This window comes from Exiguobacterium aurantiacum (assembly GCF_001766415.1).
GTDB classification, from domain to species: domain Bacteria; phylum Bacillota; class Bacilli; order Exiguobacteriales; family Exiguobacteriaceae; genus Exiguobacterium; species Exiguobacterium aurantiacum_A.
Genome location: NZ_MKXO01000001.1, coordinates 975,176 through 1,032,623, shown reverse-complemented (window position 1 = coordinate 1,032,623; position 57,448 = coordinate 975,176). Strand labels below are relative to the sequence as shown.

The window sequence follows — 57,448 nt, the reverse complement described above, 5'->3', positions numbered from 1 at the left end:
CCGTCGGACAGGATGGCAAAGTGCTTCAGCCCGACGTCGACGCCGACAGAGGAGCCGGTCTGTGGGAGCGGCTCGATGTCCTGCTCGGTCTTCAGGGAGACGAAGTACTTGCCCGTCGCGTTCCGGCGGATCGTGGCGCTGAGGATGCGGCCCTCGACCTTCCGTGAGTTGGCGAACCGCATCCACTTCAGCTTCGGCAGCTTGAGCCGGTCCCCGATGATCGAGACCTCTGGGTTTTGCGACTTGCCCTGGATGTTCGTCGTGTACGACTGGACAGGGTTGCGCTTCGACTTGAAGCGCGGGTGCCCGTTCTGTTTCGTGAAGAGACGGTCGTAGCCGTCGGCCAGATGCTTCAACGACCACTGCAGGGCCGTGCTGTCCACCTCTTTCAGCCACGTGAGCTCCTCTTTCATGGACGGCAATACCTCGGAGCACGCGCCGTAGGTCAGTCCTGTACCGCTTGCCTGATAGGTCTCATCCGACTTCGCGAGGAAATGGTTGAAGACGAAGCGGGCGCAACCGAGCGTCTTGATGATCAGGACTTCCTGTTCCTTGGTCGGATAGATCCGAAATCTGTATCCTTTATGTGTCGACACGCCGTTCACCCCCTCTAGGTATTTATACCCAGAAAAGGTCGTGGCGATTCATCGCCCACTTTCGCTAGGGCTTCGCCCTCGTCGCTTTGAAGTGGGCGTATTCTCGCCTATTTTTGATAAATAGTTCCTCCTAAAATAAACATCCACTTTATTCATCGTCAAAATATGGACGACTTGAAGCAAAGTCGGTAATAAACAAGTCGATTTCGTGGAATCGGATAGCGCTTTCGCTATAATGAAAGACGAATCGATAAAAATAGAGGTGAGACGAATGAAACAAAATCAAGCATTGGTCGTCGGGACGCTCATCGCGGTCGCACTCATCGCGGTCGTGGTCGTTCTCTTGAACCGACCGGCCGAGCAGGCAGAGACGGCGGCGCCGGCTACGAGCGAGCACGTGCCGACAGACGGGCAACCGACGCTCGGGGAAGCGGACGCACCGGTCTCGGTCGTCGAGTTCGGGGACTACAAATGTCCGTCTTGTAAACAATGGGGCGAGACGATCTATCCGCAGCTAAAGGCGGACTATATCGATACGGGTGACGCGAGCTTCAGCTATATCAACGTCTTGTTCCACGGACAAGAGTCGATTTTGGCGTCACTCGCTTCAGAATCGGTCTATAAGCAAGACCCGGATGCGTTCTGGGACTTCCATAAGGCACTCTATGGCGCGCAACCGGCGAGCCAGCAGCACGACGAGGCGTGGGTCACGGTCGAACGGTTGAAGCAGATCGCAGGCGAGACGACGTCGGTCGACATGGCGAAGTTCGAAGACGACTTGAGTGAAAACTCGAGCGTGCTTGAACAGGTGAGTCTAGATGACGGATTCGTCAAAGAATACGGGGTCCAGTTCACGCCGTCGATCATGATCAACGGCGTCATGCTAGAAGACCCGTTCGACTATGAGGCGATTGAACGATTGATTGAACAAGGGGCACCATGAAGCAGTCGTTCTTGAGCCGCTACGGCTTGTATCTCGCTTGGCTCGTCGCGCTCACGGCGACGCTCGGCAGTTTATACTTCAGTGAGATTCGCGAGTTCGTCCCGTGCGAACTGTGCTGGATCCAACGTATCTTCATGTATCCACTCGTCTTCGTGCTCGGTATGGCTGTATTCACGAACGATCGTCAAGTGAAGAAATATGTATTGCCGCTAGCAATCGGCGGCGGTATGATTTCACTTTACCATTATCTCGTGCAAAAAGTACCCGGTTTTGCCGACATCAAACCGTGTGTCGAAGGCGTGCCGTGTAACGTGCAGTACATCAACTGGTTCGGCTTCGTGACGATCCCGTTCCTCGCGCTCACGGCGTTCACACTCATCACGCTATTATTGCTCAACATAAAAACGGACAAGTAAGGGGATGGAACGTTTGAAAAAATGGATGCTGATCGGGCTTATGAGTTTACTCACTGTGCTCGCCGCTTGCGGCAATGAGATCGAAGACCCGCTCAACTGGGAGATCGAATCGTTCGACTATATGAACCAGGACGAGGAGATGGTCAGTCTCGACGACTTGAAAGGGAAAGTGTGGATGGCCGACTTCGTGTTCACGAACTGTGAGACGGTTTGCCCACCCATGACGTACAACATGACGAAGCTGAATGAAGCGCTCATCGAAGAAGGCGTCGAGGACGTCCAGTTCGTGTCGTTCAGCGTCGACCCGACCGTCGACACACCGGATAAGATTAAACAGTTCATGTCCGGGTATGACTTGGCAGAAGCCGACTGGCAGTTCTTGACCGGCTATTCGCAAGACGAGATCGAGGCGTTCGCGCAACAGAACTTCAAGGCGCTCGTCCGCAAGCCCGACGAAGGCACGCAAGTCGATCACGCGACTTGGTTCTATCTCGTCGATCAAGACGGAAAAATCGTCAAGGCGTACCAAGGGTTCCAAGACGTACCGATCGAGGATATCGTCAACGATATTAAAATTTTACAGAAATCTTGAGGGCGACGCGATGTCGTCCTTTTTTGCGTATTCAAAAACAGGGGAATCCGGCATGTTGCCGTATAATAAGCAATAGAGGAGAGGATATTTTTGAAAAAAACACTACTCGTTTCATTGATGGGTTTGGCTGCTGTGACGGGTACGGCACTCACACAATATAAACCGCTCGGACGCAAGCCAAAAGCGCTCCAGTCGCCGAATCTTGTCAACGGCAAGTTCCGCAATCAGCTTGAGACACCGATGCGGTTTTCAAGCGATGACATGATCTCGATGTCGAAAGAATTTTTGCATCCGGACTCGCTCCGGAAGCCGAGCGTGCGGTTGCCGGTCGTCCCGATCGACTTCACCGAGACACTCGGCTCGAGCTTCACCCGCATCTATTGGCTTGGCCATTCAGCGATGCTCGTTCAAATGGACGGCAAGACGATGCTCGTCGACCCGATGTTCGGCCGGAGTCCGTCACCGCTCCCGTTCGCGAAGAATGAACGGTTCAGCGAGGACTTGCCGTTCGAGCTCGACGATTTGCCGTCAATCGACGTCGTCTTGCTGACGCATGACCATTACGACCATTTGGACTATGCGACGATTCAAGCGATCAAAGACAAAGTCGCCATGTTCATCGTCCCGCTCGGCGTCGGCAGCCATTTGAAACGTTGGGGCGTCGGGGCCGAACGCATTATCGAACGCGATTGGGGCGACACGTATCAGTTCGGGACGTGGACGTTCGTCTGTGCGCCGGCCCGTCACTTCTCGGGTCGTGCCCTCACCGACCGCAATGCGACGCTTTGGGCGTCATGGGTCGTCATCGGTGAGACGGACCGCTTGTTCTTTAGCGGTGACGGCGGTTACGGTCCTCACTTCAAAGACATTGGGGACGAGTACGGACCGTTCGATTTCGCGGCACTCGAATGCGGGCAATACGATGAGCGTTGGCCGGATGTGCACATGCAGCCACGAGAGACGGCTCAGGCGTTCCGCGACGTGCGGGCCGATAAGATGTTGCCGATCCATTGGGGCGCGTTCACGCTATCGTTCCACGCCTGGTACGACCCGGCCGAGCAGTTGACGCAGTTGTTGCCGCAAGAACACGTACTTACTCCGATGATCGGGGAACGGATCACGCTCGACGGACGCAACGATACAAACACGTGGTGGCGTGACATCGAGGACATGAACAAGCGCTGACCGAATTCGGTCAGCGCTTGTTTTGTTAGGACGAGATCCGTTCGGTCTCGTCCGTTTCGATATAAAGCTTGTGTTTCCGCGTATAGACGAGGAAGGAAGCGGTCATCGCGATTGAACTTACCCCGAACAAGACGACCATGAGCTGCAGACCGATCAAGTCGAGGAAGAAGCCGGTGACGAGCAGGACGACTTGAAAGACGATGCGGTCGAGCATGTTCCGGAACGAGAAGAAGCGTCCGTGATAGTCTTTCGGCATCCGCGTCTGGAAAATCGTCACCGCGGTCGGGAAGAAACAACCGACCGAGAAGCCGAACAAGACGAACGCTGCGATCGAGACGACTGGGATGTCGGCGAAGTACAGCATGAGCTGAGCGATCCCGATCAAAAACGAGAACGTGAACAAGATTGAGAATACGGAGAACTTCTCACCGATCCGTTTGATGACGAACGCGCCGACCATGAAGGCGATCCCTTCTGCCGTATAAATCCAGCCTTTGATCGCGGTCGAATCTTGCAGCTCGCTAATGTTGATGACGAGCAGGTTGAACCCGCCGATGAAGAGGAGCGGGATGAGCGTCATGACGAGCGTCATGAAGATGACCGGGATCGACTTGATGATCGGGAAGACGTCCTTGAATCCGCCTGACGACTTCGTATCGACTTTTCGGGCGGACGGTGTCGTCGTCTCGTCGATGTTCAAGAACCACGTCGCGACAGCGAGCAACAAGTAGGCGACGAGCGAGAGCGCATAGACGTCCCGCAGCGAGATGAGCGTGAGCAAGATACCGGCGATGGCCGTTCCGATGACCCGGGACAGCGTGGAGACGTTCATATGCACCCCGTTCAAGGCGAGCAGCTCGCGTTCCTTGACGATGAGCGGGATGGCTGCTTGGAGCGCCGGGAAGTAAAACGCGGCCGACCCTTGCAGGAAGACGAGGAAGACGACCATCCAAAGCACGCTTCCCGTCTCGATGGCGACGAACATGAAGAGAACGCTGAGCGCCCGGACGACGCTCGAGATGAGCATGATCTTTTTCTTTGAGCCTTGGTCGGTCAAACGGCCGGCGAGCGGTCCGATGGCGACGCCTGCGAGCAGGCCGCCTGCGAGGATGAGCGCTTTGACGAAGTCGGACGGGACTTTCTCCTGCATGAACTCCAAGTTGCCGATGATGCCGAGCCAAAGCCCGAGGCCGGCGACGAACTCCCCGGTCAAGATGATCCAAACGTTGCGATTTTTCCACATATGATTAAGTCCTCGATTCTTATCTGTTAATAATAATTATGCTTGAGAATGATTCATTAAGCCACAAAAAAGAAGCCGGGATTTTAGCTTCTTCTCCCATTCATTAATTCGTGTGAACTGATTATATAAACACTATGATTTCGTAATACAATGTGTGTAAAGGAGGGTGATTGTATGGGAACGATATCTGTTCGACTCAAGGAGGAGGATGAGCGTCTCATTAGAGAATACGCGAAAACCAAGAACCTGGACCTCTCCACGCTTTTTTGGGGCGCTGTCCTGGAACGAATAGAAAATGATCTAGACTTAGAACTTTATCATGAAGCGATGAACGAGCATCAAGAACATTCTGAGGCAATTTCATTCGAAGGTATGATGGAGGATTTGAACTTTGAGACTTAACCTAAAAAGCATTCGTCCGTATTCAGACGAATGCTTCTCTGTCGTTCTTTTGAAGTCAAATATCGCAGTTATCGTCCGTGCACGTCGCACCGCCCGAGAGCACTTGAAGTGTCGGTGCCGATTCGGCCCACGTCTTCTCAAGCACTTGCGTGAACGCCTCGGTCGGCTGGGCGCCTGAGACGCCATACTTGCCGTCAAAGACGAAGAACGGGACGCCGGTGATGCCGAGGTCGCTCGCGCGTCTTTCTTCAGCGCGGACGTCTTCCGTGTATACGTCTGAAGCGAGCACGTCTTTCACGGCGTCAGCATCGAGCCCGACGCTTGTCGCGATCTCGACGAGGACGTCGTGGTCGCCGATATGTTTCGCCTCGATGAAGTACGCTTTGAGGAGCGCTTCCGACAATTCCTTCTCTTTACCGACCGTCTTCGCATAGTGCGTCAACCGGTGCGAGTCGAGCGTGCCGGTGACGACCATGTTGTCAAAGTCATAGTCGAGTCCGACTGATTGAGCTTGAGCGGCGACTTGGGCCGTCGTTGTTTTCGCCTGCTCGAGCGGCATGCTGTATTTCTTCGCGAGCACTTCATAAATCGAACGTGAATCGGTCGTCGGGGCGTTCGGGTCGAGTTCGAAGCTCTTAAACTCCACTTCGACGTTGTCCGCGTGTGGGAACTGTTCGAGTGCTTCTTCTAGACGGCGCTTGCCGATATAACAGAACGGACAGACGTAATCTGACCAAACTTCAATTTTCATAGTGAATCCCTCCTACAGTCAGTGTAGGATGTCTTGAAATTGAAGTAAATGAATGTGCTCACAAAAAAAGCCCTCACGAGGAGGACTTAAAAGACGTACCAGAACACGCAGACGAAGTGGGCGAAGCTGCCGAACAAGATGAACAAGTGGAACACCTCGTGGAAGCCCCAACCGCGCCAGTTGACGAACTTCGGTTTGAAGCCGTAGATGAGACCGCCGACCGTGTACATGAAGCCTCCGAGCAAGAGCCAAAAGATGCCGCCGTTGCCGATCACGCTATGGAGCGGTCCGATGAAGAAGACCGACAGCCAGCCCATGCCGATGTAGAGAGCAGTCGACAAGAAGCGTGGGGCGTGGAACCAGACAAGTTTGAAGATGATGCCGAACAAGGCGAGGACGTGGACGATACCGAACAGCACCCAGCGCATCGGGCTTTCGAGCGCGAGGAGTGTGAGCGGGGCGTATGTCCCGGCGATCAAAGCGTAAATCATCGCATGATCGATTCGTCGGAAGAACGCGATGACTTTCGGCGAGGCGATGATGCTGTGGTAGAGACCAGACGATAAGTAAAGAAAGACGAGACTGATTCCGAACAAAATCGCCGCCATGATGGCGAGCGGTGAGCCGAGCAGTGACGCTTTCACCGTCATCGCGATCAAGGCGATGAAGGCGAGTACCGCTCCGGCGAGATGGGTCAGCGCGTTAATAGGTTCCCGAAAAATCGAATTCATGCAAAAACACTCCTTATGACGTCATGTAGTATCCATAACTACATGATAAGCGGTATGGGCAAGAAGAACAAGGTTTTTGTTTCGACAAACGACGATTGTCCGTATACTGAAAGTGAGGTGATTCGATGAAACCGAACGAGATTGTACGGACGGAAGGCACGCTCCCGAAAGCGGTATTGCCGACGATCGACTTATATATGGACCAAGTCATCCAACTGTTCGAGCAGCATTACGGCAAGATGAAACGTAATGAAGACGAGACGATTTTAACGAAGACGATGATCAACAACTACGCTAAAGGCAAGTTGTTCCATCCCGTCAAAAACAAGAAGTACACGAACGAGCATTTGATGCTCCTCGGGTTGATCTATGAGATGAAAGGGCTGTTGTCGATCAACGACATCAAAGAGACGCTCCGGCCGCTGAACGAATCGGACGAGGCGTTCTCGCTCGAAGACTTTTACGACGCCTATCAAGCTCAGAAAGAACAGAACTTGCAGGCGTTCGAGACGCAAGCCGAGACGCTGCTCGCGAACGTGAAAGCGACTGAAGCAAGTGAAATCCAACAGTCGCTCGCCATCGCCTCGGCCGTGCATATGAGCCACTTGTACCAACGGCTCGCCGAACGGTTGATCGACGAAAGTAAATAAAAATGTCCCCTAGACTCCGTTTGTAGTCTAGGGGACATTTTGTCATTTTAGATGTTCGCGTTCGAAGCGCTCACCTTTGTTGTACATTTTAATGACGAGAAGTGGTGCTAAATAACTGATGGTCACAAGAATGAAAAGCGTCCATAAGAGATTATAATCTAACATTAGACGCTCATACGTGAACGATAAAAACAAAATGACGGTGATATGAACTAACGGGTGGAGGTGCCTGAGCAAGGCGTTGAGCACACTACTGATGAACACAGTCAAAATCACGAGCATGAACAAGAAAAACGCAATCAACAACCACATGTAGTCCATACGTCACCACCAAGTTAATTATTGATGTACTTCTCGAACACGTCACCGAAATCTTTTCGGTTCCATTCGTGATAGTGGCCTTGGAGCCAGTCGAACGATTGTTTCGACAAGTCTTTGAACGTCGTCGCGACGTTCATGTCCCCTTGACGGAGGCCACTCAGAACTGACACGGAATGCGTGAGCGACGCGTTGGCGAACTCGAGCATCTTCCGGCCTTCACGCTGTTTATCAGCGATGGCGAGGAGTGATTTGTACAAGTCTTTGACGTGCTCGATTTGCTTTTTGTTTACGTCGATCGAGTATGGCTTATCGCCGATTGTGAACTTGATCTCGACGTCTAAGTCGACCGTGCCGGCCGTCTCGAACATGACGTGTTGGAGCGGGTGTTGCGCGTACGGATAACGATACAAGACGCGCTTCGAACTGATGGCGCTCGCGCCGTCGAGATGGATCATCGCGAGGTTCGTGAAGCAGTACTCATCCGATTTCGACTTGATCAAGAAGTAAATCTTCTCGTTGTCCTCATGTAAGACGTAATCGTCGGCATCGGCCTTGTCGAAGTCTTTCGGGTCGATGACTTCACCGATATCGCTAAAGCCTGTCAAATCAGAAGCTAGTTTTTTGAACATGTACAGTCTCTCCTCAGTAGTGGATTTTGTGCATCTCGACCGGGTCGGACCCGGTCCGCTCGTTCCGGTTGAGTCCGTCGATCGCTGCCATGTCTTCTTTCGTCAACGTGAAGTCGAATACCTGTATGTTTTCACGAATCCGACTCGGTGTGACCGATTTCGGGATGACGGCGACACCGTTTTGAAGATGCCAGCGTAAGATGACTTGGGCCGGGGACTTGCCGTACTTGCTCGCGATGTCGACGATCGTCGCATCCTCGAGCGCCTCACGACCTTTCATGAGCGGACTCCACGCTTGGATCTGGATGTCGTAGCGCTTGCAGTACGCGATCAATTCTTTTTGGGACAAGTATGGGTGGATCTCAACTTGATTCACCGCCGGTACGATCGCACACGATTGGATGATCTGTTCGAGGTGTTGAATCTCGAAGTTCGAGACGCCGATGGCCCGTACTTTGCCTTCCTCATACAACTGTTCGAGCGCTTTGTACGTCTCGACGAACTTACCGAAGCGCGGCATCGGCCAATGGATCAAGAACAAGTCGACATAGTCGAGGCCAAGTCGGTCGAGGCTGTCTTGAAACGCCTGGAGCGCCTCGTCGTAGCCGTGAAACTCGTTCCACAGCTTCGTCGTCACGAAGATGTCTTCGCGCGGGACGCTCGACTCACGGATCGCCTGCCCGACGCTCTCTTCGTTCTGATAGATGGCGGCCGTGTCGATCAACCGGTAGCCGGCGTCGAGTGCCGCCTTGACCGTGTCGACCGTGACCGCCCCGTCTTCAACTTTGTACACGCCGAGCCCGAGCATCGGCAGTTTCACATCATTATTGAGTGTTGTCCATTCCATAATTTGATTCCCTCCCTCTCACATCTAACGTTACCGAAAATCACGACAAAGTGAAAGCGAAACCTATAGCCGAATGCTTTCTCCGTGCGCCTTGATCACGATTTGATCGCGTTCGAGCTTAGCTGCGGCGACGAGGCGGTCATACGGCTCCTCGACCGGCTCGTACGATAAGACGAACGTGTCCCAGTGCATCGGGAAGAACCGTTTCGCTCCGCTCTGCTTGAACATCGTCCACGCTTGTTCCGGGGTGCAGTGCGCTTCCTGGAACGAGTCCGGTTGATACGCACCGATCGGGAAGAAGGCGAGGTCGATCGGTTCTTTGCTCGCGAGCCCGTTGAACGCTTCGGTGTACGCCGTGTCGCCGGCGAACAGCATACGGACGCCTTTATATTTCAAAACGTAGCCGTTATAGCCCATATGTTTGTCCCACGGGAAGCGGTTGCCCCAATGCGCGACTGGGATCGCTTGGACGTTAAGTCCGTTCGCGAGTGTCAACTTGTCGTGGGGATGCATCTCGAGCGTCTGTAGGCTCGGATAGTGACGCAACAGTTTGCTCGTCCCCGGTGCCGAGATGACGACCGTGTCACGTGTGATGAGCCGCTTCAAACTTTTATGGTCGAAGTGGTCCATATGGGCGTGGCTGAGCAAGATGACGTCGACGTGACCGATCTCTTCGATCGAGAGGGCAGGGGCGGTATGCCGTTTCATACCGAACGTGACGGGACCGACGTGGACACCGATCCGTTTTGAGAATACCGGGTCGGTCAAAATTTTGAGGCCGTACCAATGGATGAGCACGGTCGAGTGGCCGATCCACGTGGCGCTCACGCTCGTCTCGTCGAAAATGGACAAGTCCGGTTTGATCGGCGCCTCTTTAAAGTCAGGACGCGGTAACCGCTGTTTCAGTCGTGTATAAAAGAACGTGCCGACGCTTGCCAAGACAGCGCTCGGGACGAGTAAGTTGCGTAATTTCATGTGAGTCACCTCGATATATAGGATAGTTTCATCTTAACGCTGACGACTAAGACATGCATCCGCCCATAGGCGTAGAAACAATGGGAGATTGTGGGTTTGCTGGTTGCGAATCCGCTTACATTTTGGTAAGGTGGCAGTAGATTAGGAAAGGAAGGTACCGCGTGCTATGAAAAAGTCACACTCACTCAACTGATGAAACGAATCATCACTGTTCGTCTGAACAGTCACGGGTGAAGTGTGTCCAATCTCAAGCTGCGGGGTGACCCCTTTTTTCCGCTTGACCGGAGATCTTCACACCATCGCTTTCTAGCGAATGGTGTTTTTTGTTTCATCGCGTAGCGGACTAATAAGCGAGGTGAGACAACTATGTTATCTGTACATCAAGTCCGGTTCGACTACGACCAGCAGCCGCTATTTGACAGCGTCTCGTTCGATGTGGCAACAGGCGAACGGGCCGTCTTGTTCGGCCAAAACGGGTCAGGGAAGACGACGTTGTTCAAATTGCTCGTCGGTGAACTGAGCCCTCAGGCCGGTCGAATCGAAGTAGTAGGGAAAGTCGGTGTCGTCGAACAGACCGTTTTTGTTGGGGAGGGGACGACGCTCGCGTACGTCATGAAAGGTGACAGCGAACGGTTCCGCTTATACGAAGAAGTCACATCGGGCGACACGGAGCGCGTGCTCGCGGTGTATGACGAGGCGATGGCGTGTGACGCTTTTGGACTCGAGGCCGAGGCGAACCAGGCGTTGAAACGAATCGGCATGGATGGAATGGGATTAAGACGGCTTTCTGACTTGAGCGGCGGCGAACAGACGCGGGCACAATTGGCCCGGCTCATGATGCGTCACGTCGACGTCGTCTTGCTCGACGAGCCGACGAATCATCTCGACGTCGACTCGATCGACTGGCTGACGCGCTGGGTGCGTGAGTTTCCGGGCACGGTGCTCGCCATCTCCCACGACCGCCAGTTCATCGATGACGTCGCAACGGTCATCCTTGAACTGAGTGACGGCGAGGTCGTCCGCTATCCGGGCAACTATAGCGCCTATAAGCAGCAAAAAGCCGAGGAACGGGTGCGTGACGAGCGGGCCCATGCGCGCTATGTGGCGCGCAAGTCGGAACTGCTCGATATGATCGTCCAGTACAAAGGCTGGCACTTGAAGGCGAAAGCGACGGCGAGCGTCCGCAGTCCTGGTGCTCAGAAAGGGGCGGCGAACCTTGCCGTCAAGATGAAAGCAAGGCAACGAAAACTCGATCAGCTCGAACAAGGGCGTCCCAACAAACCGAAAGACGCGGGGCGCGTTTCGGTCCGCTTCGAAGCGGAACCGCTTGAGGCGAAGACGTGGATCACGGTCGAGAACGTCGTGTTCGGGTATGACGAGCCGTTGTTCGAGCATCTTTCGTTCACGTTCAATCGAGGAGACCGCTTGTCGATCGTCGGACCGAACGGGAGTGGGAAGACGACGCTGTTGAAGCTGCTTTTAGGGCAGCTTGAGCCAAACGAGGGTGTTGTGCATCGCCATCCGAAACTGAAAATCGGCTACTTCTCACAGACGCTCGAGCGGTTGCCCGAGGATGGGACGCTGCTTGACTCACTATTATCCGCGAGCGACATTCCGGAGACGGAAGCGCGGACGCTCCTGGCCCATTTCTTGTTCCGTCGTGACGACGTCTATAAACCGATGCGTGAGGCGAGCATGGGCGAGAAGTGTCGAATCGCATTCCTCATCCTTTACTTCTCGGATGCAGACATGCTCGCGCTTGATGAACCGACGAACTATTTAGACGTCGCGACACGCGAACAGATCGAGGCGGCCTTATCGATCTACCGGGGCGGTCTCATCCTCATCTCGCACGACCGGACGTTCCATCAGCTGACGGACCGGACGATCGAGCTCGGCGAGACGGTGCGGATTTTAGAAGCCGGACAAGACACGCCCCCCATCGACGTCGAAGCGACGATTCAGACGCTCGAGGCGCTGACGAATGACGAACAAAAATTTGTTGACGAGGCAGGAAACGTGAAGCCGTTTGACGAATCGGAACAGATGAGACGAAACGAGTAGGAGTGGAGAATAATGAAGGAAGAAGTTCGGTCATCACGGGCCGCGTCAAGGAAACGAAAACGGTTGTTACGGTTAGCGACGGCGGTCTTGTTGATCGCTTCATTGATCGGTGTCATCGCGTTCGCGGCGTACATCGATTCGCAAAAGCAGACGGCACTGCCTGAGTCGGACAACATCTCGACGGAAGAAGTCGATAGCGGGACAGAGGCGGAACCTGAAGAGGAAGCGACTGAAGAAGAGCCGAGTGAGGACGTCGTCTACATCGCGACGCCGTACACGAAAGTGTATGCTGATGATCGTGTGACCGTTCTATATGAGGCGGATCTTGGAGACCGGTTCGAACGGCTCGAAGCCGTCAGTGGATTCGTCAAACTTCAGTTGAACGAGCGGACGACCGGATGGGTGACGGAAGAGCGCGTGACCGAGGAAGCGACTAGCGTCTCGGACGATGAAGTGGAACAGGCGTGGCAAACGGTCGTGCCGACGGCTTCAGCGCCTGCCTTGGACTGGCTCGGACAAGACGTGGCGACGGTCCGATCGACACTCGGGGCACCGGCGTCCGTCCAGCGCGACCAAGTGAACGAGTACCACTTCTACAATGGCTTCTTTTTAATGGTGCGTGACCAACGAGTGAAAGCGATCGATTGGGACCGTCAGACGGCCATGACGCCTGAACTTGAGGCGGCGAGCGCCCAAAGCGCGGGCAGCTGGTATGACGGGGAGACGCTTCAATTGAAGCTGTTCCCGTATAACGGGGTCATGCGGGTCCGAATTGAACAAAAGTAAATGCTGGCGTCGAGAGGGTGCATCCTGTCGGCGCTTCTTTTTTTGAATTCATTCAAACGAACGTTTGAATGATGGGAAGAAGAGGGATATAATGAAGGGAGAGAGGAGCGATGACGCATGGGACAACATGATCATGGCCACGAAGGCCACCACCACACAACGAATCAACGAGCATTATTGCTAGCATTTCTGTTGATCGTCACGTTCATGGTCGTCGAAGTCATCGGCGGTCTGTGGACGAACAGCCTCGCGCTCTTATCGGACGCGGGGCACATGCTCGGCGACGCGGCAGCGCTCGGGCTCAGTTTCTTGGCGGTCCGGTTCGGCGCCCAGAAGGCGACACCGAACCAGACGTTCGGGTACCGCCGCTTTGAGATTTTGGCGGCGTTCGTCAACGGATTGACGCTCCTTGTCATCTCAGGTTATATCATCATCGAGGCGTACAAGCGCTTGTTCGCGCCACCAGAGATTTTAAGCGGTGGCATGCTCGCCATCGCCGTCATCGGATTGCTCGTCAACGTGCTCGCGGCGTGGATCTTGATGCGCGGCGAGCGGGACAACTTGAACGTCCGGAGCGCGCTCCTGCACGTGTTCGGAGACTTGCTCGGATCGGTCGGGGCCATCACGGCGGCGCTGCTCATTCTAATGTTCGGGTGGACGCTCGCTGATCCGATCGCGAGTATGTTCGTCGCACTCCTCATCTTGGTGAGCGGGTACCGCGTGACCCGGGACGCCGTCCATATTTTGATGGAAGGGGCGCCTGACAAAGTCGACGTCGTTGCGATGCAGCGTGACCTTGCGACCGTCGAAGGCGTCAAAGAAGTGCATGACCTCCACGTCTGGTCGATCACGTCTGAGGAGTACGCCGTCACGTGCCACGTGTTGATCGATGAAGCGGCAGACGATCAACGCGTGCTGCACGACGTGACGGAACGGATGAAGCAGTACGGGTCGTTCGGCCGTTCGACCGTTCAAATCGAACGAGAGACGGCACACTGCGAGGAACGAACGATCTGGTAAACGCACGAGCGGTCCCTGACAAGAGTCGGGGACCGCTTTTGTTATGGTTTCAGGACGACTTTGACGCAGTCGTCGAGGTGGTCGTTAAACATCTTGTAGGCGTCCGCGGCTTGTTCGAGCGGCAGGCGGTGGGTGATGATGTCGGTCGGGTCGAACTTCTTGTCGACGATCATCTGGAACAGCTCAGGCATGTAGTGGATGACCGGAGCTTGACCAGTCTTAAGCGTGACGTTGCGCGTGAAGAAGTCACCCATCGGAAACTGATTATAGTTCATCGGGTAGACACCGGTCAATTGGACCGTACCGAACTTGCGGACGGCTTCTTTGGCGACTTTGATGGCGCTGAGCGTTCCGCCTTGGATCATCAGCTTTTGCTCGACTTTCTCGATCGGGGTTTTCTTCCCGTCGATACCGACACAGTCGACGACGATATCGGCGCCACCACCCGTGATTTCCCGGATGTATTTGCCGGTCTCGACCGGGTCTTTCAACAAAACGGTTTCGACGTTGTTTGAGAGTTTGGCTCGGTTCAATCGATAGATTTCCGGGTCGACAGCGATGACGCGTTTTGCGCCGCGCACCCAGGCGAGTTTTTGTGTCATCAAGCCGACAGGGCCCGACCCGAGAACGACGACCGTGTCACCGGCCTTCATCCCAGCGTTGTCCAAGCTCCACCATGCGGTCGGGATGACGTCGGAGAGGAACAACAGTGCCTCATCCTCGAGCTCGCACGACTCTGGGATGACGAGCGGCATGAAGTTACCATACGGTACTTTCAAGTATTCGGCCTGACCACCCGGGTGGTTCCCGAACTGTTCAGTGTAACCGAACAGTCCGCCCGCATCTGTGTGCGGGGCGTGGTTCGAGTTGTCACACTGGCTCTCCATTTCATTCTCACAATAGAAGCAATGGCCGCAAGAGACGTTGAACGGTAAGACGACGCGATCGCCTTTTTTCACTTTCGTCACGTCTGGTCCGATGTCTTCGACGATGCCCATCGGTTCGTGTCCGATGATAAACCCGTGCCGTGCCGGCATGTTGCCTTGGTAAATGTGAAGGTCAGACCCACAGATGGCCGTCGACGTGATCTTGACAATGATCTCTTCTCGGTTCTCGATTTCCGGGTCCGACACATCTTTCACTTCGATGTTTTTCGTCCCTTGATAAGTAACAGCACGCATACGTTGGTTACCTCCTTTTTTTGAAAAACAGGTGAACGACGACATGGTTACTGTACCCGTATGGTGCGAGCATGAATCTACCCGCGAACGGGAATAGAAAAAAGGACTCATAAAGGAGTCCCAGTACCCGCGATGTCGATGACGACGATCTCGGGTGGATTGAAGATACGCGGTACGCTGACTGTGTAGTTGAAGCCGCGGCCGATGATATGGGTGAACGAATCGTGTTCATACAGGCCGCCCGCATATTTTGGGAAGAAGCCTTGGTCAGGCGCGTAAAGCCCGTTCAACAGATAAGGGATACGGACCTGGCCGCCATGGGCGTGGCCCGACAAGACGAGGTCGAACGGAAGCTCGGCGTACGTCTCGACTTGTTCCGCCCGGTGGGACAAGAGCAGGCTGAACGTGTCGTCCGTTTCGACGTCGTCAAGTGCGGTCAAGACGTCTTGCTCCCAGTTCCCGTATATGTTTTCGGCGTACGTGCGAAGCGGGTCCTCGACGCCGCCGATGATGAGTTCGACTCCGTTGACGGTCACGGTCTCAGCTTCGTTCTCGAGCACGATCACACCAAACGAACGAAACACGTCTTTGACGTCGTGCCGGACGAAATCACTTGATTCATCAATTTCATGGTTGCCGGTGACGAAATACATCGGGGCGATTCCTTGTAGCCCTTCGATCAGTTCGAAAGCGGCGTCTGGCGAGCGGTATCGATCGAGCAAATCACCGGGAAGCGCGATCAGATCAGGTTGCTGTTCACGAACTTTTTCAATCAGATTTTTTTGGTCTTCACCATACGAATAGCCGTGCAAATCCGAGAGGAGGATGACGCGTAACGATTGACCAGTTTCGAGCTTATCGGTCGTCAGCTCGTACTCTCTAATCGTCAGCCCGTTGTAAAGGGCGGCGAACAGAAAGACGACCACGATGCCGAACGTGATGAACTTTCGTTTTCCTTTTAGCATCGTGTCGCCTCCTCGGTCGGATGTTTGTCTCTTCATTCTACTCTGTTAATAGGTGTGGACGCAAAAAAAAGCCCACTCATATTTGAGCGGGCAGGGGATTAGGCGACGTTTGTCGTCAATTTGACGTCGACGTTGCCGCGTGTCGCTTTCGAATACGGGCACACTTGGTGCGCTGCTTCGACGAGACGCTCAGCAGTTGCTTGGTCGACACCTTTGATTTCGACTTCGAGCTCGACCGAGATGAAGAAACCTTCGTCGTTCTGGTTAAGTGTGACGTGGCCAGTGACGCTCGTGCCATCTGTCTTGACGCGCTCTTTACCGATGACGAGGTTCAACGCGCTGCCGAAGCAAGCTGCGTATCCGGCTGCGAACAATTGCTCAGGGTTCGTCGACTCTTCTGCTTGTTTCGATCCTGGCATTGCGACGCTCAAGTCGATGACGCCGTCCGTAGATGTGACGCGACCTTCGCGGCCACCGAGAGCTGTTGCTGAAGCTGTGAATAGTGGTTTCATAATTAAATTCCTCCGTTTCGTTTTTAACAATTAAGTTGTGCACAATTTAATTATAGGGCAGTCAAACAGATATTCAAGTGATATGCTTGACCTAAGACTTTAGCCGGAGGAATTTATATGAAAAGTTCGTTAACATTAGAGCATCAGATTTGCTTTCAGCTCTACACCGCCTCAAAAGAATTGACACGTTTGTATCGGCCGATCTTAGAGCCGCTCAAACTCACATACAGCCAGTATTTGGTCATGCTCGTTTTATGGGAAGAAGATCACATCGATTTGAAACAGCTCGGGGAACGGTTGACGCTTGATTCGGGCACGCTGTCACCGCTCATCAAACGGTTGACCCAACTCGGATACGTGGAGAAAATCCGGGCGACCGATGATGAGCGCCGGGTGTTGGTGTCGCTCACTGCATCGGGCAGCGCACTTCGTGAGCAGGCCGAGGACGTGCCGGTCAAAGTGAGTGGTATGCTAAATATAGACGAAGCGACTTATTTCGCTTATATGGAGATGCTCATCGATATCAAATCGCGTCTGCGTGAATTCGGTGAGCGACAGGGCTAGGTTCTCACGAAAGGAGACGATATGTTTCGTAAACTGTTTATTCTATTGATCGGGATTGGTCTATATACGGCTTGGAACTATGAGGTGCCGAACGTATCGGCGCCGACGAGCGTCCAGGTGAAGTCGACGGAAGTGGTGGAAGAGCGCATCGCGACCGACGCTCCAAAGTTCGCGAGCCAATATGCCGGTCACGACTGGTATTTGCTCGAGAAAAATGGCGACCGGACGCTTGAGCTCGTCGACGAGGATGGTGCCAAAAAAGGGCAATACCAATTCGAGTCGGGCAGCACGTTCGAAGGGCTCGTCCTTGATCAGACGACACGACAACAAGTCGAGAACATCGGCTTCGACGAAGTGAAGTCTTACGATAAAGGGTTGAAACGTTACTTGATCCCGGACGATCCTTCGTTCTCGGTCTATGCGATGAACGGCAATTACGTCACGATGTTCTTTGACCAACATGACGAAGACAAGCTGAAAGGCATTCTTTCCGTTGAACGGAGCGTCGAGGAGTCGAGCGACGGTTATTATGGAGACGTCTCGGCCGAGAGCATCGTGTCCAACGAGACGCTCATGCGCATGCTCATGAACTGGGACCGTCAAAAGTTTGGTTTATCCGCACTCGCTGACTATGAGCCGCTTCTTCCGGTCGTACGGGCGCATAGTGAGAACATGGCAGTGAACAACTTCTTCAGCCACACCGACCCCGAAGGACGCGACCCGTTCGAACGGATGAATGAGGCCGGACTTGCCTACTCGCTCGCCGGGGAGAACTTGGCGATGGGACAGATGAGCGTCTTTCACGCTCACTGGGGACTGATGAACTCGCTCGGTCACCGCGAGAACATCTTAAAGCGAGACTTCACGCACGCCTCGGTCGGTCTCGTTTATAATGAAGACAACAGTCCATTCTATACAATCAACTTCATCACACCACGATAAAAGGATGGTCTACCCTAGAGGGGCGGACCATCCTTTTTAGCGGTCAGAGCAGGCGTTTCACCGCTCGCTCGATCTCGTCCGGTGTCGTCTGCGGTGAGAACCGTTCGATGACGTTGCCTTTCCGGTCGACGAGGAACTTCGTGAAGTTCCACTTGATCGCTTTCGAGCCGAGCAGGCCAGGTGCTTCTTTCGATAAGTATTGGAAGAGCGGGTGGGCGTCTTTGCCGTTGACGTCGACTTTCGAGAACATCGGGAACGTCACGCCGTAGTTCAATTGACAGAACTCGCTGATCTCTTCGTTCGAGCCCGGGTCTTGGTTGCCGAACTGGTTGCACGGGAAGCCAAGAATATGGAAACCTTGACCTTGATAGCGTTCAAATAGCTTTTCAAGGCCGTCTAATTGAGGTGTGAAGCCGCACTTGCTCGCCGTGTTGACGATCAAGAGGACGTCCCCCTCGTATTTGGATAAAGGCTGCAGCTTGCCGCTCATGTCGGCTGCTTCGTACTGATAGATCATCATCTGATTCCCCCTTTTTATGTTCATTATAGCAAGCCGTTCGATTGCGAACGACTTTGAACCGGTTGTCCGCAATCAAATTGTCACGAAACGATGAGGTCGCTGTTACAATGAAATCGAACGGAACCCGTATAATGAATCGTTGTAGAAAGGAAAGGTGTTATGTACATACTGAAAAATGAATTCATTTGGATCGCGTTGATCCTGATCGGCTTGTTCGTCTCGAGTGCGACGCCGTACTCTGACCAAAGCATCGTCTCGCCGCTCGATCGCTTCGATTGGACGTGGGCCGAACCAGCCCTCTCGAACGTCGACTTCGACTATGCCGGCAGCCCGGTCTCGCTCGAAGACAAAGGAAGCGTCGGCTTGATCGAATTTTTAATTCGGAAAGCGGCACACTTCACGGTCTTCTTCGCCTTAGGTGCGTTGTTCGTCAAAGCCGTGTCACGGACGAGACTGAACGCGTGGCTCGTGTTGTTGTTCGCTTGGGCGCTCGCGAACACGGTCGCCATCTTTGATGAGTTTCATCAGAGTCTGACCCCGGAACGCACCCCGCTCATTCAAGACGTCGTATTAGACAGCTTCGGCGCTTGTTGCGGCGTCCTGCTCTTTGGTGGCTATTATTTGTTCGTCAGAAAGCGTAACAAACACCAACGGAGAGGTTATGTATCGGTCAGGTAGATAAAAAATAGTATAGGTCATTATTTGAAAAGCGCTTTCATAAGGCGTTTTTCTTTTTTACTAAATTCATATTTTGTGACAATTTGTGGATTGAGCCCGTTAAATACCCACGTTTTATCGAGGATAAAACCTAAATCAGGTCAATGTAACGCGAATGAAATATAAGTGTAAAATAACTTTAGGTTTAGATTGCTATAATGAGTCACAGGGCGAGACGGATTCTCGCAAAACTATACAGAACTCATTCATCTATTATCCTATAGAAATTCACACGACTCAGCGGAGGTAAGCACATTGATTAACTTGAAGAAACTTGCAGCAACCGTCACTTTAGGCGCTCTTCTAATCAGCGGCACGACACCTGGTTTTGCAGCGTCACTTACAGACAAGCAAAAAAAGGTCCAACAGCAGCAACAAAAGAATAGCACTGAGCAGAGCAAAGCGAACTCTTCGATCCAATCACGCGAACAAGCGATCAGCAAAGAGCAGCAAGAAATCAACAAGCTAGACGCTGAACTCCAAGACGTCATCAACGACGTCGCACAAAAGAAAGCTGAGATTCGTGCTACGCAAGAAAAAATTGCCGCGCTTGAAAAACAAATCAAGCAGTATGAAGCAAAAATGAAAGCACAAGAAGAACTTATGAAAGAGCGCATGGCAACGATGCAAAAGAACGGCGGCGGGTCGATCGACTGGGCCGAGTTCATCTTCGGATCAAAAGACTTCGGTGACTTGCTTACTCGTATGATCACAGCAGGTACGATTCAAGAGAACGACAAGCAAATTTTTGAAGAGTACCAAGCGACGAAAGAAAAGCTTGCGACAGCACAGGCTGAATTGAAAGCCGAGCGCGACGCTCTCGTTAAACAAAAGCAAGAACTTGAAGCACGTAAAACAGCGCTCGACAAGAAAATGAAAGAGCGGGCGGCTAAAGTCAAGAAGCTCAACGCTGAAAAAATCAAGTTCGAATCGAAATTGATGAGTTTGAAAGAAATGGAATCAACGCTCCAAGCACAAGAAGCTTCAATCAAGGCAGAAATCGAAGCACAACGTCGTGCGGCTGAAGAAGCGAAACGTAAAGCGGCTGCGGAAGCGGCGGCAGCTGCAGCAGCAGCGAAACAACAAAAGCAACAAGGTTCGTCAAGCAAGCCGAGCGCGTCAGCGGCAACACCTGTAGCGGCGGCACCGGCAAGCGGCGGCATGTTCCAACGTCCTGCTAGCGGTCGTCTCACACAACCTTTTGGACCTGCAAGTGGTGTGAACGGTTATACGTTCCACAACGGTCTTGATATCGCGGCACCGGTCGGCACACCGATCTATGCAGCGCAAACAGGTACGGTCACGACGGCAGGATGGGGCGGCGCCTACGGGAACCACATCATCATCACGCACGTCTTGAACGGACAAGTTTGGACGACGGTCTACGCTCACTTGAGCTCGGTGTCGGTATCGGCTGGCCAACGTGTCTCGCAAGGTCAGAACATCGGCGGCATGGGTAGCACAGGTAACTCGACTGGTTCGCACTTGCACTTCGAGATTCACCGTGGCGGTTACTCGTACTCGTCTTCGAGCGCGGGTAGCACGGTCAACCCAGCTTCATTCTTCTAAACGTATACAAAAAGTGATCGACGAACGCGTCGATCACTTTTTTATTGCCCGATAAGCGATAAACGTCAGCAAGGCGGCCCCGATGACGCTCAGCAAGAGCGTGTCGAGATTCGGGTCGGCAAAGACGCTCATGCCACCGACGATCAGCATGTAGGCAACGATCGAGCCGACGAAGACGGTCGACACGACCGAACGGACTCGTTTCGGGATTTGCTTCCACCAGTTCCTCATAAAAATCGCCTCCATCTATTAGTATAGGGGAGGCGGGATGATTCATCTAGCGAGCCGGATCCACGAAGATTCCATGATCGGCCGGTAGCCGACTTCTTGATAAATCTTGTTTGACGTCGGGTTGGTCAAATCGGTGTAGAGCGTGCAGAACGATTTCGTTTCGAGCAATCGACGACTGAGCACGGCGACGAGACTGCGAGCGTATCCGTTTCCGCGTTTCGTAGGAGCCGTGTAAACGAAAGACACCGTGATGCCATTCAACGTCGGGCGGGAGCGCTTTGCGCACGAAACGGGTGTGCCGTCGACTTCCCAGATGAAGGCGTCATCGTTATCAATCATTGAAGTGACGACAGAGACCATTCTTTCGTCATGTGATGGTTCGAGTCCCGAGTCTTGTTCAAAGGCACGGTACCACGTCTCTAAAAGAGGCTGGTCGGACTTGGTCGCCTGGCGCATCGACCCGCCGGCCAGAACGATGTCGTTGACGCGGTCTAATCGATAGAGCCCTTGCGACATGAACGTCGACGCTGCTTCATCCGTCCGTTTCCCCCACATGGCACCGAACGTCTCGGCATGTGTCTTTTCGGAGACGACTTCTGTGAACGGGATGTCTAGCTGCAGTAGAGCCGGGATGACAGCCGCGTGGATCGATGTTGCCTGAGACGTGTCGACGACGACGTAATTGAACGGGTGCGGCGGTGTGACTTGCATGATGGCGAGGAGCTGTCCATCGTCCTCGACCGTCAACTGATGGTAGGTGTCGTATAGGTCTCGCTTAATATTTTCAAGGATGCCGATCATCAAGCTGTTCTCGGCCTCTTTTTTCAACAATTCCGACATGACGCGTTCCGAAAACGCGAACGGGTCGTTCCAAACTTTCACTTCCAAAGTCGACACCCTTTCTGTATATGTATGAAAAACGGGCAAACCGTGAGGCCTGCCCGTTGTCTAGCTCGTAACTCGTTAAGCGATGTCTTCGCGCGCTTTCGCGTCGTCGAGCAAGTTCGTGTTGCGTTTGAAGTAATGGACGATTTTGGCGATGGCGCCGTCACCTGTGACGTTCGTCGCCGTACCGAAGCTGTCTTGCGCCAAGTATAGCGCGATGACGAGGCTTTGCATCGTCGCATCGAATCCGAGGATCGACCCGAACAATCCGAGTGATGCCATGACGGCCCCACCAGGAACACCTGGCGCCGCAATCATCGTCACGCCGAGGGCGAGGATGAACGGGAGGACGATCGCGTATGACATCGGCATGCCGTTCAAGTACATGAGGGCGACACCGACCGATGTGAGCGTGATCGTCGAGCCTGATAAGTGGATCGTCGCGCAGAGCGGGACGACGAAGTTGGCGACGCCTTCATCGACGTTGTTCAATTTTGCCTGACGAAGCGTGACCGGGATCGTCGCGGCTGACGACTGTGTGCCGATGGCTGTGAAATAAGCCGGCATCATCGTCTTGAGCAGTTTGAACGGATTCTCTTTATTGAGCCCGCCTGCGATTGAATATTGAATCATGAGCATCGTCGCGTGAAGGACGATGATCGTGACGAATACGAGCGAGAACACCGACAAAATTTCGGCGACTTGACCGGCGTACGTCATGTTCATGAAAATTCCGGCGATGTGGATCGGCAAAAATGGAATGATGACTTTACTAATGAGTAGTTCGATAATATCGCGGAAGTCCATGGCGAGGTCGAGTGAGCGTTTGCTCTCGATCGCGGCGATCCCGATCCCGATGACGAACGCGAGAATGAGCGCCGTCATGACACCGAATACCGGTGGAATCTCAAACTCCATGAAACCTTTCAAGAGTGCTTCTTCTGGGTTTTCAGCTGATGCCGTGCTGCGTGCTAAGATCTGCGGGAACAGGTTGCTCGTCGCGAAGTAGGCGAGTGTACCGGCGACGATCGTCGATACGTAAGCAATCGCGGCCGTCAAGCCGACTAGTTTCCCGGCGCCTTTTCCAAGTTCCCCGATACCTGGAATGATGAAGGCGAGAATGATGAGCGGGATGGCGAAGCCTAAGAATTGTCCGAAGACCGTGTTGAACGTGACGAACGTCCGTACAATCCAGTTCTGGCTTTCTGGTACGATGCTACCGACTAATATCCCGAAAGCGATAGCGATGATGATGCGGCCTAGAAGACCAATCCTTAATTTCAAATAAATCATCCTTTCTAAATGTTTGAATTGTTGCTATTTTCGCACATTTCCCTGCGTGTTGCCAGCCTATCTTCGAATTTTAGTGAAGATTGACGTTTGACAACTTCTGAACAGGGTATCACAAAATGTTAGTGGGAAAAAGGAAGGGGTCTTCTCCTTTTCCTAATATACAAACGATGTTATGATTAATTTGGAACAGACGTAAAGGAGGGGTGACACGTGCAGGTACAACGAACAACGATTCACATTGCGGGGCAAGACTATACGATTGTTAGCGAGGAGTCAGCCGATCATGTGAGGGAAGTGGGCTTTCTCGTCGATAGTAAGATCCGCGAGATTCGTGAACAGTCCCCTCAGCTAGACGCTCGTCAGGCAGCGGTCCTCGCCGCCATCCAAATTGCGAGCGATCACGTCAAAATTAAACGAAATACGGGAGAATAAATCAATCCATGGTTACTCTACTTATACTGTTTTTCTTGTTTATCGGGATCATTAACGGCTTCCGCCGTGGAGCGATCCTCCAGCTCGGCCATTGGGTCGCGCTCATCATCAGTTTCTTTGTCGCCAACGCCTATTACCGGGATCTCGCCGAAGCGTTCAAGCTTTGGATCCCATATCCGTCACAACTTGACGGGACGCTACCGGGCGGTGTGCTCGACTTGAACTCACTGTCAGGCATCGAGATGACATTCTATAACGTTTTTTGGTTCGTCATCTTGTTCCTGATCACGAAGCTCGTCTTGCATCTCATCTTGTCGATGCTCGACTTCTTGACGGACTTGCCGATCTTGCGCCAATTGAAAGGCATCATCGGTGCCGTGCTCGGATTCTTCGAGTCATACGTCATCACGTTCTTCATCCTTTGGGTGATTGCGTTCGTCCCGATGGCGGGCGTCCAAAATGCGGTCGACAACTCGTCGCTCGCGACGTTCATCATCCAGGATACGCCATACCTATCTGACTGGTTCTCGAATAAGATGCTGTGACACGACAGGCCGGAATGCAAGCAAGCGCTTGTGTCTCGGTCTTTTCTGTATGAAAAAGGGGGAAATACGATGAATAAAGTTGAGGCGATGATGCTGTTAGAGAAAATCGCGCAATATATGGAGATCAAGGGTGAGAACCCGTTCAAAATCAACGCGTTTCGTAAAGCGGCGACGGCGCTCGAGAACACCGAGCTCGAACTCGACGACATTGATGACTTGACGACGATCTCAGGTATCGGTAAAGGAACGGCGGCCGTACTTGACGAGTGGCGCCAGACGGGACGGAGCGAGGTGCTCGAGTCGCTCCAAGAAGAGATTCCGTACGGCTTGATGAAGCTGCTCAAAATCCAAGGACTCGGCGGCAAGAAACTGGCCCAGCTAAGAGAGGTCGGCGTCGTCGACCTCGAGTCGCTCATCCGTGTATTGGAAGACGGCACGGCATCAGAATTGCCGCGTTTCGGCACGAAGAGCGTCGAGAAGTTGCTCGCAGCAGCACGGAACTTGGAATCCCGTCCGGAACGCCTGTCGTACGCGATGATGCGCCCGGTCGTAGAAGAGATCAATACGGTGTTAGAAGGCGAGTCGCTCGTCCTCCGGCATTCGGTAGGGGGCAGTTTCCGCCGGGCCGAGGAGACGTGCAAAGACTTGGACTTCATCATCGCGACCGAGGAGCCTGTCGCTTTGCGCGACAAACTGCTCGCGCTCCCGTTCGTCAATGAAGTCATCGCAGCCGGTGAGACGAAAGTGTCGCTCGTCTTAGAGCGCGAGGAGATGGTGTCGGTCGACTTCCGGATGGTCGAGCCCGGTGCTTTCGCGGCGACGCTCCATCACTTCACCGGCTCAAAAGACCATAACGTCCGCATGCGCCAACTCGCGAAAGCTAAGGGTGAGTCGATCTCCGAGTACGGGGTCGAGACCGCGGACGGCCTGTGGCAGCCGGAGACGGAAGCGGAGCTGTTCGAACGCTACGGCCTCCCGTTCATCCCGCCGGAGCTACGGGCAGGGAATCTTGAGTTCGAGCACGACATCTCGAAGCTCGTCACGCTCGACGATATCAAGGCCGACGCGCATATGCACACGGTCTGGTCAGACGGAAAGCTGACGGTCGATGAGCTCGTCGCCGCGATGAAAGCGCGAGGTTACGAGTGGATCGCCATCACCGACCACGGCAAGTACATGTCGTTCGTCAATGGGTTGACCGAGGAACGATTAGAAGCGCAAGGGGAAGAGATCCTTGCCGCGGCGAAAAAACACGATATGCACGTCTTGCGCGGTGTCGAGATGGACATCCGCCCAGACGGGACGCTCGACTACGAGCCTGAGTTTTTAGCGACGCTTGACTACGTCGTCGCCTCGATCCATTCGAAGATGGATCAAGGTGTCGACGAGATCATGGCGCGGCTCGAGAACGCCTGCCGTTCGCCTTACGTCAACGTCATCGCCCATCCGACCGGACGCTTGATCGGACGTCGTGACGGCTACCCGATCGACGAGGAGCGCTTGATCGCCCTCGCGAAAGAGACAGGGACGGCGCTCGAACTGAACGCCAACCCGAACCGTCTCGATTTGACCGCCTCGACGCTGAAGAAAGCGAAGGCGGCGGGTGTCAAACTGATGGTCAACACCGACACCCACCACCCTGATATGATGGAAGATATGGCACTCGGCGTCTTGCACGCAAGAAAAGCCTATCTCGAACCGTCAGACATTATTAACTGCCTCACGTTCGAAGAAGCGACAGCGTTCTTCGACGCGAAGCGACAGAAAGGAACATGCTAGATGGATCACGCGTTACGCGTATTAGAATATGAAAAGTTACGTCAACAGCTCGCCGTGCATGCGGCCAGCTCGCTCGGGAAAAACCGGGCGCTCAACATGCAGCCTGACTACTCGTACGACCGGGTACTCGCCAACTTGAACGTCACGCGCGAGGCGACCGAGGTCGTCCGGCTCCGGGACCGTTTGCCGCTCGGCGGGCTCTCAGACGTCCGCGCCGAAGTGAAACGGGCCGCCATCGGCTCGGTGCTCTCGACGAGCGAACTGCTCGCCGTCGCCGCCGTCATGTACAGCGGCCGCCAAGTGAAGAACTTTTTTGAGAAGTTGCACGAGGACAACGAAGACATCCAAATCCCGCGCCTCGACGAATATGCCGAGCGCTTGACGAAGCTGATCGAGGTCGAGCAATCGATCCGTCACGCCATCGACGACCAAGGTACGGTCCAAGATTCGGCGAGCTCGCAACTGCGCGGTCTGCGGACGCAACTCCGCAGTTACGAAGGCAGTGTCCGCTCGCGGATCGACAACATCCTCCGCAACAACGCCAAGATGCTCTCAGACGCGATCGTCACGATCCGGAACGACCGCTTCGTCGTCCCGGTCAAGCAAGAGTATCGCCAAGCGTTCGGCGGGATCGTCCACGACCAGTCGGCGTCAGGGCAGACGCTCTTCATCGAGCCGCAAGCGATCGTCTCGATCAACAATGAGATCCAAGAAGTCCGCTTGAAAGAACGCTCGGAGATCGACCGCATCTTGACCGAACTGTCAAATCTCGTCGGCGGCGTAGCCGATTCCGTCGTGACGAACCTCGACGTCTTGGCCGAACTCGACTTCGTGTTCGCGAAAGTCGCGTACGGTCATCAACTGAAAGCGACGGAACCGAAGTTGAACGACGCCCGCGAGATCAAACTGAAGCAGGCGCGTCATCCGTTCATCCCGCAAGACGAGGTCGTCCCGATCACGGTCGAGCTCGGGGAAGACTTCACGTCGCTCGTCATCACCGGACCGAACACGGGTGGTAAGACGGTCACGCTCAAGACGATCGGGTTACTGCAACTGATGGTCCAGTCAGGGCTCTATGTCCCGGCCGAGTTCGGTACAGAGCTCTCGGTGTTCGACGCCGTCTACGCCGACATCGGTGACGAGCAGTCGATCGAGCAGAGCTTGTCGACGTTCAGCTCGCACATGACGAACATCGTCAGCATGCTCGACAAGGTCGACTTCATGTCGCTCGTCCTATTCGATGAGCTCGGTGCCGGGACCGACCCGCAAGAAGGGGCCGCGCTCGCCATCGCGATTCTTGATGAAGTGAAGCGGCGCGGGGCCCGCGTCGCGGCGACGACCCACTATTCCGAGTTGAAGGCGTATGCCTATAACCGAGAAGGTGTCGTCAACGCCTCGATGGAGTTCGATATCGAGTCGCTCAGCCCGACGTATCGTTTGTTGATCGGTGTGCCGGGACGCTCGAACGCGTTCGAGATCAGCCGACGCCTCGGTCTGTCCGAACAAGTGATCGATAAGGCACGGAGCCACGTCGGCACCGACGCCGAGTCGGTCGAATCGATGATCAACGAGCTCGAGTCGGCGAAACAACGCGCCGAGCAGCTCGAGCAAGAACTGATCGTGAAACGTCACGACTTCGAACAAGAGCAAGCGGCGTTCGAGGCGAAGATGAGTGAATTCGAGACCGAACGCGACACGATGTACGGCGAGGCCGAGGCTCGTGCCGAGAAGGCCGTCGAGAAGGCGAAGCGGGAAGCGAACGAAGTCATCGACCGGTTGAAGAAGCTGCGTGAGCAAGGCATCGTCAAAGAGCACGAAATCATCGCCGCGAAGAAACAGCTCGAATCGGCGAAACCGACGCTCCAAGATAAAAAGATCCAAAAAGTGAAACAAAAAGCGCAACAAAAACGTACGTTCAGTAAAGGCGAAGAAGTGAAAGTGACGACGTTCAACCAAAAAGGGTATATCGTGAACCAGATCAACGACAACGAGTACAACGTCCAAGTCGGGATCATGAAAGTGAACGTCAAAGCGGACGACCTTCAAAAAGTCGGACCCTCGAAAGAACAAGCGCTCCAGTCGAAAGGCAGCTCGCTGAAGCGCCAGAGCTCGACGAAGTCGGAGCTCGATCTTCGCGGCGTCCGGGTCGAAGAAGGACTCTCGCGCCTAGACAAATATATCGACGAGGCGCTCGTGTCCGGATACGACAACGTCCGCATCATCCACGGGCTCGGTACGGGCGCGATGCGACAAGCGACGCAAGAGTATTTGAAAGGACATCGTCACGTGAAGAGTCAGCGCCCGGGTGGTATGGGTGAAGGTGGACTCGGGGTCACGGTCGTCGAATTGAAGTGAGGGACGCATGATGATGGGGAACGTAACGTTTGGCGTGATGCTCGAGTCGCTCGGATTGTACTCGATTGCCGGTCTGATGATCGTCGTCGGGCTCGCCATCTTCGAGATGACGACGCCGTACAGTAACTGGCGCGAGGTTCAAAAAGGGAATATCGCCGTCGCGCTCGCGACCGGGGGCAAGGTCGTCGGCCTGGCCAACATCTTCCGTGTCGTCGAGAGCCATCACGAGCGGATGGTCGACGTGTTGGTCGGAGGGAGCTTCGGCTTCTTCTTACTGCTCGTCACGTATTGGTTGTTTGAATTTTTGACGCCGTCGCTCAAAGTGAACGAGGAGATCGGGAAAGGCAACATCGCGGTCGGATTGCTCGCGTTCATGCTCTCGATCGGGGTCTCGCTCGTCGTCGGCGCGGCGTTGGTGAGGTGAAGACATGGTATACGAACGATTGGCAAAGATCCTCTTTATCGGGGCCGGGCTGTTTTTAGTGGCAGCGGTGCTGTGGTTTGTCTTTTATTGAGTGAAGGAGTGGAGTGTCCTACAGGGCACTCTATTTTTTTGATTTCGGATACCTTTAATATAAAACGTCTAGGTGAAAGGAAATTCTTTTACAATTTATACATAAAACGCTTTATACTAAAACTAGAATTTGGAATGACATATATATGAAGGTCATATATTAATCGTGAATGAAAAGATGAGGTGTAGACGATGTCGAACGGGTCAGAAGTGTTTGAGGTGTTGATGACGAACGCGGTGAAACTACCAGGGGTGAAAGTCGACCGCAAAGAGTTTTTAGATCAAAGTTTTAGTAGACATGTCCCAGCAAGTCAGTTGGCGGAGATTATGGAGAAAGGACCGATTGGAGCGAACGTTCCACTCGCGCTTATTAAAAAAATCGCGAAACGGAATATTGCTAACCAAACGATGAAGAGTTCGAGTGCGTCTTTCGCGGCGGGATTGCCTGGGGGGATCGGACTGGCTGCGACGATTCCTGCGGATACGGCACAGTTTTTTGGATTTTCGCTCCGCCTGGCGCAGGAAACAGGATACTTATACGGCTACGATGACTTTTGGGAGAATGGAGAACTTGACGTCGATCGAGTAAACGGGGACTTGGTCTTGTTCTTGGGCGTCATGTTCGGTGTCGGAGGCGCGACAGCCACTATTAAGGCGCTGTCCGCTCAACTGTCGAAACAGGCCTTGAAACAACTGCCGAAGAAAGCGTTGACGAAAACGGTATATTTTCCAATCATTAAAAAGATGTCAGCGATGATTGGTTTCAAGATGACGAAAGATACGTTCGCAAAAGGCGTGTCGAAGATGATCCCACTCGCAGGAGGTGTCATTTCGGGAGGACTCACCTTCTCTTCGATGACAAAGATGGGAAACCGTCTCCTGCATGCGCTTGAAGACAGCGTGAATATGACAGAAGAAGAACTAGTCGAGAGCTTTGCAGAAATGAAGCGAGAGCATTTTGACATCATCGAGGCTGAATTTGTGGAAATCGAGGCAGTTTTGCGCGAAGAAGGAATCTAATCAAAGGACGAGCGACGTGTGTGAACGTCGCTTTTTGTGAAAGCGGGGGAAACGTGTGGCAATCGATTTGGATTTTTTAATGTCGACTGAAGACTACGTGCTCGATACGGAGTCGTTTCAGATGAAGGGCGTCACCTATTATCCGCTCGAGTGGACGTTTTTTGGGGCGCCGGATACGACGATGATTTTAACGGACGATGCCGACCGCGACCGCATTCTGATCCGTTTCGAGCAGTATGCGCTCTTCCTCGGGACGCTAGAAGAGCACGGGATGCCAGAAGATGGTCTCGCGAACAGGCATCCGATTGTGAAACTGAAGACATCCCGCTTCAGTGCGTTCGCCGCCGAACAGATGAAGACGGAACGGGTCAACACGGACCGAGGCGAGCTTTCCCATTACGTGATTCGGACGTTCGAGCAGGAGTTTCATGTGTTGGCCTACGAAGAGCCGACGGTGCTCGACTTAGGGAAAGTCGGGGACACCGGTGTCGTCGTGACAGAAGTCGACGAGGTGGATGAATTTTGAGACAAGACTATGCCGAGCGGGTAAAGAAGAGAGTAGGCAAGACATTATGGGGTGAAACGGAGGAGACGACATGAAATCGTACGAGATCGAATTCCACATGATCAATGATGAGGTGTTGACGCAAGTCGTCGAGGCAGATAGTCGCTATGCGGCACTTGAAGCCATCTATCAGTCGTTCCGGCATGCTTCGGACGGCTTCGTCCAGTTCGAGGATGAATGGATCATTTTCCTTGATCATGTCGTGTATGTGAAGGCGTTTGAGATTGTGGAGTAGGAGGCAGCTATGGTGAAACATAATAAGTTGGTCCGAGACCGTGTACCTGAACTGATCCGTGCGGACGGAAAACGAGTCATCGTCAAACAGTTGAATCAAGCCGAGCACTTTGAACAGGCACGCCTGAAGCTATATGAAGAACTGAAAGAGTATGAAGAGACGAATATCGATGAGGAATGTCTTGAAGAGCTAGCGGATATTCTTGAACTCGCGTATGAGCTCGGTAAAATGCATGGGGCTTCGTTTGAAGAGATGAATGCGATTCGTGCAGAGAAGCGGGAGCGGAAGGGTGGATTTGAGAAGGGGTTATATTTGGAGGAAGTTCTGGAGTGACAAAAAATCACGCATCCGAAAAAGGATGCGTGATTTTTTAATTCATTGGCGGGACTTTAAGATGATGATGCTCTTGGTTGCTTAATTCCTCGGCATTTATTTTATATTGTCCTACCGCCAAACAATGTGCTTTCTTTAGACCTCTTAGATCTTCAAGTGAGACTGCGCCAATACGATTAGCAATCACTTTTAATTCGCTGTCAGCTGGTGCAAAGTAAATCTTTGTAGCGGCATTATCCAAAATCGCAAGTTCTTCTTTATCGAAGTTGCTGAACGATTGTGTGGCGAACCAAGCCGACCAACCGAACTTCCGACCTTCTCTTAAGATTTTCTCAGATGGAGAACCTTTACGGAAAGATAGGTTCTGCGCTTCATCCAAGATGACCGGCATCGGTCGGCTTTCTGAACCAGATAAAGAATAATACCATAAATCCCAAAGAATAAACTCTGCTAATAATTTTTTGATTTCATCTTGGTCATATCCCTCAAGTTGGATGACCGTCACTCCGTTGTTGTTGTCAAAAATCTTACTCCAATCGTTGTCCGATTCATAATCAAATGGATCCATATCGACCATTTGGGTGAGGCGGCTGATTACAGATTGGACTGTAGATTTTGAGGAAGTCTCGAGACTTTCTAACTCTTCGATGAGCAATTCCATTCGCATTTCTTCCCCATACTTCTCAATCCCGTTTTTCGTCGCCATATAAATGGCGTTTTTTTGTTGATCTCCTAAACCTCTGTAGACGGATGCGAATACGGCTGCCACTCTTGTGGCGACGGAAGTAATCTTTTCAGGTTCTTTCCGTCCGCTAATTTCTTTTTCCCGTCTCTTGAATGGGTTCAATGGGAATGACTCGTGGTATACGATGCGTTCCGTCAGTTTTGACCCCATACGATTTATAAATGTTTCATCGAGTTGCCCTAAAGTATAACTGTTTGAGTAGTCGATGACCAAAGCGGATTGATTCTGTTCAACCAATTGCAAGAGTAGGGACTGGACGAAGTACGTTTTTCCTTGACCGGATCGACCACCAATCAACAGATGTCTGTTTGACAAGCGCGAATGTCCATACTCCCAATAGTAGTTTTTATTAAATTCGCTACCTAATAACAATCTGATAGCATTAAAACTATTTCCTGTAGGTGTGACAGGATTGATTGATGGAATCACTGGTTGAGGTTCCGTTGTTTTTTTGCCGTTATCTGTTGAAACTTTCACAGCGACTTTTGCTCTATCTGTTTCGTCACTAATTTCTTTCGCGATTCGAAGTCTAGGCGTATGAGAAGAGGTCGCTTCATTTTTGATAGTAGACGTACTGCCTTTTTCTTTTTGTTTTGCATTAAGCGAGTCTAATGATTCTGTTAACACTTCATATCCATATTGTTCAGGTAATTCGAGAATAACGACCCCTTGGTTTCTCGAATGGCGAACAGAGTCCGAAGACTTCTTGAATGAAACGAGAACGCCATTTCCGAATTTCGCACGTTTCTCGTCGACAATTTCAAAATCATCGTTCATCAATCGGTCAATCAATGAAGCATCTAACCGATAGTCTTTGCTTGGCCAGATATCATTTCCCTGCATTTTTTGTGCGTTGTTGATAAAGAGTCTCGCAAAATAGTTGCGTAGGAATTTCGCATCAAACGTCATTAAGTCGAGCAAATGATCGTTTAAGCGAGCCTTCAGCTCTGAGATTTGTGAGATACCTTTTGTGATGACCGAGTTATCGTTCAATCCGATTTTAACTTCGACCGGGAAGAAGTGCACTTTCAAATCTGATTGATTGATTTCAAGACCAATCATCAATAAATCATCGCTACAGTTGCCTCTCCGTCCGATAGTCTTACCTGAAAATAATCCAGCTCGCTTACTCAATTTCACATTACCGGTTACTCGAACAACTTCTTCCATAGAGATTGGCACCCAGATTGTATTGTCTTCATTGAACAGTAACAGCGTTTCTTTAATCGCTGAAACAATGCTCATCTTCTCGCGCTTGTCGTACCCTCTCCCTTGAACAGCACGAAGTAACCATTCACCATTAAACGTATTGAAGGCTCGAATTGTTTCCTCGATTTGATTTTGAGTAGAGGTGACGCCTTGAGAACTGATGAATTCTTGGATGACATTGAAATATTGATCCGATTTGTCAGTAACAGTGATTGCGTCATATCCGTTCGTAGACGAGTACTGATCACTATAATGAATGATAATCAAATTGTCGGAAGACGACTTGAAGAAATCAAGCCCGACCGGCGGATCGATGAAGGTTACCCAATGAGAAGAACCGTAGATTTTTTCAAGCGCACCTTTATCAGCTACATCAATATGCATCGTCAACGAAACATTTTTCATGTATGAACTATGTCCGCCATCTTTCATGTTTGCTGTCAGTTCATTGTAATGATAGCCGAATCGTGTCATGAGACTTCGAGTAACGTCAGCTCCTGCAGTACCAAAGCCAACACGGTACCCGGTTTCATTGCTTTGGACTGAAGAAACGGTAGTAAACAGCCCGTCTAAATTCATGCTGCTGGCCAACTCACTCATTGGTTGACTAACGACCCGAGATTCGTTCCCCATCTTATAGAATGAGATATGGGCATAATGTACAGGGGCATCAAAATTTAACTTGCGATACAGGATAGACTGCTGGAGTAGATGCAATACTTCGTCTGGCTCAAATTCATGAATAGACAAATCAATCCCGAATTCGTCTTTGAATTGTTCGCCCGTTTCGATATCGTTCAATTTATCAAACGCACTCAAACCAGAAGCGTCTGGAATGTACAATGATACTTCTAATGACTTGACCGCATCCAGGGTCCCTTTAGAAGAAATTTGTTGTTTGAACCATGAAATAATTCCTTTTAAAATTTCGTCGTCGTTTGTTACGTTGATGACATTCACACAGAGTGGAGCGGAGTTCTGAATCGAGAATAAATAATCATAATGTTCAGTGAAGTGATTCATTTTATCTTCGACCACTTTTGCTAAATAAGAATTGGTTTCACCTACACTTACACGTTCTCGCAATGTGTATTCATGCCACTCTGGCAAAGGAGATTGATCTGTCGGTTTAAGAAGCATTTCATGCATATTAAATGCATATGGCACGGTGTAGCTTGCTTTCAATTTCTTTAAGATGTTCGAATCAATGTCTTCAGACCCTAAAGCTTCGTTCACTTGCCATTGGTATGCGATGTTCAGAGGAGAAAATGGCGTCAATAACAAGCCGTCGATTGTCTCGATTTGTCCTAAACGATATAAGTTTCGTTGTTGAATGGTCATCAGTGCCTGAGAAGGGATGTTCTCAATTTCAGTCAAATACTCGTTCACAAATGTATAAGCCGCAGCTTGTACCTCGGCATCATAGTACAACAATGAAGGAATTGTGCCTTTGTTTTTGACCGTATTTAAAAATCCGTTATAACTTTGCTCAACAGAAGTAGGAATATCTAGATGGATGTTTTCAAAAGAATCATCAGATAATTGTTTTCCATACCGTACGTGATTATCCAACCACTCCTGCTCCATTTTGAAATAGTTTCTGTCAACGGAACGCGTTGAATAGGTACGTTGACCGTTATGGATTGTTTTAAAGTCTGAATCAATCAAAAATGATGTTTCGTCTTTTCGTTTTCTCGTCCAAATGCTAAGTCCGTCTAAGGGCGTGGTTTTTAACATATCATCTTTAATAGAAAGAGGAATTTCGACGTCATTTAACATGATCGAGAATCGAATGCGTGACTCTCCTTCGTCTAAAACATTAAGCGGGAGATTGATTACATCATGTTGATCAACCTCTAACGCCTCAGGGGAGTCAATGGTGACTTCAAGGCTATCCCCCGTACGATCGCCAAGTTCTATCACATTGTGACCATCTAGAATCAAGCGGATAGCTTGCTGACTTTTAGATGTTGTATCAACCAAGTATCTTGTTTGATACGGTGTTAAAAATTCAGGTGTCAATGGTACTACAGCGATATTGAATAAATACGTGGTAGATGACTGACCTTCATGTTTATACCGGACTTTTGAAAAAGTGACTTGATTTGAATCGACTTCCACTGAAGTGATGAGTGAATAACCTGAACTTGTCGTATTCTTCGCACTCTTGTTGTCTAAAAATTGTTTTGATGTATAGCGGTCAAATGGGAGATGAATCTGAATATCATTAGCATGTTCTGGAGCAAAGAGGATAATATGCCAAGTACGCTGACCGGATTTTGTTTCAGATTGCGGCCGTCTCCAAAAATAATGCCCTGAAACTAATGAGCCGCTCACTTTAGCTGTCATTTTTTCCGAAACAAATTGAATGTCTCGATTCGATTTTGCTTTTTCCTCCCACTTTTTCAAGACATCATAATCCGTTTGTTGCCACGTATCTTCTTTTAATTTAGAGGCCCCATTATCAAATCGTTCTTCTAATTTTTCGCGCGAGTTACCTAATGTGAAATATCGCTCGACATCTTCGAACAGTTCATGGTTCTCTGATAAACGATTTTCGATTTGTTTATTAACTTTTTTCCAAGTAGAAGAACCGTATTTTTGTTCATCTCGTTCTCGGATGAGTGAAGATAGCTCTCCATCTTGAAAATATTGTAACGATGTATAATCTTCCATCGCTAAAGCGTCTTTATGAAGAAGGCCTAAAATATCAATGAAATCTAAGAATGAGCCATTCGTAATTTGTTTTTGATGATTGTGACGCTTTAAATAGTCTGAAACAATCATCTGTTCAGGTTTTGATAATTGACTGCTGGCCAATTGGTTATCTAAATGTTGAATGATTTTACTGATATGCAATGGACGTCCTTCAGAAGTTAAGTCGATACTACCTCCACGAATGGAGTCATTTAAATTATCAGTCAAGACTAAGAGAGAAGTATTCGCCCATTGACCAATCTGTTCACTCATCTCATTTCTTAACGTGACAAGGAAATCAATATCTGTATCGAAAGAGCTTGCCACGACTAATTTTCCAGATGAGAAGTTTAACGAAGTCGTGACGTAGTCCTCGTTCCCGAATGGGTGTTTGTACGTAAATATGTTTGCGACGTTTAATGCTGATAACGCGTCATACATCTCTTTGACATCTTGTTTCGACGGAAGATAGACGTAGTAACGATCCGTTCTTTTTTGCTTAATTTCGTTATCGAAGAAATTGAGCAATTGTTGCGTGATGAACTTATAAAATTGATTTGACATACTGTGCATCCCCACTATCGCTTTTCTTTTCAAGGTAATTCAATTTGTCCAGTAACCCGACAATTTCTTCTTTTGAATGGTGATCGAAGAATAATCCTCTTGCTTCAAGTTCGTGCCAAAGTTTGTTCAATTCAATCTTTTCTTGTTTGATTGAGCAAGCTACTAATGCCAAAAGTTGTTCCTGATTGATGGCGAGTAATGAACCTAATGATCCGCCATGCTTCTTATAAAACTTCAAAACAAAGGCCTCAAGAGCTGCCGGATATCGAGATTTTAGCTCTTTATTCAATCCAACCGAGACGGATTCAGCCAAGTCTCTGAATGCCTCGTCCAACGTTTTTGCGGAAGTGTATTTTGGTGTTTCGATTGCCTTGTATTTCGTATAAAAATTGTTCATCCAATCATAAAGTGATTGAACATAAGTATTTAAAGCTTCCTCGCCGTTTGACACCAATATTTCATTGAGGTGATGATAATATAGATTTTTTTTCGTTTGAAAAGCAGGTGTCTGACAAACGATATTTAATGCATGTTCATGTTTATAAAAGTCTTTTGCCTGTTCTTTTAACAATTTGTACCCATTCGTGTAACTGGTTCTCCAACGTGCCCCTTTTTCCCACTCCATCAAAAAGAAGAGCGGTATCATTTGTTCATGATCAAATTTAGTGAAGCGATTCGTTTGAAGAACTGTTTGAGAAATCATGATAAATGTATAGTGTACTAACAAGTGATTTAAGTTATCTAAAAAGAATTTTGGATTTTTAGATAGGTGAATCAAATCTTGTTTGAACTGTTCCTGTATATTCGGAAACAGACAAGAGTATGGACTTGTGAACGAACTTTCCTTTGAAAACTGGGTACTACGGAAAATTTGAGTCAATAAATCATTGTTGTCGTCATCAGAGAAGAGTGGTGAAAGTTCATCTTCGTTTCCTTCAATGAGGGTCCCATATACGTAGTTAATAAAATCAATCTGTCCGTTTCTTTCTTTTTTCTCACTTAACGTCAAAAGTGGTAATTGTGAAAGCCTTGAAACATCTGTTTCCTCAACTTTGCGTTGCTGACTCTGTAAAAAATGTTTGAACCATTCATTTGTTTCAGGTGAGTCGAACTTGCCGATAGACATAATCTGATTCATGTCCGTGCTGTTTTCTTCAGGAATAATAGGCTCATTGGAGAGTAGTCTTGCAAGTCCTCCGGTTATTGGCCAAAACCCGTTTTCAAACTTTGAGCGCTCAGGTTCACGAGTAGGTAAAGGTAAAACATACGTATCTTTACGTCGAGCATATCGATAACCTTTATTCTGAACTAAGAATGATTCAAGTCGTGACCAGTCTAGTGAATAGTCATTTAAATGTTGAACGTTAGTCATATTACTGTTTCACCTTCCTTACTTCAAACTTAGATTTGCTAAATTTCGGCTTAGTCAGTTCAACCATCGATCCATCATGTGTCGATACCAATAGAATCGATTTTGATTTATCAGTATATCGAATGAGTTCATCATAAAAATCGATAAATTGAACCGCGTCGCGCAAATCATTTCGGTTTGGACGATATCCGTCTTGTATTTTTACTAACAGACTATAGAGTTTATAGTCGAGATCGAATAAAATTTCTTTTCCGCCTACTTCAAAACCGATTCGAATAAATGGGCTAAAACGATAAAAATCTGAGTCTTTGTTTTCTGCACTTGCGAATAGACGTTCGTCTACAATCTCCTCAGCCTGAAACGGGTAGGCGACTCTATAATCATTATTCGCACCGTCGATATATAAATAATTTTCTCGTGGAGACCCGCGCCATAAGTAAATGACTTCTCGAATCAATTCAAATAATGATTCGATACTCTCTCCGTCACCGAGATAGTACGCCTTTAAATATTTCAAGAAATCTAGATAAGTGCGATCGGTTTCTTGTGGGTTCAATAGTGAATAACTTCGAATGAGGAACGACCCGAGTGCATTCATAGTATCTGTATTCTCCGGTGCATGATGAATGAATCGATAGATTTCTGCCATGTCACCTAAAGCATTTTTAGCAATATCTTGAGGCTGCTGTGCCAATACATATTTTGTAATCAATTGATCGAAAAAGTCGGTGCGGAACGAAACTGGATCAATTCGATGTAAAGCATTCAATATGATTGAACGATCCGGGTGACCAAAAATAAGGTTTGGGAGAGCTGCGTTCGGTTTATCTGGTTCAAGGCTTAAGTTTGATGGTGCAAGAATATCAAAAATGAAATTATAGAATGCTCGCGTTGAGATAATTAACTTTTCTTTCACCATTGTTTGGATGACGACATTTTCAACCGATTCTCTGACAGCCAAATTCGATAGAAAATCGTAATTGTCATGAATAATAGATTGGATGCCATTATTGACGTCTTCACAGTAAGCATCATAGAACGGATTGTCGTTCGACGTTAAGACCACTTTTTCTAAAATCTTCGAGAAGAACAAAGACTCGGCACCGTTTGTTCCTAAGCTATAAGTTTGGAAGCCGGCTATATTTAATAAGTGGAGTGACTTATTTGAATAGACAATGTGTTCTCCGTTTCCGAAAATGTCCGAGTCATCAATGAAGTTTCTGAGTGATTCGTATCGGTTTTCAGACGCTGCAAAGTTATAGAAGTTATGAAGAACTCCTAGGTTGATAGCAATCAGCAAATGTTTAGTTTCAGAATCCTGTTTATAAAAAGAAGATAGTACACTATCTAATGTTTCGATTGAGTTTTTTGATGGATCAAATGACTCGGTCGAATCGTTATGAATCCTGAAATCTTTGACCAAATGAGAATGTTTTTCTTTGATGTAAGCCAGTAAGTGACTCTTCCCATCTCCAACACTACCACTTAGCAAAATTAGTTGTGGTGTGGATTCATTGTCAATCGCCTCTAATGTTTCAATGAGAGAGTATTGAATCGGGCGATCGATATGCATATACTCCCGAAACTCCCCAAAGCTATCTGCATTGACGACCGATTCTTTCGAAGAAGATTGCAGCATACGAAGTTTATCTAGCAATTTGCTAGTTGTAGCGTCTCCATTAATATCTATAGAACTAACAATATCCTCGGTGACTGTATCTTTTTGGGCCAGGAGATTTTCGGTAGTGAATGAATCGTTCACGTTATCCTCTACAGTTGTGTCTTCAGGGATTGTTTCTTTGATTTCTTGAGTAGGTGGTTCTGAGAATGTAATGGGCTTTACTCTATGCTCTTCAGAGTCATCCAGTATTTCTTCTTTTGTGAAGACATCGCTGTCATAAAGTCCGGATGAATTCTCCGTCTCGTTGAGATATACTTCGCCTAAAGAGATCAATTTTTCAAAAGCTTCTAGAGTCTCAATTTTTAAAAGGTTACGCTTTGTATATAAGTCACTTAACTCTATGTAACGGTGAGCCCATTTTAACTCTTTCATCGATGCGTTTAGTTCGACCTTTAGTTTTTGCCAACCAAACTTGATGACGTGACGATCAAAGTATCGTTCAGATAGAGCTGGGCGCTTAGTGTTCTTTGCAAGCATATACATACGTTTTAAAGTTAAAGATTGGAAAATGCCGTCTAAGTAAACCATAGCCTCTGTAGGTGAATCAATCATCCACTTGTTGAATTCCTCATAAGTAAACTTTGTATCTTCCTCAGGAACTAGGTTCGTAACTAAAAAAGACCAGATTTTTTGGGTGTTCATTGTTAATCCCTTTCCTGTATAAAAATGATATTTTACAAACATTGTAACAAAATATAGAATCATAATCATCGATTCTGAGTGATTCCTTTGTAACCTTGTTAAATAATTTATATAGGGCGAAACGTAGGATGATTTATATCCTTTATTTATGTAAAATAAAGGATGAGGATTTGAAAAGGGGAGATTGCATGATCCATAACAAGTTGGTAAGGGATAAAATTCCTACAATCATTGAGCAGTCTGGGAAAATAGCAATACATAAAAAACTATCTAATGCTGAGCATATGAAATTCGCAGCTCATAAACTTCATGAAGAAATCAAAGAGTACGAGGAAACAAACATCGATGAAGAATCACTCGAAGAACTTGCCGACGTACTGGAACTTGTCTATACGCTCGGGAAGATGCACGGTGCGAGTTTTGAAGAATTAAATCGCATTCGTGAGGAGAAGCGCGAGAAGCGGGGCGGTTTCGAAAAAGGTATCTTCTTGGAAGAGGTCCTTGATCATGAGTGAGTTACGTCTGCACACCAGTCATTTACGAATTCCATTACAGAATCAAATCAACGCGGCGACTGAAATTTATATGGTCGTCGCGTTTGCACAATTATCAGGTGTTCAAGAGATTGCGTCTTCACTTAAAAAGGCGGTCATGCGCGGTGCCCAAGTCCGGATTTTGATTGGGGATTACCTCTATTTGACGAACCCGGATGCGCTCGAGATGCTCATGGAAATCGATGGGGTTGAGTTGCGACTTTATCGTTCGAATGGTCAATCGTTCCATCCGAAAGCCTATTTGTTCCGTACTCAAGATAGCGGGACGTTCTTTGTCGGCTCGTCGAACTTGTCGCATAGCGCCTTGAACCGTGGCGTCGAATGGAACGTCGAGATTCCGGCAAGCATCTCAGAGGATGTGTTCGAACAATCGGTCGATGCATTCCACGAGCTGTTTTATAGTGAGTATGCTCAAATCATGAATCCAATCTCGCTGCAGCCTTATCGCGAAGAATACGAAGCGAGACAAGAGCGGATGAATGAGATGGGCAAAGTAGCTGAGATGACTCCTGTCTACATTGAGGACGACACGATCACGCCGAACACCGTCCAAGATGCCGCCTTAAAGGCGTTACGTGAAACGATGGAAGAGGGAAGACGGAAAGCGATGCTTGTGCTCGCTACCGGTTTAGGGAAGACATATTTAAGTGCCTTCTTCGCCCGACAGTTCAAACGGGTACTCTTCATTGCCCATCAAAAAGAAATTCTGCTTCAAGCTGAGGCTTCTTATAAGAAAGTCTCGACTGAATGGAAAACGGGCTTATTGCTAGGTGGTGACTCGAGAGATGAGCAGTCAGCCGACGTGTTATTCGCTTCGATTCAAACGTTAGCCTCGAAACATCGGATGCAACAGTTCGCGCCTGATCAGTTCGATTTGATTGTCGTCGATGAATTCCATCACTCGGCCGCACCGTCTTATCGTCGTGTCCTCGATTACTTCGAGCCGAAATTCTTGCTCGGACTGACGGCGACGCCGGACCGACTGGATGGGGGAGACGTTTACGCTCTCTGTGATGACAATGTCGCCTATCAAATGCACTTTACTGAAGCAATTGAAGAATCTTACTTGACTCCTTTTCATTACGTCGGAATTTATGACGAAATCGACTATTCGCAAATCCGATTGATTAACGGCCGCCGTTATGATCAGGATGAGCTATTGGCAGAACAGTTAAAGGAAAGTGTCGCTCAAAAAATCTTCGAAGCCTGGCAGATGCATCACCAGACACGTGCGCTCGGATTCTGTTCTTCGGTCGCTCAAGCCGAATATTTAGCTGACTACTTCCGTCTCCAAGGCGTTCAAGCCGTCGCCTTACATAGCCAGACTGAATATGACCGAGAGGATGTCATCAAACAATTGAAGCAAGGACATCTTGATATCATCTTCGCGGTGAACTTGTTCAATGAAGGCGTAGACATTCCTGAAATCGATACGTTGTTGTTTTGCCGTCCGACCGAATCGTTGACGGTCTTCACGCAACAGATTGGTCGAGGACTCCGTTTGTTGAGCGGGAAGACGCATTGCACCATCATCGACTTGATCGGGAACTACAAGAACATCGACAAGAAGTTGGCGCTCTTGACGACAAAGCGACAACCAATTGTAAAAGAGCTTCCAACAAACGGGACCTTGCCCGATGGCTGTACCATCGAATTTGATTTACATGCCGTTGATTTGTTGAAGCGGATGGTGACTCGATCTTCAACCCGCCAGCAGCAGTTAGAACGGAACTACTTCATGGTGAAAGAAGAGCTTGGAAGACGACCGAGTTATATGGAGTTGATTCAACGAGGCGAGTACTCGATGGACGCCTATCGCTCTCAATGGAAGAAAGACGGGGGCTACTTCGGTTTCTTGAATCGAATTAGTGAGTTGGGAGAGGAAGAAAGTCATCTGTTTGAAGGTGCGAAATCATTGTTAGTCGAAGTTGAATACACCGACATGACGAAGAGTTATAAGATGATTGTGCTATCGCTCATGTTGAACCGTGGGCTAGAAGGATGGCTCGGACCACTTTCAGCGAGCGAGGCAGCTCGGCCGTTTTATGACTTCATCAATGCAATCCCGTACCGTCAACAGATCGATGGGAAGACAAAAGACTTCCAATCACCGTTCCATCAGCAAAGAATCGAAAAGTTACTGTTGCGGATGCCATTTGATAAAATAGCTAAAGGACCGTTTTTTGTGTCTGAGGAAGCATTACATATCGAGCAAAACGAAGCGTATGCTCATCCTCTGGTTTACGAATGGGTCAGTCAAATCGTTGAAGTTCGACTGCATCACTACTTCAGTCGGAAAGCTTCAGAGTGATTGGGAAAGGAGTCTTTAACTTGAAACGCGCACTACTTCGCAAAATCCAATTCGCCCTCCAGCACTACGGTGGGACGGCGTCATTGAAAGAAATCTACGACTATATCGAAAAGTCGTATTATCAACTCGAGCTCGATCGCTACAAAGATTGGAAGGCTCACGTCAACAAACAGATTCGCGCCCATTCGAGCGATTCAGCCAGCTTCAATGGCAAAGATGACTTGTTTTATGCCACGGGAAATAAAGGCATCTGGGGCCTTCGCCAACCGAATACCTAACCGAAAGCGGAACCATTTCAGTTGGTTCCGCTTTCAAAGTTTACAATACGTCACACCCCCTTGTCACAGAATGTTCAATCCTGTAAACTTCGAAACAGTGTGAAAAAAATGTATAAGGGGTTACTTCATGGAAATCGTTCAGCAATTATCGCAAATGCAATTACTCAACCAATTCTGGTTACTTGTGGCCTTCATCATCCCGATGGTCATTTTATCACGGATGGTCGTGGCCGGTTCACGGTTCTCACCAATCCTCGTCATCGTCATCTTCGGCCTCGGCCTCGGCTTCGCCATGGTCGAGATGGGCATCGCGACACCGGGTCTCCCTGAGTTCCCGCTCGTCGACTTCCTGTCGCGGACGACGATCATCGCGCTCGTTGTCTCATTCTTCGTCGGTGGGCAAGAGCTTCGTAAGATTTTAAGCAAGCAAGCGCTCGATATGAAAGACATCGTCGTCCCATCGAAAGAAGAGATGTTCCTCGGAACAGGACGGACGCAGTTCATCTTCATCGTTCGTTCGTTCTTCTTGCTCGTCGGACTCGAAGGGTTCTTCCGCATGATGATCCAACCGGGAACGGCAGAGGGCATCACGCTCTACTACCCGATCCTCGCGTTGATCGGTCTCGCGGCATCGTTCCTCTTGATCGACCATAAGGCACAGATCGACGACAAGCACGTTTATATGAAGAAGGGCTTGATCGAGACGGCGTTACTGCTCGTCATCTTGTTCATCTCGTACGCAATCGCCATGGCCGTTCAACCGGTCATCGCCTTGCCACAAATCTTCTTTGCGATGCTTTTGTCATCAGCACTCGGTGCCATCTTCCAAAACTGGACGTACGGACCGACCGTCCGCGCGCTCTTGTTCGCCGGTATCCCGGTCGTGTTGGCGGCCAACTTCATGGTCGGTGGTTCGCGGATCGGTGACGCCTTCGCCATTGAAGGCATGAACTCGATTCTCGTCTACGGTTTCTTCGGTCAGTTGTTCTGGATGTTCGGTGGGATCGCGCTCCTCATGTGGTTCGCCCGCACGGGGCACATCCGTAACCTCGCACCAGGTATGGCCGGTTCGCTGTCGCACAGTGGTCTCACAGGTGCATGTACGGCCGGTGACTTCGGTCAAGTGGCGGCAAAACGTGCGCCGATCATGATCAACATCCCGTTCTTCGGTCACATCTTCGTGTTCTCGATCTTGGCAGTCAGTGCCGACAACGGGGCGCTTTGGATCTGGCCGACGGCGATCATCGTCTTGGTCGGTCTCGTCTTGACGGCACTCGCGCTTAAAAACTTGCGCGGTGCGAACGGTGAGGACTTCAAAGAAGTGAAGGCGCTCATGCAGTTCTCGTTCGGTTGGCAGATGATGGCCGTCTTCGGCGGTCTCGTCATCCTCAGCTTCAGCACGATCGCATTCGACTACACGACGATGGCGCAATCGTCAGCCATCTCACACTTTGGCCTCTTCGCAGCGGTCCAAGGTGGCATGTTCGGGACAGAGGCATCGCTTCTCATCCCGCTCATCTTCTCGATGCCGTTCCTCGTGCACCCGATCGTGTTCTTCATGTTCGGGAAAGCACTCGACAACAACGGCGAGATGCCGCGCGTACCCGTTTACGCGATGGCGCTCATCGGTGTCGTCGGCGTATCGTTCGCCATTCTCGGTATATAATAAACAGCCGCTTCTACACATGTAGAAGCGGTTTTTGTATGCCTGCTAGTCGGATAAGGGTTGCCAATGGTCGGGATTATGCTAAAGAGTGTACAGAAAAACGGCCGACACGAGGTCGGCCGTCTGCTGATTAGTTGACTTCCGTCACATGGAGCACCGGTTTCGCCGTCACGTAGTTGGCTACGTTTTGGGCGAAGGCGATCAAGTCCGGGTTTTGGTTGTGCTGCTCGAGAGCGGCTTGGTCGGCCCAGTTCTCGATCATGACGAACCGGTTCTCTGACGTCGTCGACTGATAGAGCTCATAGCCCAGGCAGCCAGCTTCTTGTTTCGACGAGTCGATGAGTTTGTTGATATCGGCTAAGAAGTTTTCGAACTCTGCTTCTTTCACATCAAAAATGGCGTTGACTAAGATCATGTTGAATTCCTCCGATTATTTGAAGTTTGTGATTTTTTCAGCGTCGAGACGGACTGATTTGTAGCCTGTTTCTGCCGCTTTGCCGACCGAGAGGATCATGACCGGCACGTAGCGGTCTTTGTCGAGTCCGAACGCTTCCGCCAATTGGTCTTTCTCAAAGCCGCCGATCGGGTTCGTGTCGTAACCGTGGGCACGGGCGACGAGCATGAACTGCATCGCTGCCAAACTTGAGTCGATTTTGACGATATCGTTCATCTCTGGCTTCGACAAGTTTTTGTAGTAAGGAATAAACATTTCCAACTGTCTGTCACGGACATCTTGTGGCATTTTGCCTTCCGCTACGGCTTGATCGTAGATCTCTTCGCCGAGTTCGTAGCATTCCATGTCACCGAAGATGAGCACCATCGCGGCCGACGTATCGTTTTGAAGCGTATTGAAGCGGATCAACGGTTTCAACGTCTCTTTTGCTTCCGGGCTCTCGACGACGACGAAGCGCCACGGTTGCATGTTGACTGAAGACGGGGCCGTCGTTGCTTCTTGAATCATCTCGAGCATCTCGAGTTGTGGGATCTTGACCGTTTCGTCATAGGCGCGGATCGACTTTCTGTCGAGCATTACGTCCGTTAATGTATTGTTTTCAAATGTAGTTGTCATAGTTAATCTCCTCTTTCTCTGTTCAAATAGTATTTAGCTTTTGTAATAGGGCGGATAGCTGTTGCATCTCCGACTCCGATAATACTTTGGCGATCAAATGGTTCGTCTGATCATGGTTTTGTTCACAGTGCTGCAACTCGCGTGCCGCCGTCTCCGTCAAGCGGACGAACACTTCGCGGTTGTTCGCGACGTTCCGTTCACGTTGGACATGGCCTTTCTCCTCGAGAATCTTCAAGTGACGGGTGATCGCCGCATTGTCGATCTTCATCTCTTGTTGGATCTCGCTTTGCGAGCAGACGCCTTTGTCGTTGACGATCATGAGCATCTCGTAGCGGGTCAGGCTGAAACCTGTCTCACGCTCGAACGATGTCGCGACGCGCTGGTCGGCGAGTTTGATTTGGTATAGCAACCGGCTCATCTCTCGTAGCTCCATTGCGTCCCACCTTTCATATTTGACTCATCAATCATTGATAAGTCAAATGTTAGCAAGTCGACCGCTGTCTGTAAAGCAAGACGACTCGAGAAAAGACACTACCGGATTAGTCAGCAGTGTCTCGCTCGATTTTCGTCCCATCAAATCGGTATTCGCTGATGAACGTCGTCTTGTCAAACCCATACAGGCGGTCGTGGCGGTTCAAGTCGTCAATCGTTTGGAGTGAATTGAACGACGGGTCGCCAGATTGGGGTGTGCGTGACACGTTCAAATAACGCTCGGTGAAGTCGTCATCCTCGTTCGGTGTCCCGTCGAACGAGAAATGGATCGACTTCACATCGTCCTCGAGCAGACGGATGACGTCGAGCACGCGCTGTTTCTGTTCAGCGGTGTCGTTCCATGCTTCGTGCAGCATGACGGAGGCGCCTAAAAACGTCTCTGGATTCAGTTCGAAGATGGACGTCGGTTCAGGCTTTGTCGTCACGTCGCGCATTCGCACCGCGTCTTCCGGTACGTTCGCCCGGACCGTCTCTTCACGTGACAAGACGTTCGCGGTGACGAGTCGGTCGTGTAGCGTCGTCTCGGCTTCTTTCACCCAGTAGGCGGGCATCACATCGTCATGGACCGAGCCGTCCCCATACGTCCGCGCGGAATACGTCCCGCGAAGCGGTGTCGTCTCCAGTTTGAACGTCGCCTTGTATCCAGTCAGTTTCCAGTCCTGTGACACGTCGACATCGACACGCTCCCCGTACGTGTCATAGATGTAGTCTGTATAGCGCTCCGTCGCTTCGCTTCTCCCGTACATCGATCCGGCGACGAGCAAGCCGACTGCGCCAATTAACAACCTTTTCTTCATTTTCTGTTCACCTCTACTACAATGTACCCGAAAAGACCGAATCCCGTCTCGGTCCAAAGTCGTATTCTATTTATTCCCAATTCCCTGTAAACTGAAAATGCCCTCTAAGAACTATTGCTATTACGTGTACTAATACATATAATACACTTATACCACGTTTACAAGAGAGGGTGTGACCCATGTTATATAAGATCGATATGAAAAGTGCGGAACCTTTATATGAACAAATCGTCAATCAGACGAAAGCGCTCGTCATCCGCGGCATCTTACGACCGGGCGACAAAGTCATGTCGGTCCGTGAGCTCGCGACGGACCTCGTCATCAATCCGAACACCGTCAGCAAGGCGTATCAAGAGCTCGAGCGGCTCGGTTTGCTCGAGATGCATCGCGGGCGCGGGACGTTCGTCTCGATGGACTGGGTTGACCAAGACGCGTCACGCGCGCCGGTCGTCGCAGCTATCCAAAAGCTCGCCATCGACTGCCATTACGCAAACGTGTCGCTTAAAGAAGCGATGACGCTATTTGAGACAGAGTATAAGAAAGTAGGGGAGAACCATGCTGACAGTACAGCAACTGAGTAAGAGAATCGACCGCCAAACCGTGCTCGATGCAATCGACTTCTCGGTCAGACCAGGAGAGATCATCGCCCTCGTCGGTCGTAACGGGGCCGGCAAGACGACACTCCTCCGGACGATGGTCGGCATCATCCGACCGGACACCGGGGACGTCCGCTACGGGCCATCGAGCATTTTTGAGAAAGCTGAATTGAAGCGGGACGTCATTTTCGTTCCGGATTCAGCCGACGCGCTCAAACATTACACCGTCAACGAGGCGATGGACTTGTACGCCTCGATCTATCCGTCGTTCGACCGGGCGGCGTTCACCGAGACGCTCACGCGCTACAACATCGGTAATAAAAAGATCCGTCAGTTGTCCAAAGGGCAGAAAGCGATGGTGACGCTGTCGCTCGCCTTCGCCGTCAAAGCGAGCTATTACCTGCTCGATGAACCGACCGATGGACTCGATGTCGTCGCCAAGGCCGACGTCTTGAAACTGATGATCGCCCAAGTCGAGGCACGCAACTGCTCAATCATCGTCTCGAGCCACCAGCTGCACGAGCTCGAGCGGATCGCCGACCGCATCATCATGATCGAGAAGGGACGGGTCAAAGCGATCATGTCGCTTGAAGAGGCTCGTGAGTCGAGCGTCAAGCTGCAAGTCGTCTTCAACGACCAAGTACCGGTCGAACTGCTCGAACGAAAAGATATCGAAATCATCAACGTGACGGGACGCGTCGTCTTGTTCATGGCGAAAGAACGGACGCAAGAGCTCGACACGTTCGTCGACGCCCACGACCCGATGCTCGTCGAAGAGATCCCGATGTCGCTCGAAGACATTTTCCGGGTCCAATTAGGAGGTGAGGCAAGTGTCATTTAACGTGTTGTTGAAAAAAGATTGGAAACAAGTGTCGTTGTTATGGATTTTGCTCGTCTTCCTTGGGATTGTCGCGTACACGCTCCCGGTGTGGACACAAATGCAGTCGTTCGATGAACAAGTTCAGGACATTCAAATGAATCCGGACAAGTATGCCGAGTGGTTTAATGGTGATGCGTCGAACGCATCAGTTGAAGAGTTGTTCAACCCGCAATATAGTTACTGGATTGGCGATTTACAGACACTCATCCCGTATGGTGGAGTCATCTTTCTCTATATCATCTTCGGCTTCTTGATGGCGTCTGTCTTGATTGGCAGTGAACGCAACAGCCAAATGTCTGACTTTGCGATGTCCCTCCCGTTCAACCGGAACCAGTTGTACATATCGAAATGGTTGATTGGGACGAGCGGCATCGTCGTCTCGACACTCCTTGGTGGACCGCTCATGCTTTGGATGATCCATGCGTCACGATATTCGTTCTTAATTGAAGGACATTCGTTGAAAGTCGCAGCGCTCGTCGGTTTTATGCTATTGACCGGAATTGCTGTTTTCTCGTTGGCGTTATGGATGGGTTCGTTTGGCGGGGAGGCAATCTCGCAAGTGCTCTGGTCGGTCGTCGCACTATTGTTCCCTGTCGGCATCTTATTGCTGATTCAAGGATCGGTCATATCGTTCACTCAAAATACAGAGCGCGTATATAGTGTATTCGAACGTGCGATTGAAAGTGTGTTCTTGCGCGTGATTTCACCGCTTGCGAATGTAATTAACGTCGACACGTATAACTTATATACAGACAACAGCGTGTGGCAAGAGTTCCTAGCCGTTGCTCCATTAAGCGTACTTGCTTTTATTGTCCTATCGTTTGGACTCGGACTCCTTACATTCAACCGGGCCCCGCAAGAGAACAACGGCCGCTTCTTCATGTTCTCGAACTGGCTCTGGTTCGTTCACCTGATGATGGTGCTTTGTTTCGCCATGCTTGGTGGGATTATCTTAGCGAATATCGCGTATTCGACGAACAGTATTCTTTACGTCATCGGCTTCTTGATCGGCGGCTTCCTCGCCCACTTGCTCGCCAAACGCCTGCTCTACCGCTTCAACCTGCAACTCAAATCTTAAGGAGGACGTATCATGAAACGGTTCGGTCTGGTGCTCGTCGTATTACTGTTTGTACTTTCTGGGTGTAGTGATCCCTCGAAGCGGCCCCCGAGTGCCTTTCAATACGAGGGCACATACGTCGGCGATATCAACGCCGTCGTCGGGATCGCCAAGACGTTGCCGATGCACGACTGTTATAAGTCGATCGAGCTGCAGACGAAAAAACGTCCCTATGGCTTGACCGTCCGTTATCATGATCCGGAGATTGAGCGCATCGAGCAGGAGCGGCTTGCCATCCGTAACGCGGCGACGTATTTCACGCTCGTACAAAATACGGAGATCGTCCGTTTCGCGTTCCCGAACCGGACGTACGCGTTCTCTCGCCCCGAGATGGAGGCGTGGCTCGGGATCGACTTCTCGACGATCGAGAAAGAAGAAGAGTTGATTGCCCGCTTGGATGAAAAAATTGGGAATGAAGAGCAAACTGAAGCGTACTTCAGACGCGTCTAAAGTGTATGGATTTTTGAATCCATGCACTTTTTTTCGATATTTTCTGAAAATTATCGGGTAAAGGGTAGATGAAAGCGTTTTCTTAGCATTATAATGGAATTAACTGAATGACTATTCATTCTAAGGAGGAGAATCAATGGAAAAACCGTGGTTACAAGATTATCCAGCTGACATGCCTGAAACGATCGACTACGAGGTGAAACCACTCTATGAGGCACTCAGCCGCGCCGCTAAAGATTTCCCGGACCGGACCGCCGTCTCGTTCATCGGCAAGGATTTGACGTTTGCCCAAATCGATGATGCGGCCCACCGTTTGGCGACGATGTTGCAGTCGAGAGGGTTGCAAAAAGGGGACCGGGTCAGCCTGATGCTCCCGAACTGTCCACAGTACGTCATCTCGTTCTACGCCGTCCTGTATGCCGGTGGGACCGTCGTCCAGACGAACCCGCTCTACACCGAGCACGAGCTTGAAAACTTGATCACCGATTCCGGCGCGAAGATCGTCATCACGCTCGATCTCCTCTATCCGAAGTCGCTCCGGGTGAAAGAAAAGACGGACATTCAAACGATCATCACGACGAGTATCGCCGACTACCTGCCGTTCCCGAAAAACAAGCTGTACCCGATCAAAGTGAAACGCGAGAACAATATCGTCATCGATACGACGGGTTCGGTCGCGTTCAAGGACTTCAAAAACTTTGGACCGGTCAAGCCGATCGAGATCGACCCGAAACAAGACGTCGCCGTGCTCCAATACACGGGCGGGACGACCGGGCTGCCGAAAGGGGTCATGCTGACACATTTCAACTTGACGGCGAACGTCGACCAAATTTCGAACTTCTTCTATAAATATAACCGCGGTGATGAGAAGCGCGTCTTGAGCGTCGTCCCGTTCTTCCACGTCTACGGCATGACATGCTGCCTCAACTTCGGTGTGGCGAACGGGTATGAACTCATTCTCGTGCCACGCTTTGACGTCACCGACGTCTTGAAGACGATCAACAAGAAGAAACCACACTTCTTCCCAGGAGCCCCGACGATGTATGTCGGCATCTTGAATGACCCGAAACTGAAAAAGTATGACTTGTCGTCGATCGAGGCATGCATCTCAGGATCGGCACCACTCCCGGTCGAAGTGCAAGAACAGTTCGAGGATGTGACGGGCGGGCGCATCGTCGAAGGATACGGGTTGTCCGAGACGTCACCGGTGACGCATGCCAACTTCTTGTGGGATAAACGCATCGTCGGCTCGATTGGGGTGCCGTTATCCGATACTTCTGCTAAAATTGTAAAAGCAGACGGCGAGACATTGGCCGAAGTCGGTGAGATCGGCGAAGTGTTCCTGAATGGACCGCAAGTCATGAAAGGCTACTGGCAAAAACCAGAAGAGACGGCGGCCGTCTTGAAAGATGGATGGCTCGCGACCGGTGACCTCGGCTATATGGGCGAGGACGGGTTCTTCTATATCGTCGACCGGAAGAAAGACATGATCATCGCCGGCGGCTTCAACGTCTACCCGCGTGAGATCGAAGAAGTGCTGTACGAACATCCGGCCGTCAAGGAAGCGGTCTGTATCGGTGTCCCGGACCCTTACCGCGGTGAGACGGTCAAAGCGTTCATCGTCACGCGGGACGGGGTGAATGTGACCGAAGACGAGCTCGACAAGCATTGCCGTGAGAAGCTCGCGGCGTATAAAGTACCAAAGCTGTATGAATTCCGTGACGAGTTGCCGAAGACGTTCGTTGGTAAGATCCTGCGCCGCGTCCTCGTCGACGAAGAGAAGGCGAAACAAGTGAAACAAAGCAGTTGACACCTCTCTTTGACATGATAGAATAATAAATGAATGAACCATCATTCATTTTTCTGCAGCAATAAGGAGCATGGGTGTCTATGAAAAAGAATGTATCAAAAAGTGACCGCATTATCGATGCGGCAGTGAAAGTGATCGCGGACCATGGTTATCACGGTGCAAAGGTGACAGCCATCGCCAAAGAAGCTGGTGTCGCGGACGGAACGATTTATTTGTACTTCAAAAATAAGGAGCATCTGTTGATCGAACTGTTCCAGACGAAGATGGGCCTGTTCATCGACTACTCGAAGCAACAGATCGAGCAGGAGACGACGGCAGGCGACAAGCTGTACCAGTTGATTGAGTCGCATCTCAAGCAGCTGTCGGTCGACTACGACCTCGCCGTCGTGACGCAAATCGAGCTCAGACAGTCGAACTTGGCGCTCCGCCAAAAGATCAGTGAAGTGTTGAAGCCGTATTTGAACTTGATCGATGCGGTCGTCAAGCACGGCATCGAGACCGGGGAGTTTGACCAGGACCTCGACTACCGGCTGGCGCGACAAATGATTTTCGGCACGATCGATGAAGTGGTCACGAGTTGGATGGCGAGCGGCTTCAAGTACGACTTGATGTCGACGTTACCGAAAGTACACCATATGTTGAAAAAAGGGCTTGCTTAACCGTAAGCCCTCTCGCTAGCTCAAAAAATGAATGGAGATTCATGAATGATGGTGCGAACAACTTAAAGGGGGAACTACGATGAATATTTTTGTGTTGCTAAAACGTACGTTCGATACAGAAGAAGCGATCCAACTTGAGAACGGGGAGATTCAAGAAGACGGTGCCGAATTCATCATCAACCCATATGACGAGTATGCGGTCGAGGAAGCGATCCGCAAGCGTGACGATCTCGGGGGAGAAGTCACGGTCGTGACGGTCGGACCGGACGACGCGGACAAAGAACTACGGACAGCGCTCGCGATGGGTGTGGACAGAGCGGTCCGCATCTCGATCGAGGATGACGTCGAGGACGCGGATCACGTGACGATTTCGAAAGTGCTCGCCGCATATTTGAAAGACCAAGCGCCAGACCTCATCTTCGCCGGTAACGTCGCCATCGACGGCGGTAGCGGACAAGTGGCGCCGCGCGTCGCCGAGCTGCTCGACATGAACTACGTGACGACGATCACGAAGCTCGACATCAACGGCACGACGGCGACGGTCACGCGTGACGTCGAGGGGGACACAGAAGTGATCGAAGTCAACCTGCCGCTCCTCGTGACGGCGCAACAAGGCTTGAACGAACCGCGCTATCCGAGCCTTCCAGGTATCATGAAAGCGAAGAAGAAGCCGCTCGAAGAACTCGATCTCTCAGACATCGACCTCGACGAAGACGAGATCGGCGCGAAGATCGAGACGATCAAACGGTTCTTGCCGGAAGAGAAGAAAGCGGGACGTATTCTTGAAGGGGACACGTCGACACAAGTGAGCGAGCTCGTTCAATTACTTCGCACGGAAGCCAAAGTCATTTAAGGGGGATATCACATATGAAAGCTTTAGTACTCGCAGAAGCGCGCGAAGGCGCGTTACGGAACGTATCATTTGAAGCGATCGCCGCGGCGAAGCAACTGACGGACGACGTGACGGCGGTCGTCATTGGGGATAACGTCAAAGCACTCGCGACTGAACTCGGGGAGCACGGCGCAGCGCGCGTCCTCGTCATCGAAGACGAGCGACTCAAACATTACACGCCGGACGGTTACGGCCAAGTACTCCGCCAAATCATCGACCAAGAAGGACCGGATATGATCGTCCTCGGTCACACCGCACTCGGAAAAGATATCGCACCGAAACTCGCGGCCCGTCTTGACGCCGGCCTCATCAGTGACGTCGTCTCGATCGAAGGCTCGGGACGAGACGCCGAATTCGTCCGTCCGATCTACTCGGGTAAAGCGTTCGAGAAAGTGAAATTCAAAGATTCGGTCATGTTCTTCACGATCCGTCCGAACAACATCGACGCACTTCCGCGTCAAGCGGGGGCGAGCGTGTCGGTCGAGACGCCGCCCGTCGAATTGAAAGATCTCGCCATGATCGTCAAAGAAGTCGTCCGTAAAGCGACCGGTAAAGTCGATCTCGCAGAAGCGAAAGTCATCGTCGCCGGAGGACGTGGCGTCAAGAGCGAGGACGGTTTTAAACCGCTCGAAGAGCTCGCTGAACTGCTCGGCGGCGCGGTCGGTGCTTCACGTGGAGCGTGTGACGCGGACTACTGCGACTATGCACTCCAAATCGGACAGACTGGTAAAGTCGTCACGCCGGACCTTTATATCGCCTGCGGGATCTCCGGGGCAATCCAACACTTGGCCGGGATGAGCAACGCCAAAGTCATCGTCGCCATCAACAAGGACCCGGAAGCGAGCATCTTCAGCGTGGCCGACTACGGCATCGTCGGCGACTTGTTCGACGTCGTGCCGCTCTTGACTGAAGAGTTCCGAAAACACCTCGTCAATAGCTGATGGGCATAACGTTTGGGGAAAGTTACCCTCCGTGGTATACTCTGAACATGAAATGCAAGAGAGTTCTTAATTGAACTGTCTCATCTTACTGGGGAGGTATTTACCAAATGGCTATTAAACACGCAACGACTCAAACGTTCGAACAAGAAGTGAAAGAGGGCGTCGTCCTCGTCGATTTTTGGGCAGCATGGTGTGGACCGTGCCGCATGATCGCACCGGTTCTTGAAGAACTCGATCAAGAGATGGGCGACCAAGTCCAAATCGTTAAACTCGACGTTGACGAGAACCCAGAAGTAGCGGGCGCTTTCCAAATCCAAAGCATCCCGACACTCATGATGTTCAAAGACGGACAACCTGTCTCGAAAACAATGGGCTTCCAACCAAAAGAAGCGCTTAAAGAGTTTATCGCGTCAGCAAAATAATAAACGTACAGCCGATCGGGAGACCGATCGGCTGTTTTTTTATCGTTAATAGTCTCGACAACTGATGAGAATTTTTTACGTTTTTTCGACGTGTTCTTTCATATTTAATAGTTCAAGAATAGTTTGAAGTTGTGAAGAAACAGGGAAGTTTTAATCATGGCTAAGAACGGAAATATTGCGCTATACTCATTTAGAAACGTGATGTAGTCAGATGACCCTACTTTATAGAGGGGCGCTACGTCGTTTGTACGACTCTGTTCGAAGGAGGAATTTTCTTGTCGGTGTTACATTTCGCTATCTTATTGCCGCTCCTCGCGGCACCGTTCATCCCGTTTTTGTTTCGGGCGTTGAAACGGATCCATACGGGCTGGTTCGTACTGGTCGTCCCGGTACTCCTGTTCGTCTACTTCTTCCGCTTCATCGGAATCACGAGTGCGGGAGACGTCGTGAGCGAAACGGTCGAGTGGATGCCGTCGCTCGGGATCAACTTTACCGCTTACGTGGACGGGCTTGGACTACTGTTTGCCCTCCTCATTACAGGGATTGGGGCGCTCGTCGTCCTGTATTCGATTTACTACTTGAACAAAGATAAAGAGTCGCTCGGTCACTTTTATGTGTACTTGCTTCTCTTCATGGGTGCGATGCTCGGTGTCGTCCTCTCGGATAACATGGTCGTCATGTACATGTTCTGGGAACTCACATCGATTTCGTCGTTCCTGTTGATCGGGTATTGGTATGAGAAAGAACGCTCTCGCTATGGGGCCCGCAAGTCGATGCTGATCACCGTGTTCGGTGGTCTGTCGATGCTCGGCGGGATCGTCATTTTGGAGTCGATCGTCGGATCGTTCAGCATCCGCGACATGGTCGCAAATCAGGCGCTTATCGCCGAAAGTCCGTTCTTCGTCGCCGCCATGATTTTGATTTTGCTTGGGGCGTTCACGAAGTCAGCGCAATTCCCATTCCACATCTGGTTGCCGGACGCGATGGAAGCACCGACCCCGGTCAGTGCGTACTTGCACTCGGCGACGATGGTCAAGGCTGGGCTCTACTTGGTCGCCCGGATGAGTCCGGTGTTCCAAGAATCATCGCTCTGGCTATGGATCATCGTCACGGTCGGGACGTTCACGTTGTTCTGGGGAGCTTTCAACGCCGTCAAACAGACGGACTTGAAAGGGATACTCGCATTCTCGACGGTCAGTCAGCTCGGTCTCATCATGTCGCTGCTCGGCCTTGGCGCCGCGGCGCTTCATTACGACGGGATCGACGACAACATCTTCATGGTCGCGACGATCGCGGCCATCTTCCACTTGATCAACCACGCCACGTTCAAAGGGTCGTTGTTCATGATGGTCGGGATCGTCGACCACGAGACGGGAACACGTGACATCCGTAAGCTCGGCGGTCTCATGACCGTCATGCCGATCACGTTCACAATCGCCGTCATCGGCTCGTTGTCGATGGCAGGGTTACCACCATTCAACGGCTTCCTTAGTAAAGAGATGTTCTTGAAGGCGACGACGAAAGTGTTCTCGATGGACTTCTTCGCGCTCGACACGATCGGGATCTTGATCCCTGTCGTCGCGTTCATCGCGAGCGTGTTCACGTTCATCTATAGCTTGATCATCTTTACGCGGACGTTCATGGGCAAAGCCAAGTTCGACGAATTGCCGAAACAGCCGCACGAGGCACCAATCGGGATGCTCATCCCGCCGGCAATTTTAGCCATCCTCGTTGTCGTCCTCGGCTTCATTCCGAACGTGTTGTCGAACTCGCTCATCAAGCCTGCCGTCGAGTCGATCTATCCGACGCTCGTCGCGAGCGGGCAAGAGGTCAAAGTCGACATTTACTTCTGGCACGGACCTACTCCAGAGCTATTCATGACACTCGGGATCATCGCCCTTGGGACGCTCATGTTCTTCATGATCAACAAGTGGATGGGGATCTACAACCGTATCCCGAACCGGTTGACGCTGAATGGCATGTACGACGGGTCGCTCGTCTGGTCGAACAAAGCAGCTTATCGCTTTAAAGACAATTACATGACCGGCTTTATCCGCTCATATTTGATTTACATCTTCGTCTTTATGTCGGGCATGCTCTTGTTCTCGATGTGGTGGTACGATATGTACAACTTCTCGTTCGGAGAAATGGCAGTGATCACCCCTTACGAGTACGTGCTCGGTGCAGTCGTCGTCTTGAGTGCATTCGCGATACTATTTATGCGTTCGCGTTTGCCGGCCATCATTCTACTTGGTGTCGTCGGTTACGGAGTCGCGCTCTTCTTCGTCTTCTTCGA

At 50.6% G+C, this 57,448-nt stretch carries 58 protein-coding genes (2 of these 58 cut by a window edge); 36 read left to right on the top strand and 22 right to left on the bottom strand.

The window, feature by feature from the left end:
* Positions 1-596, bottom strand: the 5' portion of a protein-coding gene (gene tnpB / locus BJU60_RS05245) for an IS200/IS605 family element RNA-guided endonuclease TnpB (protein WP_070327793.1). Its footprint begins 577 nt before the window's first position; 596 of the gene's 1,173 nt are visible here — the first part of the coding sequence; the start codon lies at positions 594-596; its stop codon lies beyond the left edge, outside the window.
* A 271-nt stretch (positions 597-867) separates the two neighbouring features.
* Between tnpB and BJU60_RS05240 the strand changes: the two genes are divergently transcribed.
* From BJU60_RS05240 to BJU60_RS05225, 4 genes are all read left to right on the top strand, one after another.
* The gene (locus BJU60_RS05240) at positions 868-1,539 is read left to right on the top strand and encodes a DsbA family protein (protein WP_070327792.1); all 672 of its coding nucleotides are present in this window, start codon (positions 868-870) and stop codon (positions 1,537-1,539) included.
* On the top strand, positions 1,536-1,955 hold the full coding sequence (locus BJU60_RS05235; RefSeq protein ID WP_070327791.1) for a disulfide oxidoreductase: 420 nt from the start codon (positions 1,536-1,538) through the stop codon (positions 1,953-1,955). Before BJU60_RS05240 ends, BJU60_RS05235 begins: the two co-directional genes overlap by 4 nt.
* Before the next feature lie 4 nt (positions 1,956-1,959).
* Positions 1,960-2,547, top strand: a complete 588-nt coding sequence (locus BJU60_RS05230; RefSeq protein WP_070327790.1) for an SCO family protein — start codon at positions 1,960-1,962, stop codon at positions 2,545-2,547.
* 90 nt (positions 2,548-2,637) lie between these two features.
* Positions 2,638-3,732 (top strand): MBL fold metallo-hydrolase, encoded by a 1,095-nt coding sequence (locus BJU60_RS05225; protein WP_254281643.1) that lies wholly within the window; start codon positions 2,638-2,640, stop codon positions 3,730-3,732.
* Between the two features lie 25 nt (positions 3,733-3,757).
* On the opposite strand, the gene BJU60_RS05220 is transcribed toward BJU60_RS05225, so the two are convergent.
* Complete coding sequence (locus tag BJU60_RS05220; RefSeq protein ID WP_070327789.1) at positions 3,758-4,975, bottom strand: MFS transporter; 1,218 nt, start codon at positions 4,973-4,975, stop codon at positions 3,758-3,760.
* Between the two features lie 174 nt (positions 4,976-5,149).
* On the opposite strand from BJU60_RS05220, the gene relB reads away from it, so the two are divergent.
* Positions 5,150-5,377, top strand: a complete 228-nt coding sequence (gene relB / locus BJU60_RS05215) for a type II toxin-antitoxin system RelB family antitoxin (RefSeq protein WP_070327788.1) — start codon at positions 5,150-5,152, stop codon at positions 5,375-5,377.
* 55 nt (positions 5,378-5,432) lie between these two features.
* On the opposite strand, the gene BJU60_RS05210 is transcribed toward relB, so the two are convergent.
* Positions 5,433-6,128: a DsbA family oxidoreductase gene (locus tag BJU60_RS05210; RefSeq protein ID WP_070327787.1), complete on the bottom strand. Its 696-nt coding sequence runs from the start codon at positions 6,126-6,128 to the stop codon at positions 5,433-5,435.
* 86 nt (positions 6,129-6,214) lie between these two features.
* Positions 6,215-6,859, bottom strand: coding sequence for a PAQR family membrane homeostasis protein TrhA (trhA, locus tag BJU60_RS05205; RefSeq protein WP_070327786.1), 645 nt, complete (start codon positions 6,857-6,859; stop codon positions 6,215-6,217).
* Between the two features lie 125 nt (positions 6,860-6,984).
* Here trhA and BJU60_RS05200 point away from each other — a divergent pair, with 125 nt between their 5' ends.
* Positions 6,985-7,509 (top strand): DUF1836 domain-containing protein, encoded by a 525-nt coding sequence (locus tag BJU60_RS05200; RefSeq protein WP_070327785.1) that lies wholly within the window; start codon positions 6,985-6,987, stop codon positions 7,507-7,509.
* A 42-nt stretch (positions 7,510-7,551) separates the two neighbouring features.
* Here the strand turns inward: BJU60_RS05200 and BJU60_RS05195 are convergent, their stop codons facing one another.
* The 4 genes from BJU60_RS05195 to BJU60_RS05180 form a co-directional block, all read right to left on the bottom strand.
* On the bottom strand, positions 7,552-7,830 hold the full coding sequence (locus BJU60_RS05195; RefSeq protein ID WP_070327784.1) for a hypothetical protein: 279 nt from the start codon (positions 7,828-7,830) through the stop codon (positions 7,552-7,554).
* Positions 7,831-7,844: 14 nt separating this feature from the next.
* Positions 7,845-8,459: a PH domain-containing protein gene (locus BJU60_RS05190; protein ID WP_070327783.1), complete on the bottom strand. Its 615-nt coding sequence runs from the start codon at positions 8,457-8,459 to the stop codon at positions 7,845-7,847.
* Positions 8,460-8,472: 13 nt separating this feature from the next.
* On the bottom strand, positions 8,473-9,306 hold the full coding sequence (locus tag BJU60_RS05185; RefSeq protein WP_070327782.1) for an aldo/keto reductase: 834 nt from the start codon (positions 9,304-9,306) through the stop codon (positions 8,473-8,475).
* Positions 9,307-9,369: 63 nt separating this feature from the next.
* Positions 9,370-10,281 carry an MBL fold metallo-hydrolase gene (locus BJU60_RS05180; protein ID WP_070327781.1) on the bottom strand — a complete coding sequence of 304 codons (912 nt, stop codon included), beginning with the start codon at positions 10,279-10,281 and terminating at the stop codon, positions 9,370-9,372.
* Positions 10,282-10,647: 366 nt separating this feature from the next.
* Here BJU60_RS05180 and abc-f point away from each other — a divergent pair, with 366 nt between their 5' ends.
* The 3 genes from abc-f (at position 10,648) to BJU60_RS05165 (ending at position 14,151) form a co-directional block, all read left to right on the top strand.
* Positions 10,648-12,345, top strand: a complete 1,698-nt coding sequence (gene abc-f, locus BJU60_RS05175) for a ribosomal protection-like ABC-F family protein (protein WP_070327780.1) — start codon at positions 10,648-10,650, stop codon at positions 12,343-12,345.
* A 12-nt stretch (positions 12,346-12,357) separates the two neighbouring features.
* Positions 12,358-13,131, top strand: coding sequence for a hypothetical protein (locus tag BJU60_RS05170; protein ID WP_070327779.1), 774 nt, complete (start codon positions 12,358-12,360; stop codon positions 13,129-13,131).
* A 117-nt stretch (positions 13,132-13,248) separates the two neighbouring features.
* Positions 13,249-14,151: a cation diffusion facilitator family transporter gene (locus BJU60_RS05165; protein WP_070327778.1), complete on the top strand. Its 903-nt coding sequence runs from the start codon at positions 13,249-13,251 to the stop codon at positions 14,149-14,151.
* A gap of 41 nt (positions 14,152-14,192) precedes the next feature.
* Here BJU60_RS05165 and BJU60_RS05160 read toward each other — a convergent pair whose 3' ends face one another.
* From BJU60_RS05160 to BJU60_RS05150, 3 genes are all read right to left on the bottom strand, one after another.
* The gene (locus tag BJU60_RS05160; RefSeq protein ID WP_070327777.1) at positions 14,193-15,332 is read right to left on the bottom strand and encodes a zinc-dependent alcohol dehydrogenase; all 1,140 of its coding nucleotides are present in this window, start codon (positions 15,330-15,332) and stop codon (positions 14,193-14,195) included.
* A 107-nt stretch (positions 15,333-15,439) separates the two neighbouring features.
* The gene (locus BJU60_RS05155; protein ID WP_070327776.1) at positions 15,440-16,297 is read right to left on the bottom strand and encodes a metallophosphoesterase; all 858 of its coding nucleotides are present in this window, start codon (positions 16,295-16,297) and stop codon (positions 15,440-15,442) included.
* A gap of 98 nt (positions 16,298-16,395) precedes the next feature.
* Positions 16,396-16,809, bottom strand: a complete 414-nt coding sequence (locus BJU60_RS05150; RefSeq protein WP_083273990.1) for an organic hydroperoxide resistance protein — start codon at positions 16,807-16,809, stop codon at positions 16,396-16,398.
* 117 nt (positions 16,810-16,926) lie between these two features.
* Here BJU60_RS05150 and BJU60_RS05145 point away from each other — a divergent pair, with 117 nt between their 5' ends.
* Entirely contained in the window at positions 16,927-17,373 is a 447-nt protein-coding gene (locus BJU60_RS05145) for a MarR family winged helix-turn-helix transcriptional regulator (RefSeq protein WP_070327775.1), read from the top strand.
* A gap of 21 nt (positions 17,374-17,394) precedes the next feature.
* On the top strand, positions 17,395-18,315 hold the full coding sequence (locus BJU60_RS05140; protein ID WP_070327774.1) for a CAP domain-containing protein: 921 nt from the start codon (positions 17,395-17,397) through the stop codon (positions 18,313-18,315).
* Positions 18,316-18,358: 43 nt separating this feature from the next.
* On the opposite strand, the gene BJU60_RS05135 is transcribed toward BJU60_RS05140, so the two are convergent.
* The gene (locus BJU60_RS05135; RefSeq protein WP_070327773.1) at positions 18,359-18,835 is read right to left on the bottom strand and encodes a glutathione peroxidase; all 477 of its coding nucleotides are present in this window, start codon (positions 18,833-18,835) and stop codon (positions 18,359-18,361) included.
* A gap of 159 nt (positions 18,836-18,994) precedes the next feature.
* Between BJU60_RS05135 and BJU60_RS05130 the strand changes: the two genes are divergently transcribed.
* Together BJU60_RS05130 and BJU60_RS05125 are read left to right on the top strand one after the other, a co-directional pair.
* The gene (locus BJU60_RS05130; protein WP_070327772.1) at positions 18,995-19,513 is read left to right on the top strand and encodes a VanZ family protein; all 519 of its coding nucleotides are present in this window, start codon (positions 18,995-18,997) and stop codon (positions 19,511-19,513) included.
* Between the two features lie 303 nt (positions 19,514-19,816).
* Entirely contained in the window at positions 19,817-21,121 is a 1,305-nt protein-coding gene (locus BJU60_RS05125) for a murein hydrolase activator EnvC family protein (protein ID WP_367946373.1), read from the top strand.
* Between the two features lie 33 nt (positions 21,122-21,154).
* On the opposite strand, the gene BJU60_RS05120 is transcribed toward BJU60_RS05125, so the two are convergent.
* From BJU60_RS05120 to BJU60_RS05110, 3 genes are all read right to left on the bottom strand, one after another.
* Positions 21,155-21,352, bottom strand: coding sequence for a hypothetical protein (locus BJU60_RS05120; protein ID WP_233589617.1), 198 nt, complete (start codon positions 21,350-21,352; stop codon positions 21,155-21,157).
* A gap of 42 nt (positions 21,353-21,394) precedes the next feature.
* Entirely contained in the window at positions 21,395-22,234 is an 840-nt protein-coding gene (locus tag BJU60_RS05115) for a GNAT family N-acetyltransferase (RefSeq protein ID WP_254281655.1), read from the bottom strand.
* 81 nt (positions 22,235-22,315) lie between these two features.
* Positions 22,316-23,530, bottom strand: coding sequence for a dicarboxylate/amino acid:cation symporter (locus tag BJU60_RS05110; protein ID WP_070327768.1), 1,215 nt, complete (start codon positions 23,528-23,530; stop codon positions 22,316-22,318).
* A gap of 210 nt (positions 23,531-23,740) precedes the next feature.
* Here BJU60_RS05110 and zapA point away from each other — a divergent pair, with 210 nt between their 5' ends.
* The 9 genes from zapA to BJU60_RS05065 all read left to right on the top strand — a co-directional run bounded on the left by zapA (position 23,741) and on the right by BJU60_RS05065 (position 31,308).
* Positions 23,741-23,962: a cell division protein ZapA gene (gene zapA, locus BJU60_RS05105; protein ID WP_070327767.1), complete on the top strand. Its 222-nt coding sequence runs from the start codon at positions 23,741-23,743 to the stop codon at positions 23,960-23,962.
* Positions 23,963-23,970: 8 nt separating this feature from the next.
* Positions 23,971-24,507: a CvpA family protein gene (locus tag BJU60_RS05100; RefSeq protein WP_070327766.1), complete on the top strand. Its 537-nt coding sequence runs from the start codon at positions 23,971-23,973 to the stop codon at positions 24,505-24,507.
* Positions 24,508-24,576: 69 nt separating this feature from the next.
* The gene (gene polX, locus BJU60_RS05095) at positions 24,577-26,286 is read left to right on the top strand and encodes a DNA polymerase/3'-5' exonuclease PolX (RefSeq protein WP_070327765.1); all 1,710 of its coding nucleotides are present in this window, start codon (positions 24,577-24,579) and stop codon (positions 26,284-26,286) included.
* Positions 26,287-28,641: an endonuclease MutS2 gene (locus tag BJU60_RS05090; protein WP_070327764.1), complete on the top strand. Its 2,355-nt coding sequence runs from the start codon at positions 26,287-26,289 to the stop codon at positions 28,639-28,641.
* A 7-nt stretch (positions 28,642-28,648) separates the two neighbouring features.
* Complete coding sequence (locus tag BJU60_RS05085) at positions 28,649-29,065, top strand: DUF350 domain-containing protein (RefSeq protein WP_083273989.1); 417 nt, start codon at positions 28,649-28,651, stop codon at positions 29,063-29,065.
* 282 nt (positions 29,066-29,347) lie between these two features.
* A complete protein-coding gene (locus BJU60_RS05080; protein WP_070327763.1) occupies positions 29,348-30,175 on the top strand; it encodes a bacteriochlorophyll 4-vinyl reductase in 828 nt (275 codons plus the stop codon).
* Positions 30,176-30,230: 55 nt separating this feature from the next.
* On the top strand, positions 30,231-30,701 hold the full coding sequence (locus BJU60_RS05075; protein ID WP_070327762.1) for a hypothetical protein: 471 nt from the start codon (positions 30,231-30,233) through the stop codon (positions 30,699-30,701).
* 70 nt (positions 30,702-30,771) lie between these two features.
* Complete coding sequence (locus BJU60_RS05070) at positions 30,772-30,975, top strand: hypothetical protein (protein WP_070327761.1); 204 nt, start codon at positions 30,772-30,774, stop codon at positions 30,973-30,975.
* 9 nt (positions 30,976-30,984) lie between these two features.
* Positions 30,985-31,308 carry a nucleoside triphosphate pyrophosphohydrolase gene (locus tag BJU60_RS05065; RefSeq protein WP_070327760.1) on the top strand — a complete coding sequence of 108 codons (324 nt, stop codon included), beginning with the start codon at positions 30,985-30,987 and terminating at the stop codon, positions 31,306-31,308.
* 37 nt (positions 31,309-31,345) lie between these two features.
* Here the strand turns inward: BJU60_RS05065 and dptH are convergent, their stop codons facing one another.
* From dptH to dptF, 3 genes are read right to left on the bottom strand one after another with little or no spacing between them, the layout of a single operon-like run.
* Positions 31,346-36,523, bottom strand: coding sequence for a DNA phosphorothioation-dependent restriction protein DptH (gene dptH, locus BJU60_RS05060; RefSeq protein WP_070327759.1), 5,178 nt, complete (start codon positions 36,521-36,523; stop codon positions 31,346-31,348).
* Positions 36,504-37,895 carry a DNA phosphorothioation-dependent restriction protein DptG gene (dptG, locus tag BJU60_RS05055; protein ID WP_070327758.1) on the bottom strand — a complete coding sequence of 464 codons (1,392 nt, stop codon included), beginning with the start codon at positions 37,893-37,895 and terminating at the stop codon, positions 36,504-36,506. Before dptG ends, dptH begins: the two co-directional genes overlap by 20 nt.
* A gap of 1 nt (position 37,896) precedes the next feature.
* Entirely contained in the window at positions 37,897-40,260 is a 2,364-nt protein-coding gene (gene dptF, locus BJU60_RS05050) for a DNA phosphorothioation-dependent restriction protein DptF (RefSeq protein WP_217265636.1), read from the bottom strand.
* 146 nt (positions 40,261-40,406) lie between these two features.
* Between dptF and BJU60_RS05045 the strand changes: the two genes are divergently transcribed.
* The 4 genes from BJU60_RS05045 to BJU60_RS05030 all read left to right on the top strand — a co-directional run bounded on the left by BJU60_RS05045 (position 40,407) and on the right by BJU60_RS05030 (position 45,027).
* Positions 40,407-40,733: a nucleoside triphosphate pyrophosphohydrolase gene (locus BJU60_RS05045; RefSeq protein WP_070327756.1), complete on the top strand. Its 327-nt coding sequence runs from the start codon at positions 40,407-40,409 to the stop codon at positions 40,731-40,733.
* Entirely contained in the window at positions 40,726-43,083 is a 2,358-nt protein-coding gene (locus BJU60_RS05040) for a DEAD/DEAH box helicase family protein (RefSeq protein ID WP_070327755.1), read from the top strand. Before BJU60_RS05045 ends, BJU60_RS05040 begins: the two co-directional genes overlap by 8 nt.
* A gap of 20 nt (positions 43,084-43,103) precedes the next feature.
* Positions 43,104-43,361, top strand: a complete 258-nt coding sequence (locus BJU60_RS05035; RefSeq protein WP_070327754.1) for a hypothetical protein — start codon at positions 43,104-43,106, stop codon at positions 43,359-43,361.
* 127 nt (positions 43,362-43,488) lie between these two features.
* Entirely contained in the window at positions 43,489-45,027 is a 1,539-nt protein-coding gene (locus BJU60_RS05030) for a hypothetical protein (protein WP_070327753.1), read from the top strand.
* A gap of 130 nt (positions 45,028-45,157) precedes the next feature.
* Here BJU60_RS05030 and BJU60_RS05025 read toward each other — a convergent pair whose 3' ends face one another.
* The 4 genes from BJU60_RS05025 to BJU60_RS05010 all read right to left on the bottom strand — a co-directional run bounded on the left by BJU60_RS05025 (position 45,158) and on the right by BJU60_RS05010 (position 47,385).
* The gene (locus BJU60_RS05025; RefSeq protein WP_070327752.1) at positions 45,158-45,442 is read right to left on the bottom strand and encodes a putative quinol monooxygenase; all 285 of its coding nucleotides are present in this window, start codon (positions 45,440-45,442) and stop codon (positions 45,158-45,160) included.
* Between the two features lie 15 nt (positions 45,443-45,457).
* Positions 45,458-46,096 carry a nitroreductase family protein gene (locus tag BJU60_RS05020; RefSeq protein WP_070327751.1) on the bottom strand — a complete coding sequence of 213 codons (639 nt, stop codon included), beginning with the start codon at positions 46,094-46,096 and terminating at the stop codon, positions 45,458-45,460.
* Between the two features lie 22 nt (positions 46,097-46,118).
* Positions 46,119-46,529 carry a MarR family winged helix-turn-helix transcriptional regulator gene (locus BJU60_RS05015; RefSeq protein ID WP_070327750.1) on the bottom strand — a complete coding sequence of 137 codons (411 nt, stop codon included), beginning with the start codon at positions 46,527-46,529 and terminating at the stop codon, positions 46,119-46,121.
* 106 nt (positions 46,530-46,635) lie between these two features.
* Positions 46,636-47,385 (bottom strand): hypothetical protein, encoded by a 750-nt coding sequence (locus tag BJU60_RS05010; protein WP_070327749.1) that lies wholly within the window; start codon positions 47,383-47,385, stop codon positions 46,636-46,638.
* Positions 47,386-47,564: 179 nt separating this feature from the next.
* On the opposite strand from BJU60_RS05010, the gene BJU60_RS05005 reads away from it, so the two are divergent.
* From BJU60_RS05005 to BJU60_RS04960, 10 genes are all read left to right on the top strand, one after another.
* Positions 47,565-47,966 (top strand): GntR family transcriptional regulator, encoded by a 402-nt coding sequence (locus BJU60_RS05005; RefSeq protein WP_016510027.1) that lies wholly within the window; start codon positions 47,565-47,567, stop codon positions 47,964-47,966.
* Complete coding sequence (locus BJU60_RS05000) at positions 47,941-48,822, top strand: ABC transporter ATP-binding protein (RefSeq protein ID WP_070327748.1); 882 nt, start codon at positions 47,941-47,943, stop codon at positions 48,820-48,822. Before BJU60_RS05005 ends, BJU60_RS05000 begins: the two co-directional genes overlap by 26 nt.
* Positions 48,812-49,939, top strand: a complete 1,128-nt coding sequence (locus tag BJU60_RS04995) for an ABC transporter permease subunit (protein ID WP_070327747.1) — start codon at positions 48,812-48,814, stop codon at positions 49,937-49,939. Before BJU60_RS05000 ends, BJU60_RS04995 begins: the two co-directional genes overlap by 11 nt.
* 12 nt (positions 49,940-49,951) lie before the next feature.
* Positions 49,952-50,428: a DUF4825 domain-containing protein gene (locus BJU60_RS04990; RefSeq protein ID WP_070327746.1), complete on the top strand. Its 477-nt coding sequence runs from the start codon at positions 49,952-49,954 to the stop codon at positions 50,426-50,428.
* A 136-nt stretch (positions 50,429-50,564) separates the two neighbouring features.
* Positions 50,565-52,238 carry an AMP-binding protein gene (locus BJU60_RS04985; RefSeq protein ID WP_070327745.1) on the top strand — a complete coding sequence of 558 codons (1,674 nt, stop codon included), beginning with the start codon at positions 50,565-50,567 and terminating at the stop codon, positions 52,236-52,238.
* An 80-nt stretch (positions 52,239-52,318) separates the two neighbouring features.
* Positions 52,319-52,897, top strand: coding sequence for a TetR/AcrR family transcriptional regulator (locus BJU60_RS04980; RefSeq protein WP_070327744.1), 579 nt, complete (start codon positions 52,319-52,321; stop codon positions 52,895-52,897).
* 79 nt (positions 52,898-52,976) lie between these two features.
* Positions 52,977-53,750 carry an electron transfer flavoprotein subunit beta/FixA family protein gene (locus tag BJU60_RS04975; protein WP_070327743.1) on the top strand — a complete coding sequence of 258 codons (774 nt, stop codon included), beginning with the start codon at positions 52,977-52,979 and terminating at the stop codon, positions 53,748-53,750.
* 14 nt (positions 53,751-53,764) lie between these two features.
* Entirely contained in the window at positions 53,765-54,730 is a 966-nt protein-coding gene (locus tag BJU60_RS04970) for an electron transfer flavoprotein subunit alpha/FixB family protein (RefSeq protein WP_070327742.1), read from the top strand.
* Between the two features lie 107 nt (positions 54,731-54,837).
* Positions 54,838-55,152, top strand: a complete 315-nt coding sequence (trxA, locus tag BJU60_RS04965; protein ID WP_070327741.1) for a thioredoxin — start codon at positions 54,838-54,840, stop codon at positions 55,150-55,152.
* A 275-nt stretch (positions 55,153-55,427) separates the two neighbouring features.
* Positions 55,428-57,448: the 5' portion of a Na+/H+ antiporter subunit A gene (locus BJU60_RS04960; protein WP_070327740.1), read on the top strand. It continues 415 nt past the right edge of the window; only the first 2,021 of its 2,436 coding nucleotides appear in the window; it begins with the start codon at positions 55,428-55,430; its stop codon lies off the right edge, out of view.

Bases quoted from the DNA above. Each gene is read 5' to 3' on its own strand.
- BJU60_RS04980 (WP_070327744.1), top strand. From the start codon at position 52,319: ATGAAAAAGAATGTATCAAAAAGTGACCGCATTATCGATGCGGCAGTG.
- dptG (WP_070327758.1), bottom strand. From the start codon at position 37,895: ATGACTAACGTTCAACATTTAAATGACTATTCACTAGACTGGTCACGA.
- BJU60_RS05040 (WP_070327755.1), top strand. From the start codon at position 40,726: ATGAGTGAGTTACGTCTGCACACCAGTCATTTACGAATTCCATTACAG.
- BJU60_RS05220 (WP_070327789.1), bottom strand. From the start codon at position 4,975: ATGTGGAAAAATCGCAACGTTTGGATCATCTTGACCGGGGAGTTCGTC.
- BJU60_RS05025 (WP_070327752.1), bottom strand. From the start codon at position 45,442: ATGATCTTAGTCAACGCCATTTTTGATGTGAAAGAAGCAGAGTTCGAA.
- BJU60_RS05180 (WP_070327781.1), bottom strand. From the start codon at position 10,281: ATGAAATTACGCAACTTACTCGTCCCGAGCGCTGTCTTGGCAAGCGTC.
- BJU60_RS05120 (WP_233589617.1), bottom strand. From the start codon at position 21,352: ATGAGGAACTGGTGGAAGCAAATCCCGAAACGAGTCCGTTCGGTCGTG.
- abc-f (WP_070327780.1), top strand. From the start codon at position 10,648: ATGTTATCTGTACATCAAGTCCGGTTCGACTACGACCAGCAGCCGCTA.
- BJU60_RS05135 (WP_070327773.1), bottom strand. From the start codon at position 18,835: ATGATGATCTATCAGTACGAAGCAGCCGACATGAGCGGCAAGCTGCAG.
- BJU60_RS04985 (WP_070327745.1), top strand. From the start codon at position 50,565: ATGGAAAAACCGTGGTTACAAGATTATCCAGCTGACATGCCTGAAACG.
- BJU60_RS04970 (WP_070327742.1), top strand. From the start codon at position 53,765: ATGAAAGCTTTAGTACTCGCAGAAGCGCGCGAAGGCGCGTTACGGAAC.
- polX (WP_070327765.1), top strand. From the start codon at position 24,577: ATGAATAAAGTTGAGGCGATGATGCTGTTAGAGAAAATCGCGCAATAT.
- BJU60_RS05190 (WP_070327783.1), bottom strand. From the start codon at position 8,459: ATGTTCAAAAAACTAGCTTCTGATTTGACAGGCTTTAGCGATATCGGT.
- BJU60_RS05030 (WP_070327753.1), top strand. From the start codon at position 43,489: ATGGAAATCGTTCAGCAATTATCGCAAATGCAATTACTCAACCAATTC.
- BJU60_RS05010 (WP_070327749.1), bottom strand. From the start codon at position 47,385: ATGAAGAAAAGGTTGTTAATTGGCGCAGTCGGCTTGCTCGTCGCCGGA.
- BJU60_RS05170 (WP_070327779.1), top strand. From the start codon at position 12,358: ATGAAGGAAGAAGTTCGGTCATCACGGGCCGCGTCAAGGAAACGAAAA.
- BJU60_RS05110 (WP_070327768.1), bottom strand. From the start codon at position 23,530: ATGATTTATTTGAAATTAAGGATTGGTCTTCTAGGCCGCATCATCATC.
- BJU60_RS05020 (WP_070327751.1), bottom strand. From the start codon at position 46,096: ATGACAACTACATTTGAAAACAATACATTAACGGACGTAATGCTCGAC.
- trxA (WP_070327741.1), top strand. From the start codon at position 54,838: ATGGCTATTAAACACGCAACGACTCAAACGTTCGAACAAGAAGTGAAA.
- BJU60_RS05085 (WP_083273989.1), top strand. From the start codon at position 28,649: ATGATGATGGGGAACGTAACGTTTGGCGTGATGCTCGAGTCGCTCGGA.
- BJU60_RS05240 (WP_070327792.1), top strand. From the start codon at position 868: ATGAAACAAAATCAAGCATTGGTCGTCGGGACGCTCATCGCGGTCGCA.
- BJU60_RS05150 (WP_083273990.1), bottom strand. From the start codon at position 16,809: ATGAAACCACTATTCACAGCTTCAGCAACAGCTCTCGGTGGCCGCGAA.
- dptF (WP_217265636.1), bottom strand. From the start codon at position 40,260: ATGTTTGTAAAATATCATTTTTATACAGGAAAGGGATTAACAATGAAC.
- BJU60_RS04990 (WP_070327746.1), top strand. From the start codon at position 49,952: ATGAAACGGTTCGGTCTGGTGCTCGTCGTATTACTGTTTGTACTTTCT.
- BJU60_RS05140 (WP_070327774.1), top strand. From the start codon at position 17,395: ATGTTTCGTAAACTGTTTATTCTATTGATCGGGATTGGTCTATATACG.
- BJU60_RS05000 (WP_070327748.1), top strand. From the start codon at position 47,941: ATGCTGACAGTACAGCAACTGAGTAAGAGAATCGACCGCCAAACCGTG.
- BJU60_RS05100 (WP_070327766.1), top strand. From the start codon at position 23,971: ATGGTTACTCTACTTATACTGTTTTTCTTGTTTATCGGGATCATTAAC.
- BJU60_RS05195 (WP_070327784.1), bottom strand. From the start codon at position 7,830: ATGGACTACATGTGGTTGTTGATTGCGTTTTTCTTGTTCATGCTCGTG.
- BJU60_RS05090 (WP_070327764.1), top strand. From the start codon at position 26,287: ATGGATCACGCGTTACGCGTATTAGAATATGAAAAGTTACGTCAACAG.
- BJU60_RS05015 (WP_070327750.1), bottom strand. From the start codon at position 46,529: ATGGAGCTACGAGAGATGAGCCGGTTGCTATACCAAATCAAACTCGCC.
- BJU60_RS04975 (WP_070327743.1), top strand. From the start codon at position 52,977: ATGAATATTTTTGTGTTGCTAAAACGTACGTTCGATACAGAAGAAGCG.
- BJU60_RS05160 (WP_070327777.1), bottom strand. From the start codon at position 15,332: ATGCGTGCTGTTACTTATCAAGGGACGAAAAACATCGAAGTGAAAGAT.
- BJU60_RS05210 (WP_070327787.1), bottom strand. From the start codon at position 6,128: ATGAAAATTGAAGTTTGGTCAGATTACGTCTGTCCGTTCTGTTATATC.
- BJU60_RS05145 (WP_070327775.1), top strand. From the start codon at position 16,927: ATGAAAAGTTCGTTAACATTAGAGCATCAGATTTGCTTTCAGCTCTAC.
- BJU60_RS05200 (WP_070327785.1), top strand. From the start codon at position 6,985: ATGAAACCGAACGAGATTGTACGGACGGAAGGCACGCTCCCGAAAGCG.
- BJU60_RS05070 (WP_070327761.1), top strand. From the start codon at position 30,772: ATGAAATCGTACGAGATCGAATTCCACATGATCAATGATGAGGTGTTG.
- BJU60_RS05230 (WP_070327790.1), top strand. From the start codon at position 1,960: ATGGAACGTTTGAAAAAATGGATGCTGATCGGGCTTATGAGTTTACTC.
- BJU60_RS05185 (WP_070327782.1), bottom strand. From the start codon at position 9,306: ATGGAATGGACAACACTCAATAATGATGTGAAACTGCCGATGCTCGGG.
- BJU60_RS05155 (WP_070327776.1), bottom strand. From the start codon at position 16,297: ATGCTAAAAGGAAAACGAAAGTTCATCACGTTCGGCATCGTGGTCGTC.
- BJU60_RS05235 (WP_070327791.1), top strand. From the start codon at position 1,536: ATGAAGCAGTCGTTCTTGAGCCGCTACGGCTTGTATCTCGCTTGGCTC.
- BJU60_RS05045 (WP_070327756.1), top strand. From the start codon at position 40,407: ATGATCCATAACAAGTTGGTAAGGGATAAAATTCCTACAATCATTGAG.
- BJU60_RS05165 (WP_070327778.1), top strand. From the start codon at position 13,249: ATGGGACAACATGATCATGGCCACGAAGGCCACCACCACACAACGAAT.
- relB (WP_070327788.1), top strand. From the start codon at position 5,150: ATGGGAACGATATCTGTTCGACTCAAGGAGGAGGATGAGCGTCTCATT.
- BJU60_RS05005 (WP_016510027.1), top strand. From the start codon at position 47,565: ATGTTATATAAGATCGATATGAAAAGTGCGGAACCTTTATATGAACAA.
- BJU60_RS05065 (WP_070327760.1), top strand. From the start codon at position 30,985: ATGGTGAAACATAATAAGTTGGTCCGAGACCGTGTACCTGAACTGATC.
- BJU60_RS05080 (WP_070327763.1), top strand. From the start codon at position 29,348: ATGTCGAACGGGTCAGAAGTGTTTGAGGTGTTGATGACGAACGCGGTG.
- dptH (WP_070327759.1), bottom strand. From the start codon at position 36,523: ATGTCAAATCAATTTTATAAGTTCATCACGCAACAATTGCTCAATTTC.
- trhA (WP_070327786.1), bottom strand. From the start codon at position 6,859: ATGAATTCGATTTTTCGGGAACCTATTAACGCGCTGACCCATCTCGCC.
- BJU60_RS05130 (WP_070327772.1), top strand. From the start codon at position 18,995: ATGTACATACTGAAAAATGAATTCATTTGGATCGCGTTGATCCTGATC.